The following is a 57,671-nucleotide window of genomic DNA, read 5'->3' on the forward strand; positions in this document are numbered from 1 at the left end:
GCATCTACCCCTCCGGCCCGGTGATTTACACGCGCGAAATATACTGAGCCGCAAATCGGAGTACGATGGCGGCTCTCTGAACCACCCAGCAAGGAACATCATGGAAACCAACTCCAAGTGGATCGATATCACCACCAATGACGGCACCTTCGGCGCCTACCTGTCGCTGCCGCGCGGCGGCAAGGGGCCGGGCATTGTGCTGCTACAGGAAATTTTCGGCGTCAACCAGCACATCCGCAACGTCGCCGACCAGTATGCGGCCGACGGCTACGTGGTGCTGGCGCCGGACATGTTCTGGCGCCAGGTACCGCGCATCGAACTGGGCTATGACGGCGAGGACTGGAAGCGCGCCTACGCGCTGATGCAGGCCACCGATTTCACCCTGGCCCAGCAGGACGTGGCCTCCACCATCAAGGTGCTGCGCGGCCTGGACGGCGTCGGCAAGGTGGCCTCGGTCGGCTACTGCTTCGGCGGCCGCCTGTCCTATCACACCGCCGCCAACGGCCTGGTCGACGCCGCCATCGCCTACTACGGCGGCGGCATCCAGAATGCGCTCGACCGCGCGCCGGAAATCAAGGTGCCGGTGCTGATGCACTTCGGCGCCAGCGACAGCCACATCCCGCTCGACGCGGTGAAGAGCATCGCCGAACGCTTCGACGACAATGAGCAGGTGGAGATCCACGTCTACGACGGCGCCGAGCACGGCTTCAACTGCAACCATCGCGGTTCCTACCACCAGCGCGCCGCCGCCGAAGCGCGCGGTAATTCGCTGGTGTTCCTGAGCGAGCAGCTCTAAGACTGGAGCAGCGCGCGCAGCTGCGCCACCGTCAGTGGCGGCGCATCGGCCGCGCGGTCGCGCAGCGCCGACAGGATGCGCACGATGGCGTCCGGCGTGCGCGCCGCGCTGAAGTACCAGCCCTGCACCCGGCCGGCGCCCTGCCCGGCCAGCCATTGCAGATCGGCCGCCTCTTCCAGCCCCTCGCACAACAGCTCGGCCTTGAACAGTTCCGAGATGCCTTTAATCAGCTGGAACAGGCCGGCCACTTTCTCGCTGTCGGCCACGCCGCTGACGAACTGGCGGTCGACCTTGAGACGGTCGAACGGGAAGCTGCTGATCGCATCCAGATTGGAGTAGCCGGTGCCGAAATCATCGACCGCGATGTGCGCGCCCAGTGCGCGGAATTCCGCCACGCGCGGCGCCACCAGCTCCACCGTTTCCAGCAGCTGGCTCTCGGTCACCTCGAATTCCAGCAGGTGGCCCGGTATCGCATAGCGTTCCAGCAGCGCCGTCAAATCCGTGATCACCTGCGGATGCAGCAGCGAGCGGCGCGAGAAGTTCAGCGACACCGGCACCACCGGCAAGCCAGCATCGAGCCAGCCGCGCATATCGCGGCACACTTGCGCCAGCACCAGCATGTCCAGTTGATAAATTTTGTCGGTGCTTTCCGCCAGCGGGATAAAGCTGTTGGGGAATACCATGCCGCGCAGCGGATGCTGCCAGCGCACCAGCGCTTCCAGTCCGATCAGCGTGCCGGAGGTGTAGTCGACTTGCGGCTGGTAGTGCGCCACCAGCACGCCGTGGTGCGCGTCGCCGTCCAGCGCCCCCTGCAGCTCGAACACCATGTGCGAGCGCGTCAGCAATTCGGCGCCGTATTCCCGCACCGTGGTGCGCTGCAAGGGGCCGGTGATGGAGGACGACGCCGTGTCGGCCGCATCCAGCAGCGCCACCGCCGAGCCGCGATACGGCGTGTCGTGATGCTCGATACCGACCCGCGCATGCAGCACGTGCGCCCCGCCCCGTCCCAGCACGAACGGTGCGTCCAGCACCGCCTTGAGCTGCTCGAGCTGCGCCACATGCTCGTCGCGCTCGCCGAACAGGGCAAAGGCGAACTGGTCGCCACCCAGGTGGCCGGCCAGGTTTTCCGGTCCGGCCCATCCCGCCAGCCGCTGCCCCATCTCGCGCAGCACGTGATCGCCCTGCACGCGGCCGAACACATCGTTGATGCGGCGGAAGCCGGCCAGGTTGATGAAGCCCACCACCACATGCGGCAGCGTGGCTTGTTCCAGCCCCAGCTGCAAATGGTGCAGGAACACCTGGCGGTTGGACATGCCGGTCACTTCATCGCAATAGCGCAGTTCGAGCGTGTCGACCACCAGCCGCGCCATGCCTTGCAGCATCATCACTTGCTCACGATCCAGTCGGCGCACGCGCGATGTCATCACCCACAAGGTACCAAGCAAATAGCCGCGCGCACCCAGCAAGGGCACGGCCGCGTAGTGATGAAAGTGTGGCGCATGGGTGACCAGCGGGTTGTCGCGGAAGCGCGGATCGCTGGCGGCATCTTCCACTTCAAAGAAATCGGCCTCGCTGGCGGCGCCCACCACCCAGGTGCAGAACGAGCCGGCGCGCGGCACGTGGCGCACTTCCACGCCGACCCGCGACGGCAGCCAGATCTGCGATTGGTAGACAATGCTGATGCCGCCGATCTCGGCGCCCACCGATTTGATGGCCAGCTCGGTGATCAGGTCCAGCTTGGGGTCGGATTCGTCCAGCGTGATGGCGTAGCGGGACAGTTCAGCCAAGCGCCGTTGCTCGGCTTCGGGTTCCTGTAAGGCGCTGCTTTCCATGCTCGCTCCCGTGAAGGCTAGCGTGCATGGTGACATATTACGCTTGCGTTTGCATCTGTTTTCCCGGTGTCTTCAGGCGTCGTAGCTGCAACGTCACGCCGATCAGGAACAGCAGCAACAGCACGCCGGTGATGGCTTTCAGCTCGGGCGCCTCGGCGTCCGCCAGCAGCGGCGCGCCCAGCGGCAGGCGGGTGGTGGTTTCGGTCACGGCCGGGATCATGTGGAACAAAAACGTCAGCGAATACAGCACCGTGGCCACCTTGACCGAATTGACCTTCCACGCCGCCGCCAGCACCAGCAGGGTGATCACGCCAAGCGCGTGCGGCTTGCCGAAACCGCCATGTTGAAAGATGCCAAAGCCGGTCACGCAAGTCAGCACCGTGGTCCAGATGTACAGCTTGCCCAGCGTGTTGCCGGGGTTGACGGCGCCCTCGCGCACGAAGGCGATCAGCGCTGCCGCCACCGCCACCAGGCTGATCAGGGTATGGATCACGCCCAAATAAGTAAGACCGTAGATCATCGCGCATCCTTTCGTAAAAGATGGCTTGATCGTACACATTATCAACGGCTGAGTCTTACCACTTAAGGGCTATTGCCGGCTGCGTTAAAATGGCGGCTTCTTTGTTGAGGATGACATCATGGCGCGGTTGAAACTGGATTTTCCGGACGAGTTGTTTATTTTTTCCACCCAGCTCACAGTGCGGGTGACCGACATCAACGGCGCCAACCACCTCGGCAACGATTCGATGATTTCCATGATCTCGGAAGCGCGGGCGCGCTTCCTGTACGACTACGGCGTGCAGGAGACCGGCGTCGACGGCACCGGCATCATCATCACCGACCTGGCCACCACCTACCGCGCCGAGGCGCACGCGCGCGACCAGCTGGTGTTTGAAGTGGGCGTGATGGATTTCAACCAGTACGGCGGCGACATCATCTTCCGCATCACCCGTCCGCGCGACGGCAAGCTGGTGGCGATGGCCAAGTACGGCTTCGTCTTCTTCAATTACAAGACCAGCCAGGTCACCCCGATGCCGCCGGAGTTCCTGGCCAAATTCCCGAAAGTGAACCGTCTCGATTAAACGGTTTGGCGCTCAACGCTGAGCGACTTTGGGGACGATGGATTTGTTGAACCAGTCGTCCAGCATCTGTTTTTCATAGCGCAGCGGATCGCTGTCGAAATAGGCGCCCAAGCGGCCCTGGTAGTTCATGTTCGACAGCTGCTCGTCGCCGCTGCGCAGCACCTGACCATCCTGCTCCAGCGTGTACTTGAGGTGCATATGCGGCCAGTCGGCGCCGCCGTTCATGATGCGGATTTCGCTGCCGGTACGGCGCGGATACAGGCGGCCGGCCAGGTCGATATCCAGCACTTCAACCTTCAGCGACTGCCCGGCGGGCAGCTTCTTCTCCAGCGACTTGAAATAGTCGGTGAAATTCTTCAGCGTGTTGTCGCGGTCGATCGGGCTGCGATCGACGTCGGTGAAGTCTTCCGGCTTGACGTAGCTAACCGAGACTTGCGCCCAGGCGGCGCTGGAGGCCAGCAGCGCCACCACGGCGGCCAGCACGGTTTGGTTCAACAGGCGCATGATGCGTCTCCTTTGCTAGGACTGATGCAAGCAATATAGCCCCTTTCCGTGGCGAATGCCCGTGCTGAATAAGTTTGTTACCAATCGTTTTTTGTGGGCCCATGTCACAAGCCTGTCATACCAAATGGCTAAGATTGCCGCCGCTTACACACCACAACAAACAGGGTAGCCACGACCATGACCGAACAACTTGATCCATCCCGCCGCAGCCTCCTGAAATTCCTGTCCAGCGCGCCGTTGCTGCCGCTGGCCGGCGGCAGCGCCACTGCCGCCCTGCTGTCCGCTTGCGGTGGCGGCGACACCGCCGCCCCGGCCGCGCAGCTGATGTCGGTGAGCTTCTCCGGCATGGCCGCGCCATCGCTGGCCAACGCGCCGCAAATGGCGACCACCACCGTGGCCTCGGCCATGCAGGCGCTGTACTCGGACGGCAAGACCGTGCCGTACAACCTGGCCTACCAGACCTTCTTCATCACCGGTGCGCAAGTATCGAACGGCAGCGGCGGCACCACGCTGGCCGGCGGCTACTGGGACATCAACAACAAACCCATCCTCGACAAGACCGACGCCAACTCGCGCCAGTTCTTCTCCGATGCGCCGGACGGCACCTCGCTGCTGAAACTGGCCGCGCCGACCGTGCCTGGCATCAAGGGCAACACCGTGTTCGCCGTGGTGCAATTCGAGTACACCACCCGCAACGTCAAGGGTGACTCGGTGTACGGCATGCTGCCGTCGCCGATCGCCATCCTGACGCTGGATCAGGACAAGACCACCGGCGCGCTGTCGCTGGTGAAGTACCACAACGTCGACACCAGCCCGGCCAACGGCCTGTGGATCACCTGCGGCGCCAGCCGTTCGCCGTGGAATACCCACCTGTCGAGCGAAGAGTACGAGCCGGACGCGACCACCATCGCCAGCAACACCCAGTTCGCCAACTTCTCGACCAACCTGTACGGCGACGCCACCAAAGCCAACCCATACCACTACGGCCACCTGCCGGAAATCACCGTCAACCCGGACGGCACCGGCTCGTGCAAGAAGCACTACTGCCTGGGCCGCATCTCGCACGAGCTGGTGCAGGTGATGCCGGACGAACGCACCACCCTGATGGGCGACGACGCCACCAACGGCGGCCTGTTCATGTTCATTGCCGACAAGGCGCAAGACCTGTCGAGCGGCACCCTGTACGTGGCCAAGTGGAACCAGGTCACCACCGACAACGGCGGCTCGGCCACCCTGACCTGGATCAAGCTGGGCAGCGCCACCTCGGCCGAGATCAAGGCCCTGGCCGACAAGCTGAAAGCGTCGGACATCATGGACGTGAAGACCGTCGATCCGGCCGATGCTTCGTACACCAAGATCCCGTTCAGCGGCAAGACCAACTGGGTCAAGGTGCTGCCGGGCATGGAGAAGGCTGCAGCGTTCCTGGAAACCCACCGCTACGCCGCGCTGAAAGGCGGCAGCATGGGCTTCACCAAGATGGAAGGCACCACCGTCAACGCCAAGGACAAGATCGCCTACTCGGCGATCGCGGCCATCGGTTCGGCCATGACCAACGGCTCGGGCGGCATCTCGATCAAAGGCCCGAGCGCTGGCGCGGTGTACGCGCTGAACATGAAAGGCGGCCAGACCGACACCAGCGGCACGGCCATCAACAGCGAATGGGTGCCGGTCGACATGGCGGCCGTGCCTGCCCTGCTGAGCGAAGACCTGAAAACCGCCGATGCGCTGGGCAACCTGGCCAATCCGGACAAGGTCGCCAACCCGGACAACATCAAGTTCTCGGAAAAACTGCGCACCCTGTTCGTGGGCGAGGACAGCGGCACCCACGTCAACAACTTCCTGTGGGCCTACAACGTCGACACCAAGGCGCTGACCCGCATCCTGTCGACGCCGTCGGGCGCCGAGTCGACCGGCCTGCACGCGGTGGACGACATCAACGGCTTCGCCTACATCATGAGCAACTTCCAGCACCCGGGCGACTGGGAAGCGGCGTTGCACGGCAAGGTGCAGGCGACGCTGGATCCGCTGATCCGCGCCAACTACCGCGACCGTTACGGCGCGGCGGTCGGCTACATCACCGGGTTCCCTGCACTGAGCTTCTAAACCGTCTTACTCCTGAAGTAACTTCAGCCCGCAAGCGCCCCGGCGCTTCGCGGGCTTTTTTGCATCGCGCCCCACAGCACCAGCAGCAGGGCCAGCACGGTCAGGCCGGCGCCGGCGTACATCACCGCCGCGTAGCCGAGATGAGCGTTCAGCACGGCCGCACCAAGAGCGGCGCCGATCGCATTGCCGAGGTTGAAGGCACCGATGTTGACCGACGAGGCCAGGCCGGGCGCCTCGGTGGCGGCGCGCATCACGCGCATCTGCACCGGCGGCACCAGCGCGAAGGCGGCGATACCCCACACCAGCAGGCCCACGGCGGCGCCGGCCGGGGTGCGCGCCAGCCACGGGAAGGCCAGCATGACCACCGTTTCCAGCAGCAGGAAGCCGATCAGCGTCTTGTTGATCGACCAGTCGGCCAGCTTGCCGCCCACCGAGTTGCCGATGGTGAAACCGATGCCGATCAGCGCCAGCATGGCGGTGATGAAGCCCGGCGTGGCGTGGGTGAATTCCTGCAGGGCCGGGTTGATGTAGGTGTACAGCGCGAAGGTCGCGCCCGACGCCAGCACCGTGGTCATCAAGCCTTGCAGCACCACTGGACGCAGCAGCACTTTCAATTCCTTGCCCACATTTGGCGCTTCACCGGCGCTGCCTTGCGGCAGGAACAACAGCAATGCCGCCATCGCCAGCACGCCCAGCGCGCCGATGGCGCCGAACGATTCACGCCAGCCCAAGGCGTCGCTCAGCCAGGTGGCGGCCGGTACGCCGCCGATGTTGGCGATGGTCAGGCCGAGGAACATGGCAGCGACGGCGCTCGCCTGTTTCTCGCGCGGCACCAGGCCGGCAGCGACCACCGAACCGATGCCGAAGAAGGCGCCGTGGGTCAGGCTGGTGATGACACGCGCCGCCATCAGGCCGGCATAGCCGGGCGCGAAGGCCGACAGCAAATTGCCGACGGTGAAAATCGCCATCAGGGCGATCAGCGCCTTGCGGCGCGGCCAGCGCGCCAGCAGCAAGGTCATGAAGGGCGCGCCGATGGTCACGCCGATGGCGTAGGCCGATACCAGCAAGCCGGCGGTGGGAATCGACACGTTGACGCCTTGGGCAATCGACAGCAGCATGCCCATCGGGCCAAACTCGGTGGTGCCGATGCCGAAAGCGCCGATGGCCAGCGCCAGCAGGGGCAAGGCGGCGTTGCCTTGTAATTGTGAAGTGGAGGTGCTCATTTCCGGTGCTCCAAGTGAGAGTTCTGATGGACGCATTATCGATGAGCGACTTTCCCAGATAAAGCGCATAATCCTCAAAATACTTTTGCTGGAAATGGAAAAATGAAGCTGGCGCTCGATGAACTCTCGGTGTTCCTGGCAGTGGTCGACACCGGCTCGCTGACGGCGGCGGCCGACCGCCTGGAGCAGCCGGTATCGACCATCAGCCGGCTGCTGGCGCGGCTGGAAGGCAAGCTGCAAACCTCGCTGCTGCGCCGGACCACGCGCCGGCTCGACCTGACCGACGAGGGCTGCGCTTTCATCGAGGACGCCCGCCGCATCCTCGACGCCGTGCGCAACGCCGAGGAAGGCATGATGGAGCGGCGCGGCCAGCTGTCCGGGCCGCTGCGAGTGGATGCGGTCACGCCCTTCATGCTGCACGTGCTGGTGCCGCTGATGCCAGGCTACCGCGCGCTGCACCCCAAGGTCGAGCTCAAGCTCAGCAGCAATGAGGGCTTTATCGACCTGCTGGAGCGGCGCGTCGACCTGGCCATCCGCATCGGCGAGCTGAAGGACTCGACCCTGTACAGCCGCCCGCTCGGCCGCTCGCGCATCCGGCTGGTGGCCAGCCCGGCCTACCTGGCGCGCCACGGCGTGCCGGCCAGCGTGGCCGACCTGGCGCGGCACGAACTGCTGGGTTTCAGCGAGCCGGAGATACTGAACCAGTGGCCGCTGCTGGATGCAAGCGGCAAGCCGCTGCAGATTACGCCGACCATGACCTCGCCCAGCGGCGAAACCCTGCGCCAGCTTGCGCTGCAAGGCATGGGCATCATCAGCATGTCCGATTTCATGACGGCGGTGGACGTGGCGCAGGGCCGGCTGGTGCACGTGCTGCCGCATCTCACAGAGGAAAAATTCAAGCCGGTGCATGCCGTGTACTACCAGCACTCGACCGTCTCGGCAAAGGTGGCGTCGATGGTGAACTACCTGGCCGAGGCCATGCGTGTGCCCGAGGTCGACTGGCCGACCCTGGCTGGCCGATCCTGACCACACGCTGAGGCCGCCGCCTACCGTGCGGCGCGCACCGCCGCTGCGGTCGATAATGCTTCCATCGTCCGGGAGAACCATCATGTGGAACAGGGCAAGCGTCATGCTGTTATTCAGCCTCGCCGGTTGTGGCGGCGGTTCGGGGTCGGTATCGGTCGGCGGCGGCACGACGACACCGCCGATTGATCCGGCGCCGTCGAATCCGCATGTACTGGCCAGCGGGCTGCAAGCGCCGTGGTCGATCGCCTTCCTCGACGCCACGCCGCTGGTCAGCGAGCGCGGCACGGCGCGGATTCTGGCCGTAGGCGTAGGTGGCACGCTGACGCCGATTGCCACCATCGCCGGCGTCAGCGGCAGTGGCGAAGGCGGGCTGCTCGGCATCGCGGTACGCGACGGCTACCTGTACGCTTACTTCACCGCCAGCGACGGCAACCGCATCGAACGCTACCCGCTCACCGGCGCCGGCGCCGCAGCGCGTCTGGGCGCGGCGCAGCTGCTACTCGGTGGCATCCCCTCGCGCAGCAACCACAACGGCGGCCGCCTCGCCTTCGGCCCGGACGGCATGCTGTATGCCAGCACCGGCGATGCCGGCACCGGCAGCCGCTCGCAAGACCTGGGCTCGCTGGCGGGCAAGATCCTGCGCATGACACCCGACGGCCGCGTGCCGGCCGACAATCCGTTCGTCGGCTCCTACGTCTACAGCTACGGCCATCGCAACGTGCAGGGCCTGGCGTGGGCGGCAGACGGCAGCATGTACGCCTCCGAGTTCGGCGAGAATACGTGGGACGAGCTCAACCTCATCAAGGCCGGCGGCAACTACGGCTGGCCGGAGGTCGAAGGCAAAGCCGGCAACGCCAAGTACATCGATCCGCTGCAGCAATGGCCCACCTCGGCGGCCAGCCCGAGCGGCATCGCCGTCAGCGGCGGTAACCTCTACATCGCCAACCTGCGCGGCGAGCGCCTGCGCAAAGTGCCGCTGTCGGCGACCGGCAGCGCCACCGAGTTCTACGTCAAACAATACGGCCGCCTGCGGGACGTGGTGGTGGCGCCGGACGGCCGGCTCTACATCCTCACCAACAACACCGACGGCCGCGGCACGCCACAAACCGGCGACGACCGCATCCTGAGCGTGCCCCTACTGTAGCGCCGGCGCGCACCAGCGCTGCAACTTAGCGGCCAATAATTTTTCGTCCGGCAGCAGTATCTGGTAATCAGCCGCAACGATTTGGTTGGGCAAATTGTGAAGCGCGTAATGCGCTTCGGCAGCTCCCTTGCCAGCACACAGTATGAGGCCCACCGGCGGGTTCTCCCCTGGCTTGGTCCAATGTTCGCGAGCATAGTTAAGATAAAGATGCATCTGCCCGGCATCACCGGCGTTGAACTTGCTGGTCTTGAGTTCAATGACAACCAGGCAGTTGAGGCGGCGGTGAAAGAACAGCAGATCAACGCGGAACCAAGTGTCGTCCAGTCTCAACCGACGCTGGCGGCCGACAAAAGCAAAGTCGTCGCCCAATTCGAGCAGGAAGTCTTCCATATGCCGGATCAGCGCTTCCTCCAGTTCGGACTCCGAGTACTCGTCCTTAAGATCAAGGAACTCCAGCACAAACGGATCCTTGATGGCTTGCTCCGGCGTCATCACGTCCTCCGGCTTGGAGACCGCCCCCTGCTGCAGTATTTTGGCCGTATTTACCGACAACGCGGTACGTTCATAGAGGAGACTATTCACCTGTCGGTCTAACTGCCGAACCGACCAGCCATTACGCAAAGCCTCCGCCTCGTAAAAGAATCTGGCTTCGACTCCTTTCACCGACATCAAGCGAACATAGGCTGACCAAGGCAGTACGAATTTGCCAGACGGTGTCTGGTTAATTTCCGGCCAGCATAAATAAAAAGTCCGCATTTGCTGCAAGTTCTGCCGGCTGAAACCACGCCCGAAGCGTTTGCTCAGATCGGTAGAGAGCCGTTTAAGAAGCGCCTCCCCATAAGCAGCACGCTGCGCCCCCGCCTACTCACTTTCCACGATACGACGGCCTATCTCCCAATAAGCAGTGGTCATCAAAGAGTTGATGCTGCGCGCTGCAGCCCGGCGCGAATTTTCCAGCAACTCAACGATCTGCGCGTGAATATCGTCATAGTTGGCGATGAGCATTTTCCAGCCCTCCTTGGCGTGAGATTACTCAAAGCTTAGCCCCGCTCAACTGAGCTCTTTTAGATCAAGCGCAAACGAATCGCTGAGTTTTCGCCACCTTCGCCCGCGAATTTTCGTAAAAATCTTTGTTTTTCGATAGCAATATTGCTAAAAACGAAGTATTGTTGTGTGTGCACATGGGCGCTATCAATGACCAACGCTGCGCCGTCGAAAATTGTTGAGACGTACAATTTTTTCAGTTTTGTGTTGTGTGGAGCAACAGGAATATTTATTGCCTGTTGTTACGGGCTGTGGGTCGGACTACAATCGGGAATTCACCTTAGTCGTGTCATTTTGCGGAACTCGTTCATATGTCTTTTTTGTCTTCTGCTTCCCCCAAGTTAGCACCGTGGAAAGTTCTGTTGGTCGACGACGAACCGGACATTCATGACATCACCAAACTGACCCTGAGCCGCTTCCGCCTCGACGGCCGCGCCCTGACTTTCCTGCACGCCTACAGCGGCGCGGAAGCCAAGGAGGTGATGGCGCGCGAGACCGATATCGCGCTGGTGTTCCTCGACGTGGTGATGGAAAAGGAAGACTCCGGCCTCGAAGTCGCGCGCTGGATGCGCGAAGACGCCGACAACCAGTTCACCCGCATCGTGCTGCGCACCGGCCAGCCCGGCCAGGCGCCGGAAGAACGCGTGATCGTTAATTACGACATCAACGATTACAAGGAAAAGACCGAGCTCGACCGCACCAAGCTGTTCACCACCACCTTCGCCGCCCTGCGCGCCTACCGCGACATCATGAAGGTAGAGGAAGCGCACCGCGCGCAGGTCAATTACCGCGAAGGCCTGGAGCGCGTGATCGCCGCCTCGGCCCACATCTTCCAGCAGCGTAACCTGAAAGACTTCGCCAACGGCCTGCTGCAGCAAGTGGTGGCGCTGCTGCGCCTTGAGCACAGCATGCTGCTGCGCCTGCGCGGCGCCACCGCCATCAGCGGCGAGAACGATTACGAAATCCTGGCCCAGATCGGCGACGAGGAAGGCTCGCTGCTGACGCCGCAGGTCATGGCCCAGCTGGACGCCGCCAAGAGCAACAAGATCTCGCGCGTGGAAGGCGACACCTACATCGGCTACTTCCCCAACAACAGCGGCAAGGCCTCGCTGCTGGTGCTGAAAGGCGTGGCGGAAATCTCGGAGATCGACACCAAGCTGCTGGAAGTTTTCTGCTCCGGCGTCGCGATCGCCTTCGACAACATCCTGCTGAACCAGGAAATCACCGACACCCAGGCCGAGCTGATCCTGCGCCTCGGCGACGTGGTCGAATCGCGCTCCAACGAAGCCGGCAACCACGTACGCCGCATGTCGGAAGTGTGCCACCTGCTGGCCTTGGCAGCCGGCCTGCCGGAAGACGAAGTGGCGGTGCTGCGCCACGCCGCGCCGATGCACGACATCGGCAAGATCGCCACGCCGGACGCGGTGCTGCTCAAGCCGGGCAAGCTTGACGCGGCCGAATGGGAAATCATGAAGCAGCACCCGGCCGTCGGCCTGTCCATTCTCGACGGCTCGCAGCGACCGATCCTGAAAGCGGCCGCCGTGATCGCCCACCAGCACCACGAAAAATTCGACGGCAGCGGCTACCCGCAAGGCCTGAAGGGCCATGACATCCACCCGTACGCGCGCATCGTCGCCGTGGCCGATGTGTTCGACGCGCTGATGCACAAGCGCTGCTACAAGGAAGCCTGGCCGATCGAGAAAGTGATCGACCACCTGCGCGAAGTCTCGGGCCACCACCTCGATCCGGTGTACGTCGACCTGCTGATCAAGAACATCGACAAAGCGCTGGCCATCAACGAGCGCCTGCCAGATTGAATAAGCATATTTGCAATTGATCGTAGGAAGTCGATTTCCTTGCTCGTAAGATCGTGCTCTGTCTCACCAGACCACGCAAGGAAATCGCGATGCACAAACACGTACTGCCCCCTCTCCTCCTGCTAGCCGAAGTACTGGCCACGCTGCCGGCCGCGCAGGCGCAGGACAGCGCCAATATCGACCAGGTCACAGTCGTCGGTTCGCGCGCGCGCAACCGCACCGTGTTCGACTCCGCCGTGCCGATCGACCGCTTCGGCGCGCGCGAGGTGGAGAACGCCCTGTCCAGCGGCGAGGTGGGCGCGGCGCTGCAAGCTCTGGCGCCATCGATCAACTTCCCGCGCATTGAATCGAGCGGCGCCTCGGACTCGGTGCGCGGCGTGCAGCTGCGCGGCCTGGCGCCCGATCAGGTGCTGGTGCTGATCAACGGCAAGCGCCGCCACGCCAGCGCCGTGCTCGACACCGAGAGCAGCTTTGCCGGCACCGTGCCGGTCGACGTCAACGCGATTCCGCCCGGCGCCATCGACCACATTGAAATCCTGCGCGACGGCGCTGGCGCGCAATACGGCAGCGATGCGGTGGCCGGCGTCATCAACATCGTCCTGAAGCAGCAGCGCAGCGGCGGCTCGGCCTCGGTCAGCTACGGCGCCAACCACACCGACTTCAAGCCGACCGACGAAAAGAAAACCGACGGCCAGACCAAGATCGTCAACGCCGACTACGGCGTGCCGCTGGGCGACGCCGGCTTCCTGCGCTTCGGCGCCGAGAGCCGCAGCCGCAACCCGACCCAGCGCGCCGGCTTCAGCGACGCCGGCTGGACCTCGTGGAATGCCACCCCGGCCGACCTCGCGCTGGACGGCAAGGTGGTGTTCAAATCGGGCGATTCGCAGTCGCACAACAACTACGCCTTCTACAACGCGCTGCTGCCATTGAGCGAGGGCGTGGACGCCTACTCGTTCGCCACGCTGAACAAGCGCCAGTCGGACGGCAGCGCCTACTTCCGCTATCCGGGCGATCCCTCCAACGTGCTGTCGCTGTACCCGAACGGCTACCGCCCGGTCACGCACGGCGATCAGACCGATGTCAGCGTGGTGGCCGGTGTGCGCCTCGCCAGCGGCGGCTGGAACTGGGACTTGAGCGCGCGCCACGGCGGCAATATCTTCCGCTACGACCTGAGCAACTCGGCCAACGCCTCGCTGGGCGCGCAAAGCCCGTCCAGCTTCCACCTCGCCTCTTTCGATTATCGCCAGGACGCGCTCAACGCCGACCTCACCCGCGAACTGAACCTCGGCGGCGTACCGGTCAATCTGGCCGTGGGCGCCGAGTACAGCCGCGAAACCTACACCAGCTCGCCGGGCGATGCTGCTTCGTACGCCGCCGGCAGCGTCACCGATGCGCCGCCGGGCGCGCAAGCCGGCCCTGGCCTGCGTCCGCAAGATGCCTTCGACGGCAGCCGCCACCTGAGCTCGGTGTATGCCGATATCGAGAGCGACCTCAGCAAAGAACTGCTGGTCGGCGCGGCCGTGCGCTACTCGGACTACAGCGATTTCGGCAGCGCCAGCACCGGCAAGCTGTCGGCGCGCTACAAGTTCACCGACAACTTCCTGCTGCGCGGTTCGCTGTCGAACAGCTTCCGTGCGCCGGCGCTGGTGCAGACCGGCTTCCGCTTCTCCACGCTCAACTTCAACAGCGACGGCAGCGGCTTGCAGACTGCCTCGCTGCTGCCGGCCAGCGATCCGCTGGCGCGCGCGTTCGGCGCACAAGCGCTGAAGCCGGAGAAGTCGACCAACCTGTCGCTGGGCCTGGCGTGGAAACCGGCGCGCAACACCAGCTTCACGCTGGACGGCTACCGCATCAAGATCAAGGACCGCATCACCCGCACCAGCGATTTGCAAAGCGAGGCCGCCACCGCCTACCTGGCCAGCATCGGCCGCACTGACATCCAGTCGGTGGCCTACCTGGCCAACCTGCTGGACACCACCACCAGCGGCCTCGACGCGGTACTGAACCACGACCTGCCGCTGGCCGGCGGCAAGCTGAACCTGAGCGCCGCGCTCAACCTCAACCACACCGGCATCGACGCCGTGCATCAGTCGTCCGCCGCGCTGGCCAAGATCGATCCGGACCTGACGGTGCTGACCGACACCAGCCTGTTCCGCATCCGCAATGCCTCGCCCAAGAACAAGCTGGTGCTCGGCGCCGACTGGCAGGCCGCGCAATGGAGCTTGCTGGCGCGCGCCACCCGCTTCGGTCCGCTGAAAGACTTCTCGTATGACGACGATGCCGAGGTGATCGACGGTGTGCACGCCCAGCGCTTCGGCGCGGTGTGGACGCTGGACGTGGAAGCGCAGTACAAGCTGACCAGGCAACTGACCGTGTCGGTCGGTGCCGACAACCTGCTGGACCGCTACCCACAGCGCGTACGCGAGACCAACAACGCCACCTACGGCGGCGCCCTGCCCTACAACTTCATCAACCCGATCGGCGTGAATGGCGCATACTTCTACGGCCGCATTCGCTACACTTTCTAAACTAGGATAACCATGAAAAAACTGCTGACCGCCCTCGCATTGAGCGCAGCCCTTGCTGCGCCAGCCTTCGCCGCCAAAAACGCACTGGTGCTGCAAACCGACTTCGGCACCTCCGACGGCGCCGTGTCCGCCATGCGCGGCGTGGCCTACGGCGTCGACGCCGGCCTGACGGTGGCCGACCTGACCCACAATATTCCCGACTACGATATCTGGGTCGGCGGCTACCGCCTGTTCCAGACCGCTAACTACTGGCCGGAAGGCACGGTGTTTGTGTCGGTGATCGATCCGGGCGTGGGCACCACGCGCAAGTCGGTGGTGTTGAAGACCAAGGCCGGCCGCTACTTCGTCGGCCCGGACAACGGCCAGTTCACCCTGATCGCCGAGCGCGACGGCGTGGCCGAACTGCGTGAGATCGATGAGAAGGTCAACCGCCTGGCCGGCTCCGGCGAGTCCTACACCTTCCACGGCCGTGACGTGTACGCCTACGTCGGCGCGCGCCTGGCCTCGGGCGCGATCAGCTACGAGCAGGTGGGCCCGAGCCTGCCGGCCGACTCCGTGGTGAAGATCCCGTACCAAAAGGCGGTGCGCAACGGCGACACCATCCGTGGCATCATCCCGGTGCTGGACGTTAAGTACGGCAATGTGTGGACCAATATTCCGAAGACGCTGTTTGCGGAATTGAATATCGGCGTGCACGACAAGGTGCAAGTGCGCATCCTGCACAAGGGCAAGCAGGTCAACAAGGTGGTGGCGCCGTTCGAGCACACCTTCGGCGGCGTGGCCAAGGGCCAGCCGCTGGTCTACCTGAACAGCCTGTTGGAAGTGGCGGTGGCCATCAGCCAGGGCAACTATGCCGCCAAGTACAAGGTGGATTCCGGTGTCGACTGGGAAGTCGAAATCAGCAAGGCCAAGTAATTTAGACCTTGTGCTCCTGCTGTTTCACCAGGCGGTCGGTCATGGAACGTAATGACTTGAGCGCCTGGGTGACGGCTTCAATCTGCTTCTCATCTTCCGCGCGCGCCGAATCGACCGGCGCGAGCGAGATTTGCACCTTCTCCGCATCGGCCGAGGCTTGCTGCTCGGCGTAGGCGTCGCGACCCGCCTGGTCGGCGTCGCCCGTGCTGGGCGCGTCCGGCACGCTGGTGTCCGGCGACGTTTTCAGCACGCCGGCCGCCTGTTTGAGCTCGTTCGCCAGCTGTTTCAACTGCTGCTGCACCGCCTTGGCATCCTTGCCGCCAAACAGCTGCAACATGCGGCGCAGTGCTTCGATTTGTTCCTTGATCTCGGCCACGCGCTGGCGGGCCTGGGATTTCTGGTCCTGATCGGCGCGCAGCGACAGCCCATCGACGGCGGCGGCGTTTTTCTTGGCAATATCAAGCTGCTTTTGCAGCAAGTCTTGATAGGCGCCGCTGTTGCCGGCGGCGCTGGTCGGGGATATGGAAAGCATGGCGGGTCTCATAGAAGGGCTGGTCAACTAATACAGGCGACGCCAGCGGCCTTCTTGTTAAACCGTTCTACTTGCGCTTGATTTTTGGGAAACGTAGCTTGTAATGCAACCCCATGCCCGGCGCGCTCACCACTTTGACGGTGCCGCCCAGCGCGCCCGTCACCAGGTTGTACAAAATATGCGCGCCGAGGCCGCTGCCGCCCGAGCCGCGCTTGGTGGTGAAGAAGGGGTCGAACAGCTGCGACAGGGTGCCGCTGTCCATGCCAACGCCGTCGTCGCTGTATTCGAAGTCGATGAAATCGCCATCCACCTTGCCGGTGATCTTGATCTTGCCCGACTGCCCTTCCTCGAAGCCGTGCACCAGCGAGTTGACCACCATATTGGTGACGATCTGCGAAATCGCGCCCGGGAAGCTGGCCATGTTGATGTGCTCTTCGCAGTTGATCTCGACCTGGATCGGCTTGCCCTTGAGCTTGGGCTGCAGCGACAGCAGCACTTCGTCCAGGTACTTGCGCAGGTTGAAGCTGCGGATATCGTCCGAGGACTGGTCCACCGCCACCTGCTTGAAGCTGCGCACCAGCGCGGCCGCGCGCTGGGTGTTGGTGGTCATGATTTTCAGCGACTGGTCGATGATCTCGAAGAACTGGTTGAGGCCGTCCTCATCGAGCGTGCCGTTGGCCAGGTCTTCGCGGGTCAGCTTGAGCTCTTCCACCAGGTGGCTGGTGGCGGTGACGCAGATGCCGAGCGGAGTATTGATTTCGTGCGCCACGCCGGCCACCAGCCGGCCCAGCGAGGCCAGCTTTTCCTGCCGCACCAGTTCGCCCTGCGCATCCTTGAGCGAGGTCAGCGCGCTTTCCAGCGCGGCGTTCTGCTCTTCCAGCTGTTCCTTCGACAGGCGGATCTGGCGGTCGGCCTGCATGCGCGCGATGGCCACCGCCACGTGGCTGGCCATGAAGGCCAGGATGTCGAGGTCGGCCTGGGTGTACTGCACGCTGTCGTCGTAGCTCTGGACGATGATCACGCCGTAGGCCTGGTCGCCCAGCAGCATCGGCGCGCCCATCCAGCTGGCGATCCCGACATTGCCCAGCGGGTGCTCCATCTCGCCGGTCTCGATCAGTGCGCGGAAACTGTCGCCGTCGAGCAGCATGGCCTGCTTGCGCTGCAGGACGTAGGACGACATGCCGATGCCGTAGTCGAAGCGCTTGACCGGCGCCTGCTCGTCCTTCTCGTCGACAAAATACGGGATGCTGATTTCCTGCGTGTCCGGATGGTACAGCGCCATCAGGAAGTTCTTGGCCGGCACCAGTTCGCTGATGATCTGGTGCAGACGCATGTTGAGGCGGCTGCCGCCGGTGGCCGTGGCCGACAGGTTGGCCAATTCGTACAGGCCGCGCTGGATGTTCTCGGCGCGGCGGCGCTCGGCCACCTCGTGCTGCAGCTGGGCGGTGCGTTCGAGCACGGCGCGTTCCAGCCGGTCCATGCTCTGCAAGCCCTGCAGCGCGCTGGAGACGTGGTTGGCAATCGACTTGAACAAGGCCTGGTCTTCATCGCTGAAGGTGTGTTCCTTGTCGTAGCTCTGGATCACCACCGCGCCCAGCACCTGGTGGTTGTGGTCGAACAGCGGGCAGCCCATCCAGTGCTCGGCCACCGTGCCGATGCCGAAGCCGGCGTTGTCCTCGCGCTTGGAATGGTGCTCGGCGGCGGTCATGACGATCGGGGCGCGGCTCAGGATCACGGCCGCCGTCGGCGATTCGCCGGCCACCAGCTCGAACAGTTCGTCGCGGTTGGGCGGGTCGTCGAGCTCGTCGACGAAGTAGACGAAGCGCACCATATTGGCCGGACCGTCCTGGTCGCTGAGCGCCACGAAGAAGTTGGCGGCATACATGATGCGGCCCAGCGCCGCATGCACGGCCTGCAGGAATTCACTGATATCGGTGCAGCTGGCGGATTTTTGCCCGATTTCGAGCAGCACGGTCTGGACGGCTTCCAGCCGGGAGAGGCGACTTTCCATCAATTTTCCTATGTTTGTGGCGTTTGCGGCGATCTCGCCCATGCGCATAGGAAATACTAGCAGTCGGGAGCCGGGCAGGCAACGCCGCCCGGCGTGCGCTTGCGCGCTTTACAGCTTATTTATGCCTGGTCTTGCGACTTGCGACGGCGCGCGGCCACCGCGCCGACCAGACCCAGGCCGCCCAGCAGCATGCCGTAGGTGGCTGGTTCCGGCACTGCCGACACGGTGGCGCTACCAGTGTAGGCGCCCGACGCTTTCGACAGCACGGTGCCGCTCACCAGCAGGAAGTAGTTGCCGGCAGCCAGCGGGCCAGTGCTCAGTTCCCACTGGTCGGTCTTGCCGGTCGACAGCTGCGTGCCTTTCAGCACCAGGCCGTCGGCGTTGAACAGGCTCAGGCCCAGGATGTCGAGGCCGTTCTTCTCGTTGCCGGACGAGGAGAAGGTGTCGGCGAAGATGCTGCCGGCAGTGCTCAGGGTAAAGGTGTAGCGCTCGGCAAAGGTGTTGCCGGCGTTGTTGCCGGTGATGTGGTGACCGAAGATGTCACCGCCGCTGGTCAGGTCCAGAACTGCGTCTGGATTGCTGATATCGGCTGCCATTGCCCCCTGCGCCATCAGTGCTGCGCTCGCCACGATGACGGCGCCTGCTATGCGTTTTGCTGTTTTCATTAAACCTCCTTGAGTTAAAAATAACGGTATCAAAAAGACACCGCGAAAGGAGGGCCAAATTTAACAGCCGAGCCTGCCGAAACAGGCCCCGCACGATTGAAAGTTACATCCGCTTACACCTTTCCTAAGGTCTACGGAAGCCGTTTTCTATCCAAGTGGAAGCGCTTGTTGCACTGAGTTTAAAGTTGGGAGCCACCCGCACCTTGGCCACTTCCTCGCCATACTGGTCGAAGGCGCTGAGGGTGGCATAGGGATCGTCCTCGTCCGGCGTGATGTCGAGGCAGACCTTGAGCGGGCCGTCGTCGGTGCCGACCGTCACGTTCTTGTGCAGCTGGGCATGCAGTTGCTGCTCGTGGCGGCGGATCACCTCGCTGGCGGTCTTGACCAGGGTGTTGAACGCGTTGACGTCCAGCGGCTTGGGATTTTTCTTGTCGCGGCCCATCGTCCACGGACCGACCAGCGCCGGTTCCGGCTCGCCATCCTTGATCATGGCCACCGCCCAGCCGTCGTCGTCCTCGTTCTTGATCACACGCGCGGTCCAGCCGTTGCCTTGCCACAGGCGGTCTTCCTGCACCAGGGTGTCCTCATCTGCATCGGGGTAATCATTGCTCATACTTATGGCCGTTTTGAAAAAAAAGTCGGGATGGAATAATAAGCGGCTCACACCGTAACAACAATAGGAACCCGGCACCATGCGCAAGATTTTTCCCACCCTGCTCACCCTCCTGTGCGGCAGCGCCTGTGCCGAGGACGCCGTCCAGCTCTACGGCCGCCTGAATTTGGGCCTGGAGAGCCTGCAGAACGATAGCGCCCACGACAGCACCCACATTGCGCGCCTGAGCAACAACCGCTCGGTGCTGGGCTTTCGCGGCCAGGAGGACCTGGGCGGCGGCGTGACGGTGCTGTTCCAGATCGAAGGCACGCTGTCGCCCGACACCGGCGCCGGCAGCCCGGCCGCGCGCGACACCCGCATCGGCATCAGCGGCGCCGCCGGCACGCTGTTCGCGGGCAACTGGGTCACGCCCTACAACGGCGCCACCGCCGGGCTCGATCCCTTCTACCCGACCACGGCCGGCTACATGAGCATCATGGGCAACGGCGCCGCCGCCAGCGTCAGCAACACCAGCGATACCGCCTCGTTCGACCGCCGCCAGCAAAACAGCGTGCACTACTGGACGCCGGTCTGGAACGGCCTGCAACTGCGGGTGGCGCAAGGCGTCAGCGAAGAATGCCCGGCCAATGGCGCCAAGCCGTCGCTGAGTTCCGGGGCGCTGGTGTACGAGCAAGGCGACTGGTACGCCATCGCCGCCTACGAGCGCCATCACGAATACCAAGGAGCCGGCCTGAACGACAGCGCCGCCAAACTGGCGGCGGCCTATCGCATCGGCGATACCCGCGTGGCGCTGGCGGCGGAACGGCTGCGCTACCAGAGCGCCGCCGGCACGCTGGAACGCAATGACGTCTACCTGTCGCTCACCCACCAGATCGGCCGCCACGGCTTCAAGCTGGGTCTCGGCCATGCCGGCGATGGCAGCGGCAGCGCACCGGATGGGACCACCATCGGCTTCGTCCGCAAGGGCGCCGAGACCGGCGCCACCCACGCCACCATCGGCTATGACTACAGCTTCAGCAAGCGCAGCGCCGCCTACGCCTACTACAGCCACCTGTCCAACCGGCGCAACGGCATCACCGACTTCGCCATCAATAGCCTCGGCGCGTCGGCCGGCGCCACCTTGAAGGGCGTGGTGCTGGGTTGGCGCCACAACTTCTGAAACATTCTCGCGTTAAAAGACACATTTACCGACGAAACATTCTAAATCCCAATTTGTATTGCAATTAGGTCATGTCTATTATTAATTTGGAATTAATCCATTCCATAATGAAAAATAGAGGAGCGTTCATGACCATCGCAAAACTCTTGCTGGGCCTCGGCCTGGCCGGCGCCGCCTTCGGTGCAAATGCTGCCATAAGCTACAACGCCACGGGCGGCCAGTTCTCGCTGAACCCTGGGCCGGGGCTGGTGACCAATACCTTCGACGGCATGGTGCTGCCCAGCGGCTTCGCCTCCTACGACAGCGCGGCCGTGCTGATCGCCTTCCCCGGCAACTCCGGCTACGCCGCCGAGCCACCGGGCGACATCACCGACTTCTTCTCGGTCGGCGTCAGCGATGGCCAGATTCCGTCCTCCACCATCACCTTTGGCGGTGCCGGCATCAGCTACTTTGGCTTCTACATGGGTTCACCAGACACCTACAACAGCGTGACCTTCCACACCGCTGCGGGCGACGAAACCATCACCGGCAGCCAGATGGCGGCAGCGGCGATGGTCGCGGTCGATGGCAACCAGGGCGTGGGCTTCTACATGAACTTCTACTCCGCCGCGCCGATCACCACGGTGACCTTCAGCTCGAACCAAAACGCCTTCGAGTCGGACAACCACTCCTACATCGCAGCGGTGCCGGAACCGGAAACCTATGCCATGCTGCTGGCCGGCCTCGGGCTGGTGGGCGCAATCGCACGCCGTCGCCGCCAATAAGCTCAACAAAATCAAAAAGCCCGCAGATTTTTGCGGGCTTTTTTTGTCAGGCGGCGGTATTCATCGGCTTATACCGGCACGGCCTTCAAGAGAACTCATCATCATTACATTCGCCACCACACCAAGAACACGCGCTTCGTTCTTAGCAGAATCTTTGTTCTCCCTATCATCCATAATGACAAAAATTCTCAGTGATTTGTGTTCATCAACAGCACGAATGTCCAACAGTTTTTTCGCCGCCGAGCTAACCGATGCATGTCGCGGATTCACAGCAAGTACTGGATCTCCATCCATGCTGAAATGTAGCTTGTAAATGTGTCCTGAAATACCAGTGTACTCGGGTCCCTCAATAATTCTTGCCTGGGGCTTCCATGCTCGCAAACATAGTGCCACCTCATCCAAGAATAGCGAAATGTCAGTCGCAACGCCGATCTGCTCGGTCTCCCATTTGGATAGCGTCAACATAGTCGAAATGTAACGGGCAAAAGCCGCCGGGGCGCCTTCCTCCGTGGACCAAATTTCCAGTTCGCCCTGAGCATTTAATTGAACGTTATTGGGTTCCGCGAGATTTTTGATGAACTTGGTCTTTCGATGATCATCCAGAAAAAGACCTCGCCCAAGCAAGTGCAAGAGCACTTCGCCATCATCAAAAAAGCGAATTTGAGGCCCCAGCTTTTCGACAAAAATGGGAATCTCATCTCCGTCCGGGTAGGTGAACGGTGATGCTATCGTAGCAATCAACCCATCATCTGAAATCGGATGACAAGCAAGGCCAAGTACTTCCGATATGCGATTGCAAATCATATTTAGCTCCTGAGCTCGAAATGCTCTGGATGAACAGGGCCAACCGAAAATGTCAGATTAGTGGCGCTAGAGAAATACGCCAATACATCCTTGAATTCCCAATGCGCCCAATCGTCGGCACCTTGTAGTTTGAGATTACCAATATGCTCGTGCGAACGATCATGCAGGTTCTTGATCTTCTTTTTACACTGACGGACATCTAGCTGATACACCCGCTCCAGACTGTACGGAGTGCGTTTAAAGATGCTGAACACATAACGCACAATACCGGTTTTCTGACTACGGCGGAAGTACAATTTGACCTGCATCATAGTACTGACGCCATCCTCGTCTGTGATCCCTGCTGAGATCGCAAATGTTCCTGGCTGTGTCTTTTCCGGCGACCAATCGCCGTCAAGTTCACAAGAAGTCCGCCGCTGCAGCAATCTGCGTGCCTCGGCTTCAGGGATATCATTCATAAGAGTAAACATGCGATGCCGTCGCAGACTCATCTATAGTCTGCGACGGACGAATATCAGCGAAGATGGAGAGACCTCAGCAGGTCATGCAGGGAGGCCGCTCGGTGATGGGTGGCTTCAGCGGCGTGATGCGCGGGTCGATGGCCGGCTCCGGCATCTGGTAGCTGAATGGCGTGATGATGATCGGCGGTATCGTTGGTGGCGCCGAAGGCGGGCCTTTCGGGCCTCCGCCGGACAGGCGCAGGGCGCTACGCTGGCGCCTCGTAGTGGGACGGGACGACGGGATCGATTGCCCCTCGCTCATTGCTAGCCAAGCCATGTTAATGCCCTCCATTTGCAAGTGAGATTATCAGTTTAGACCACCATATCTTTAAATCAAGGTCTTACGGCAAGCTTTCCGCTCGTCTTTGCTGCCGCGCATTCCATCCCGCCAATTCGCCGCTTCGTCGCAATCCGATGGCTGACGCCGGGCCGCCCCGCTACAGTTCAATCATGCCAAACGGCATTAACAACAACGAATCGGGGTAAGCCATGAACAGCAACGCAAAAAAAGTAGTCTTCGCGGCCGTGATCTTCCTGCTGGCAATTGCCGCCTGGCAGTCGGTGTTCGGCGACGGCATGTCGGTCAATATCGATGGCGATGAATTCGACGGCCCGCTGGGCGCGGTGCTGGGCGTGATGTTCGGCGGCATGGGCATGCTGATTGCCGGCGTGGTGATGGTGGGCGTGGCGATCTTCCTGTGTGTGCTGTTCGCCAGCCTCGGCATCCTGGCCGTGTTTGGCGCGGCACTGGTGGCGGTGGTGGTCGCGGCGGCGGTATCGCCCCTGCTGCTGCCGCTGCTGATCCCGATCGGCCTGTACTGGTTGCTGTTCGTGCGCCCTCGCAAGCAACGCCAGCAAGCCGCCCTCGAACAGCCGGTTTAAGCTTTCAACCGGAAGCGGCCGGGACCTGAAGCCCCGGCCGATCCGCCTCGACATCCATCAGCTCCACCCGGTTGCGCCCGCCGCGCTTGGCGCAATACAAAGCCTGGTCGGCGCGAATCAAGGCCGGATTACCGCCCGGCGCCATCCCTCCCATTGCTGCGATCCCGATGCTGACCGTGATATCCAGCGTGTGGCCGTCGTCAAGCCGCATCGGCGTCTGCGCCACCCGCTGCCGCAGGCGCTCGCCAAACACCGCCGCCGCATCGAGATCGGTGCCCGGCAGCAGGATGGCAAATTCCTCGCCGCCGATGCGGCCCAGCATGTCGATCTTGCGCTGGCTCTCGCGCATCAGGTCGGCCAGCTGGCGCAGCACGGCGTCGCCGGCTGCGTGGCCATGCTCGTCGTTGATGCGCTTGAAGTGATCGATATCGAGCAGCAGCACCGCCGCGCAGGCGCCGATATCGCGTTGCAAGCGCCCCTCCTCTTCCTGCAGCCGCCCCATGAACTCGCGCCGGTTCGGCAGGCCGGTGAGGAAATCGGTGGTGGCCAGCACGCGCAGCTCGTCGTCCATGCGGCGCCGTTCGGTGATGTCGAGCGTCGAGACGATCACGAAGTCCAGGCTATGGGTATGCCCCGGCATCACCAACAGCGTCAGTTCATTCAGGCGCGCCACGCCGTCCAGCCGCTCGAAGCTGCCCTCGCAGGCGAAGAAGTGCCGGCCCTGCGCCAGCGCGGTGACGGCGCGGGCAAAATTGGGCATGGCGGCGGCGTCGAAATTTTGCGCCAGCGTCAGGCGCGCCAGGTCCTTGCGGCCGGGCGGCGCGGCCACCTGCTCCAGCGCGGCCGCGTTCACGTCGGTGATGCGTACCAGCGACGCCAGCCGCCGCAGCTGGCTCGGATTGGCTTGCAGGTAAGCCTCCAGGTCGTCCACGCCGGACGATGCCAGCTCGGCCAGCGCGCCGCGCAGCGCCGACCAGTCCTGCTCCCACAAGGCTACCGGCGCATGGTCGTACAGGCTGCGGAAGCGAGCCTCGCCGGCGCGCAGCGCCACCGCCGCCTGCGCCTGTTCGATGGCGATCCCGGCCAGCCGCGCGCCCTGCTCGATCAGCGCGATATTCGCCAGACTCGGCAAGCGCGCGTCGCGATGGTAGATCGCGAACGTGCCCAGCACCGCGCCGCTGGTGCTGACGATAGGATCGGACCAGCACGACCCCAGGCCGGCCTGCAAGGCCAGGTCGCGGTATTCGACCCAGGCCGGCGCGCTGCGGATGTCATCCACGATCACGCGGCTGCGCGTGAGGATGGCCTGGCCGCAGGCGCCGGCGCCGCTGTGGATGGACTGGCCATGCACCGCCGCGTTGAAGAAGGCCGGCAGGCTGGGCGCCGCGCCCACCAGCAAACGCTCGCCGCTCTCGTCGACCAGCAGGATCGAGCACAGCATGTCCTCGTTATCGGCCTCCACGCCCAGCACCACGCTTTCGAGGATGGTTTGCAGCGGCGCGCCGGTGGCCAGCAATTCCAGCACGTGGCGGCGGGTCTGCTCGCGCTGCTCGATGCGGGTGCGCTCGGTGATGTCGCGGAACGACCAGATGCGCGCCGGCTCGCTGCCCAGGTGCAGGCCGCGCGTGGTCTTCTCGATCACGCGGCCATCCTTCAGGTGCAGCACCTCGTGCTGCTCTTCCAGCGGCGAGCCGCGCTGTACGCCGGGCAGCGTCAGTTGCGCCGGCTCATCCAGCCGCAGGCCGCATTCGGGATGACACAGCTGGGCGCACATATGCGTCATCAGCACCGCGCCGTCGGTCTGCCAGTCCAGCTGTTCCGGCACATTCCACAACTCGCGGAAGCGGCGGTTGGAATTGAGCACCGTGCCGCGCAGATTGTCGACCAGGATACCGTCGATGGTGGAGTCCAGGATGCTGCGCAACATGGCCTGGCTGCGCTGCGCGCTGTCGGCCAGCACCATCAGCGTGGCCTGGCCTTCCTTGAGTTCCTCCGCCAGCGCGCTGCTGTGCGCCTGCCCTTCACGCGCACGCACGCGGCCACGCGCCAGCAGCCAAGTGAGCCACGCCAGCAACACGCTGATGACGGCGCCGAAGCCGGCGATCTGCTGCGCCTTGTCGCTGCGCGCCGATGAGGGCGCAGGCAGCATCGAAATACGCAGCGTCCAGCGATGGTTGGCGATGCTGATTTGCTGGCGCGTGCTGCGCGCCAGCTTGCTGGCGTTGGGCGCGCTGTCGTACATCAGCGCGTCCGGCGCGATCTCATCGCCGTCGTAGATTTCCACATCCAGCACGGCGGCGCGCGGGCCGCCCAATCCCGCCATCAGGTCGCCGATGCGGAACGGCGCGTACACCCAGCCGTTGATGGCGGCGCGCCGCTGCGCCAGCGTAGCGACCGGCTGCGGATGGTTATACACGGGCAGCATCACCAGGAAGCCGGATTGTTCCCGCACCCCGGTTTCCTGCACCAGCCGGATCTTGGCGCTCATGGTCGGCAGGCCGGAATCGCGCGCCTGCTCCAGCGCGGTGCGGCGGTGCAGCTCGGCCGCCGTGTCGAAGCCGAACGCGCGGCGATTGTTTTCGGTGAAGGGTTCGAGGTAGACAATCGGCGCGTGCCACGGCAGTTCAGCCGCCGGGAACACACGGTACGCGGGAAAGCCGCCGCGCCGCACGATGGCCTCATGTTCTTCCAGCTGGTGCTGGCCGACAAACTGGATGTAGCCGACGCCGTGGATGCCAGGGAAATGGTGATTCAGGTCCTGGCCGTTGATATAGATCGCGAATTCACTGCGGTCGACATGGTCGGAGCTGGCGAACAAGCCCTGCACGCCGTACAGCGCCTGCACGTAGGTCTGCATGCGCTGGTCCAGGTTGTTGACCAGTTCGCGCACGCGGCCGTCGAAGTCGGCCTGGGCCTCCTGCTCCGCGTCGGCGGCGGCGCTTTGCCACAGCAGCGCCGTCACACCCAGGCAGCCGGTCAGCACCAGAGCCGGCAGGATCCCCGGTGTGAGCAGATCCTGCAGCAAGCGGCGCAGCCGTGCCTGGGTGTCGGTGGGCATTTACACCTCGGTGCCCACGAACTGGTGATAGCCGCGCGCCCGCAACGCACACGCCGGGCAGGTGCCGCAGCCATAACCCCAGTCGTGCAGCGCGCCGCGCTCGCCGAGATAGCAGGTGTGGGTGCCGTCGCGGATCAGGTCCACCAGGCGCTGGCCGCCCAGTTCCTGCGCCAGTTCCCAGGTCTGCTTTTTATCGCGCCACATCAGCGGCGTTTCCAGCTTGATGCGGGTGTCCATGCCGAGGTTCAGCGCAACCTGCAGCGCTTTCATGGTGTCGTCGCGGCAGTCCGGATAGCCGGAGAAATCGGTCTCGCACATGCCGCCCACCAGCACCGTCAGGCCACGACGGTAAGCGACGGTGGCGGCCACGGTCATGAACAGCAGGTTGCGGCCGGGGACGAAGGTATTCGGCAGGCCGTTGGCCTGGGTTTCGATGGCGATATCGTGGGTCATCGCGGTTTGCGAAATGGCCGAGATCAGCGACAGGTCGATCATGTGGTCTTCGCCCAGCTTGGCGGCCCAGTCACTCGATTGCTCGCGCAGGCTTTGCAGCAGTTTCGGGCGCACGGTCAGTTCGACCGCGTGGCGCTGGCCGTAATCGAAGCCGATGGTTTCGACACGCGCGTAATGTTTCAACGCCCAGGCGAGGCAAGTGGTGGAGTCTTGACCTCCGCTAAACAGGACCAGGGCGGAATCGGTAGGCAGCATAGTTCTTTCCAGATGAAGCAATATTATTAGTACGCCATCTTTCTGGGCGATCCGGTAACATACTCCCTAGCGTACACCTTATGGAGTCTCATGTTACCGGCATCGCCAGCAAAAAAACGGGCAGGATCACGAATTTTGGCACAAGTTGTGGCAAAAGTATCCGGCGGCCTTGCTGCGGCCTTGCTGGCCGCGTCGGCGCAAGCGGCGGAAGGGCTTAAGTACGAGGTCCGCATCGACGCGCCGGGCGAGGTGCGCGAACTGCTCGAACATAACCTGGACCTGGTGCGCTTTCGCGGCAACGACCGCATCGACCGCGAACAGCTGCAACGGCTGGTGCGGGTGGCGCCGGAGCAAATCCGCACGCTGGTGGCGACCGACGGCTACTACTCGCCGGTGGTGAGCGCGCGGCTGGACCGCGAGACCGGCGATCCGCTGGTGCTGGTGAAGGTGGAGCCGGGCGAGCCGGTGCGCGTGGGCGAGATCGATCTCGAACTGCAGGGCTTTGCCGCCAACCCGGAAGTGAACGCGATGAAGGACACGTGGACGCTGAAGAAAGGCCGCGTGTTCCGGCAGGAGGAATGGGAATCGGCCAAGCGCGCGCTTTTGCGTTCGGTGGTGCAGACGCGCTATCCGCGCGCGCAACTGGTGGACAGCCAGGCCACGGTGGATCCGGAGGCGCATCTGGCCAACCTGCACGTGGTGATCGAGAGCGGGCCGGAGATGCGTTTCGGCGAATTGCGCATAGAGGGATTGAAGCGCTACCCTGAGTCGGTGGTGCGCAATCTGAACCAGATCCATCCCGGCGACTACTACAGCGAGGCGGCACTGCAATCGTATCAATCGCGCTTGCAGGACACCGGCTATTTCGCCAGCGTGGAAGTAAGCGGCGACATGAGCGCCATCCTCAGCGAGCAGCTCGACGCCGCCGCGATGACGCCGGAGCAGAACGCGGCGGCGGCGATGGCGCCTTTGCCGCTGCTGGTGCGGGTGGTGGAGAACAAGCGCAAGAACGTCAGCGCCGGTGTCGGTTATTCGACCAACACCGGGAACCGAGCTTCGCTCACGTATGACGATTTGTCGGTGTTCGGCCTGCGCATGAAGAGCGCGCTGACGCTGGAAACCAAGAAGCAGACCGCCACCAGCAATTTCTACTTCCCGGTCACGCCGGAAGGCTACAACGACAGCATCGGCGCCTCGTTTGAGCGCAGCGATATTTCGGGCGAGGTGACCAGCGTAGCCAGCGTGGCGGGCAAGCGCACCTGGGGCACGCCGCTGTTGGAGCGCAACCTGACGCTGGAACTGCTGACCGAGACCAAGACGGTGGGCGGCGTGCCGTCCAGCCAGAGCAAGAGTTTGCCGCTGACGTATGGCGTCACGTGGCGCAAGCTGGATAACCTGCTGTTCCCGACCAAGGGCTATGCTTTGAACGCGCAGCTGGGCGGCGCGCTGCTGCCGATATTGACCGACGAAGCGTTTGTGCGCGGCTATCTGCGCGGTGTGGCGTATCTGCCGCTGGGTTCCAGTTCGAATGCGATCTTCCGCGCCGAAGCCGGGGCGCTGGCGTCGCGCGACAAGAGCGGCGTGCCGGCGGTGTATCTGTTCCGCGCGGGCGGCGACCAGTCGGTGCGCGGGTATGCGTATCAGGAGCTGGGTGTGCCGGTGAATGGCGCGACTACCGGCGGGCGCTATCTGGCCACGGCCAGCGCGGAGTATCAGTACTGGTTCAAGCCGTCGTATGGCGCGGCGATTTTCTATGATGCGGGTAACGCCGGCGATACGGTGAGTGCGTTGCATCCGAAATCCGGCTACGGCATCGGCGCGCGCTGGAAGAGTCCTGTGGGGCCGATCAATGTCGACGTGGCGTATGGCCATGCGGTTCAAAAATATCGTTTGCACTTCTCGCTGGGATTCACGTTCTGATGACCGACCAAGATAAATCTCAGGAAACCGTTGTGCCGCGCCGCCGCTGGCCACGCCGCGTGGCGATAGGCTTTGCGGTGGTGGTGGCGTTGTTGTTTGGCGCATTCTGGCTGCTGGGGCGCGAGTCGACCTTGCAGCAGCTGGTGCAGCGGATTGCCAATGCCAGTGGCGGCACGATTGCGATCAGCGGCGTGAGCGGGTCGCTGTATCACCGCATGCATGTCGATAAGCTGGTTTACCGCGACAAAACGACGGTGCTGACGGCGGAGCAGATTGATATCAACTGGTCGCCGCTGCAGTATTTCTCGGAAGGGCTGACGATCAGCGAGCTGCATGCGCAAAGCCTGGTGGTGCAGAGCATTGGACCATCCGAGCCTTCGACCATGCCGTCGTCTCTGGCCTCGCCGATCAAGCTGAGGATTTCAGACGGGCGGCTCGACAAGCTGACCTTGAGCAGCGCCGGCGGCAGCGACGTGATCGAGCGCCTGCGCTTCAAGCTGGATGGCGACCGCACCGGATGGAGCGTGCAGGAAGCCTCGGCGCACACCGCGTTCGGCGACATCGCCGCCACGGCCGCCATCGGCGGCGCCAAGCCGTTCGCGCTGCAAGGCAAAGCGACACTGACCTACGGTGCCCCTGCCCCGGCGGCGGACGGCAAGCTCGCGGCGGGCAGCGGCGCAGCGGTGGGAGCGCGGCTCGCGGTGCAAGCCAGCGGCGACCTGGCGCTGCTGCGCTTGAAGGCGCAAGGCTCGGCCAATGGCGCCAGCGGCGAGGCCCTGGTGGCGCTGGCGCCGTTCGAGACCATCATCCTGCGCTCGATCGATCTGACCGGCCGCGATCTCGATCCCGCCGGTTTCGACGCCGCCTGGCCGCAAGCGAAGTTCAGCCTCAAACTCTCCGCCGCCATCACCAAGGATCAAAAACTCTCCGGCCAGTTCGCCCTGCTCAACCAGGGCAAGGCCGCGCCACTGGACAGCGAAGGCCTGCCGCTGCAAACCTTCAGCGGCCGTCTCGATGGCACCCTCACCGCCTCCCTGCTGGACAACGTTTTACTGGACCTCGGCCCGGCCGGCAAATTCTCCGGCGGCGGCAATATCCAGCGCAGCGGCCCGGAAGCCGGCATCGACCAAGCCACCTTCAAGCTGCACACCGACCGCATCGACCTGAAGAATCTCCACACCAGCATCAACAAAACCGCCATCGCCGGCGACATCACGCTGGCCAGCACGCCGAAGCAGCAAACATTGAGTGCAGCATTGGCCGACAAGGGCCTGCGCCTCGACCTGCAAGCCACGCTGGCCGACGCGCTGCTGCAACTGCATCAAGCACGCCTGCAAGTAAAGAAAGGCAGCATCAGCGCCACCGGCCAGGCCAGTCTGAAAGACAAGCAGGCATTCACCGCCAAGCTGGCCGCCGATCATTTCGATCCATCGTCACTGGGCAGCGCTTATCCGATCGCGGACCTGAATGCGGACGTCAACGCCAACGGCATGCTCGCACCGGCGTGGCAAGTGGCTGCGAGCTTCCAGATCAAGGCCAGCAAGTTGATGGGCCAGGCGCTGGCCGGCAACGGCAAGCTGAATGCGGACGCGAAGCACATCAGCGGCGTGGAGGCGCATCTGTCGCTGGCGCAGAATACGGCGGATGTCAGCGGCAGCTTCGGCGCGCCGGGCGAGCAGTTGCGCTGGAAGGTGGATGCACGCCAGCTGTCGGCAGTGAGCAGCGATTTGCTGGGCGCGATTGCCGCCAGCGGCGTGGTGACCGGCACGCTGGATGCGCCGCGCAGCAGTTTTGAAGCAGACGCGCGCGGCTTGGGCTTTGCATCGGCCAAGCGGCCGTCGGATAGTTTGATTCATGTCGGCGGCGATGTGGTGGTGGTCAAGGGCACGCCGGAGCTGAAGATGAACGGCAGCCTGCAGCGCCTGAATCCCGCCAGCTTCGGCGCAGCGCAGGCAGGCGCCATCAACGCGACCTTCAGCGGCGATGCGCGACTGGCTGGGGACTGGCGCGCGGGCCTGAATCTGACATTGCAGCCATCGACGTTCGCCAACGCGCCGTTGTCGGGCTATGCGAAGCTGACGGCTGCCAAGGGCAGCATCAGCGACGCGGATGTGGACCTGCGGTTGGCGTCCAACAGCTTGCAGGCCAAGGGCGGCTTTGGCAGCGCGCTCGATAAGCTGGAATGGAAACTGGACGCGCCGCAGCTAGGTGCGCTCGGGCCGCAATTCGGCGGCGCGTTGCGTGCGAACGGCACCCTCTCTGGCACCAGCGCCCGCCCTGCCCTCGCGCTGACGCTCAACGGCAGCAACCTGCGCGCGCCCGGCCAGCAAGAGATAGGCACGATCAAAGGCAGCGCCACGCTCGGCAACACCATCGCGATGGCCGGCAGCAGCGCGGCGAGTGGCGCGGCGGCGGGCACGGTTCGCGGTGCGGGCGGCAGCACAGCGGCGGGCGCGGCGCAGCGCGGTTCGGCGGCGGACGTGATGGCCGACGTGCCGCTGGTCAGCGACATCGAGATCACACGCTACGTATCGCCGGCCATTGCGCTTGACCGCGTGCGCCTGCAGACCAGCGGCACGCGCTCCGCGCACATCATCCAGCTCAGCGCCGCCAATCCTGACTTCGACGCCGCGCTGCGCGTGAAGGGAAACTGGGCTGACGACACCTGGACCGGCGCCATCGACACCCTGCAAAACAAAGGCCGCTTCGCCCTCACCCTCGCCGCGCCAGCGCCGCTGAAACTCGCCGCCCCTGAAGACACCGGCGTAGCCGGCCTGCTCAAGCCCGACCAGATCGCGCTGGGTAGCACCGCCATCAACCTGCCCGCCGGCACCGTGCGCATCGACTACCTCGAAAAGAACGGCGCCACCTGGCGCAGCAAAGGCCAGGCCGCCGGCGTCCCGGTGAACTACCTGGCCCAACTCTCCGAAGCCTGGCGCGACAACGTCCGCAGCACCATGACCATCGGCGCCGACTGGGGCGTGAACCTGCAAGCTGCCACCCGCACGCTGGCCGGCAGCGTCCACGTCTACCGCGAACAGGGCGACCTCACCATCACCGGCGCCGACCTGCCGCAAGCGCTCGGCCTGAAAACGCTGGACGCCCGCGCCGACGTCAACGACGGCACCCTGCGCGTCCAGCTCAACGTCGACGGCACGCGCGCGGGACAAGCAAAACTCGAAGGCAGCGCCCAGCTGCTGGACGGCCGCCTGGCCGACGACAGCAGCTTCACCGTCAACGGCAGCGCCAACATGGGCTCCCTCGCCTGGCTAGCGCCGCTGGCCGGCCAGCCCGGCCTCGAAATCGACGGCACATTAAAAGCGGCCCTCAGCGGTAGCGGCACCATCGCCGCGCCGCAGCTGGCCGGCGACATCAGCGGCGACAAGTTGAGCATCAACTGGCTGGACCAAGGCATCAAGCTGCGCAACGGCCAGCTGCAAGCCCACCTCACCGGCGACCAGCTGCAACTGCAAAAGCTGGCCTTCGACGGCAACAAGGGCAGCGCCCGCGCCGATGGCTGGATACGCTACGCCGCCAACGAAGCGACCATGCAGCTCAAACTGAGCGCCGACAAACTCGAAGTGCTGTCGCGCCCTGACCGCATCCTCACCATCAGTGGCACCACCAGCCTGACGCGCGACGCCAAGCATTTCCAGCTGGACGGCAAGCTGCGCGCCGACCGCGCCAATATCGAACTGGCCGGCGCCGACACGCCGACCCTGAGCGACGACGTGGTTATCGTCGGCAAAGGCAAGGCACCGGTGAAAGCCGCGCAAGGCATGCCGCTCAATATCGACCTCGAAGCGGACCTCGGCGACGATTTCAACCTCAAAGGCAAAGGGCTGGATGCGCAACTGGCCGGCACCGTGCGCATCCGCGTGGCCGACCGCCGTCCGCCACGCGTCAACGGCAGCATCCGCGTGGCAAGCGGCACTTATGCGGCCTACGGGCAGAAACTGGCCATCGAGCGCGGCGTGATCAACTTCACCGGCGCCTACGACAACCCTGGCCTCAACATCCTCGCCGTGCGCCGCCGGCCAGAAGGCGAAGCGCTGAGCGAAACCAACGTGGAAGCAGGCGTCGAAGTGCGCGGCACCGCGCTCGCGCCGCAGGCCAAGCTGGTGTCCACGCCGACCGTGTCGGACAGCGACAAGCTGGCATGGCTGGTGCTCGGCCACGGCATCGACAATACGGCGGGGAACGACATGGCCCTGCTCAGCACCGCCGCCGGTGCGCTGTTCGGCGGCGCGGGACAAGGCAAACTGGCCAACGCGCTGGGCGTGGATGAACTGGGCGTGGGACAAGCGGCCGGCACCTCGACCGCCGGCGCGGCGACGGGATTGCAGAACACCGTGGTCACGGTCGGCAAGCGCATCTCGTCGCGCGCCTACCTGAGTTTCGAACAGGGTGCGGGCACGGCGACCAGCCTGGTCAAGCTCAAATACAAACTCAATCCGCGCATCACGCTGCAATTCCAGACCGGCACCAACAACGCGCTGGACGTGCTCTACACCTGGGCCTTCGACTAGGAAGGATTGTGATCCGGGACCGGATCATCCTGCGGCACCGGATGCGGAACATGCGGCGGCGCAGGATCATCCACGGGAACGGGATCGGGGGCGCGGTGGAATAATTTCATGATCGTCACTCCTGGCGAAGAATGGTGCGCCCATTCTACGCCGTTGCGTGCTTCACGTATTTCTCCAGCCAGGCGTTGGTTTCGTACAGCATCTGCATGATCGATTCGCGCGCGCGGTAGGCGTGCGATTCGTTCGGCAGCATCACCAGCCGCGCCGTGCCGCCCAGCCCTTTGATCGCCTGGAACATGCGCTCACTCTGCAGCGGGAAGGTGCCGGAGTTGCTGTCCTCTGCGCCGTGAATCAACAGCAGCGCATCCTTGATCTTGTCGGCGTAATTAAACGGCGACATGGCTTGGTACACCTCCGGCGCCTGCCAGTAAGGCCGTTCCTCGGACTGGAAGCCGAACGGCGTCAGCGTGCGGTTGTAGGCCCCGCTGCGCGCGATCCCGGCGCGGAACAAGCGCGTATGCGCCAGCAGATTCCCCGTCATGAACGCGCCATACGAATGCCCGCCTATGGCGATGCGATGGCGGTCCGCCACGCCGCGCCGCACCACCTCCTCCACCGCCGCCTCGGCCGACGCCACCAGCTGCGGCAGATAGGTATCGTTGGGTTCATCATCGCCGCTGCCGACAATTGGAAACGACGGGTTGTCCAGCACCGCATAGCCCATCGCCAGGAACACCGCCGGCCCCCAATAGCTGACCGCATTGAAGCGGTACGGCGAACCGGTGGTCTGGCTGGCCGCGCCGGCCGACTTGAACTCCTGCGGATATGCCCACATCAGCATTGGCAGCGGGCCGTCGCGCGCCGCATCGTAATGCGGCGGCAGCATCAGCGTGGCGGTCATCTCCACGCCATCCTTGCGCGGATAGCGGATCTGCTCCTTCACCACATCCTTCAACTGCGGCGTCGGATGCGGATAACTGGTCAGCGCAGTGAGCTGCGAGCCCTCCGGCTTGGTCAGATCACGCAGGTAGTAATTGGGCCGTTCGGTCGGCGACTCGCGCGTGGTGAGCAGCAGCGTGCCGTCGTCGTTCAACACCGCCGCCACGTTTTCGAAATACGGCGCGGCGCTCTGGAACAGGCGCTCCTTCTGCTTGGTGGTCAGGCTCAGACGATCAATGAAAGGCCGGTCGCCTTCCGGCGTTGCACCGGCGCCGTCCAGCAGCACCGTGGTGCCGGGACCGATCAGCAAGCGCGGGAAACCGTTGACGTCGGCCCGCATCACCGGCGCACCGGGGCTGCTGTAGCGGTCTTCATACGAACCGGCGTAAATCAACTCCGGCGGCGTTGAGAGATGGCCGGGCGCGATCATCCACTGCTTGTAATCGCGCGTCTTGTGCCAACGCTCGTTGATCAGGGCGACATCATCGCGCCCCCAAGCGATGCCGGCGTAGCGCATGGTCAGGCGCGCCAGCACGCGCGGCGGCTCGCGGAACGGCGCCGCATGCAGCAGCACCAGATCGCGGATGCCGTCGATCACTTCGCGCACAGGATCGCCGCCGTCCTGCGCCTCGGCCCACACCAGCGACGCCGGCGCATCGGCACGCCACGACACATGGCGCACGCCTTCCGACACCGCGTCATTCCCCGGCGGCAGACCTTCTTCCAGCGGCAAATCGGCCACCGTGTGCACCACGTCGCCGTGCATGTCGCGAACTTCCAGCTTCTCGCCGAAACTCGACGCCGGCACGATGTAGGAATAAGGCCGCGTGATGCTCTGCGTGAGCAGGTACTCGCCGCCCGGCGCAATCGAGGTGCGCGAGAACTGTCCCGGCGCGCCGATCAGCTTCGCCTTGCCGTGCAAGTCGACGATCGCCATCTGCACCGTGATGTAGTACTCGAACAGGCGCGCGTCGTCCTCGTTCTTCAACAAATCCTGATAGGTGCGCAGCTGGCGCACATGGCCGTCCGAGGTGCTGTCCTGCTCTATTGGCCCGGATGGAATGCCGTTCGATACCGGCGGCTTGCCGATGCCGGAAGGACGCCAATGCACCAGCAACCCGCTGCTGTCCGGCAGCCAGTTGAAGCCACGCGTGAGCACCGCCGACAAGGGCTGTGGCGACAGCTTGCGCGCCTTGCGTTCTGCGATATCGAGCACCCACAGTTCCACAGCGCCCCGATCGCCCTTCAGCGCCACGTGGGTGAAGGCGAGGTAGCGCTGGTCCGGCGACCAGCTCAGATCCGGCAATCGCAGGCCGCGCGGCAAGCCGCGCAGGCGGCTCTCCTTGCGCGTGCCCACATCGAGCAGCGACAGGTCGGTGCCGAACGAAAAACGCGACGAAGAACAGGTGCGCGGATTGATGCGCAAGCCGGCCAGCTTCAATTCCGGCTGCGCCACTTCGGCGATGCCGGGCAGCGGCGGCGTTTGCACCACGGCGACGATGTTGCGTTGAGGGCTCAGGCTCAGGGCCGGCGCGCGCGGGGCGTCGACGATGGCTTGCAGGGCAGCGGGCGGCAGGCGATAGCCGCCCTGCTGGGCGCCGGCCTGCGGCGAGGCCGCCATCAAGCCTAGATTCAGGGGCAGCACAGGTAAAGGTTTGTTCATGGAGATCCTTTCGGTCCGAACGGGCTGCTAAAGCCCAGTTTGCTGTCGCCGGTCGTGAATGTCAATCAGTGCCGTACAATCACGGTTTTAAGCTTTCTGATTCGGACAGATTATGGAAATGACCACACTCGTGTTGTTGCTACTGGTGCCGCTGGCGGTCTGGCGCATCTATTCGCGCCTGAAGGTGGTACTGGGCCGCACCAAGTCCGAAGTGTGGCGCCACTACGCCACGCTGGCAGTGATGGTGGTGATGGTGCTGGCGGTGGCAGTACAAGTGTTCGGTAACTGGGTGGCGCTGGCGGCGCTGGCGGCCGGCGCGGTGGTGGGCGCCCTACTCGGCCAACTCAGTATGAAACGCAGCCGTCTTGAAAACCGTCCGGACGGCTTTTTCTACACCCAGGACCGCAAGCTCGGCCTGCTGGTGGTGATGTTGTTCGTCAGCCGCCTGATCTACCGCCTGTTCGAGGCCTACCTGCACATGCACAATGGCTTGCCGCTGGATCCTGACTTTTTAGGCAACCCGATTTCGTCCTGGCTATTCGGTTTGCTGGGCGGTTTCTACGGCCTGTACTCGTGGCAGCTGATCCAGTGGCGCCGCGCGCAAAAACCGGTGCCGCGTCCGATAGACATTTTCGACATCAAATAAATTCGCAGTGCTATCATCGCCACACATGGCTACAGATAACGCTGCTATGAACACCTCAATTTACGACAAGACCGACAAGGGACGAGAGGAGATTGCAACGCGCAAGTTTCAGCTTGCCTCGCGCTTGCGTGCCTTGCTGGTGTTGGTGGATGGCCACAGGTCGAAGGAAGAACTGCTGCGCAATGTGGCGGGGATAGGCCTGACGGAGAGCGCCTTGCAGGAATTGCTTGAGCAAGGTTACATTTTGCTGGCGACCAGCTATGCCTCGCTGCCCGAGCCGGAGGTGGCCGCACCGGCAGAACCGGCCGCCGATGTTGACCCGGTACAGCAATTCCGCTCGATCTACAATTTCTACAACAAGACCATCAAGAGCACGATGGGCCTGCGCGGCTTTCCCTTGCAGCTCAAGGTGGAAAAAGCCGGTTCGGTGGCCGAGCTGCGCGAACTGCGCGCACCTTACCTGGAAGGCGTCACCAAAGCAAAGGGCCGCGATACCGCGGCCCTCCTGGTCCAACAACTGGATCAGCTGCTGGCTAATTAAGCCGCAGCTTTCTCCTCTGGCTTGCGACGCTGCAGCACGAAGATAGGCGCTGCCCATTCCGTGTCCTTCTTCTTTTTGCTCGTGATGAGCGTCAGTTCCGAAGGATCGTAGACGTCGGTGTTGTGGGTCAGCGGCGTCGTCATCAGGTACTGGGCGTCGGTGTTCTTCAGGAACTCGCCGACCAGCTGGATGTTACGGATATCCAGGTGGGCAAACGGTTCGTCGATGAACACGAAGCCGCCGGAACCATCTTCCGACTTCAGCAAACCAATCAGCAGCACCAGCGATTTCATCACCTGCTGGCCGCCCGATGCTTCGCCATCGTTCATGCCGATCACGCCCTTGCCATCGAACTTGAAGCGCACGTGCAGGCCGGCTTGCGACAGCAGCACGTCGTCGTTCTCCAGGCGCACCGGATCGGCCGTCACCTCGATGCCGGCCAGCTGGCCCAGCTCCTTGATGTTGGCGGCGTAGGTCTTGATGGTGTAGCGCAGGCGCTCCATGTAGGCGCCGCGTGCATTGCCGGTCGCCTCGATGGCGCGATTGTTCTGGTAGCGGCGCTCTTCGGTTTCCGACTGGCGCGAATGCAGCTGGTCGTTCAGACGCTGGTACTGGTCGATCACCGTGGCGTCCAGTTCCCAGTCGCTGCGCGCCAGGCTGGCTTCCAGGCTGTGCACACGCAGCGTGACCTGGTGCGCGTTCTGGTGTTCCTTCACCAGCGCGGCGCGGCGCGCAGGGCGGCGCCAGGCTTGCGGCAGGTGACGCCAGCTCTTGCGCAGCGCCAGCAGCGCCTTGGCGTGCTCGCTGCGCTGTTCCAGTTGACGCTTGTGGTTCAGGCGCATGCCCGCTTCCGCTTCCGACAAAGCGAAGCGTGCGTTCTGCCAGGTGGTGTCGGCACGGGTGCGCGTCACCACGGCGGTCTTGATCAGGTTTTGCAGCTCGCCCAAACGCGCGCCGACTTCGGTGCGCTCGGCGCGCAGCGGCACCGCGTTGCGCACCGCTTCGTCGAATTCCTCCGCGCGCGCGGCCAGTTCCTTGGCGGCGTCAACACCGGCAAGGCGGGTTTTCAGCGAGCTGATTTCGGTGGCCAGCTTGGACACTTGCAGCGTCAGTTGGTCTTCCTGCGCTTCCAGCGCCGGCAGCGATTTCTGGATCGCTTCCATACGCTGCGTGCGGCCGGCGGAACCGAAGCGGTAGCGCGAGACTTCCACGAACAGCGAACGGCCGCCGCGACGTTCGCGGAGGTAGGCTTCCGGCGTGATCCACTCTTCGTGGCTACCCAGCTTGGCGCCCGCGTCCACATTGTCCACGCGGGTGATACGCGACAGCTGTTCCACCAGCCATGACGGCACCTTGGCCGAGAACTTCACCACCGACATCAGCGTGTCGTCTTTGACGTTCGGCGCGTTCACCAGGTCCGGCACGATGAAGTGGCGATAGCGCTCCTTCTCCGCCAGGCGGTAAGCCGCTGCGGCGTCGGACGATTTATCCAGCAGCACCACCGAGGCATAGCCCGACAGCACGCCTTCAATCGCGCCCTGCCATTTCGGATCGGTGACTTCCACGATATCGGACAGCATGACGTGGCCGATGCCGGCGTCGTTCAGCACTTTGCGCATGGAGCGTTGTGCTTCCGGCTCCGGCATCGCGGTCTTGCCTTGCAGCGCCGAGATGGTCGACAGCTCGCCGGCGATCTTCGACGCCACGGCGTCGCGCGCGGTGCGCACGCGCGCCAGCTCGATTTCTTTTTCCTGCAGCATCTTGGCCACTTCGGCCAGGTCCGAACCGGAGTCCGAGGCCAGCTTTTCCAGACGCGCCTTTTGCTCCATCAGGCTTTCCAGCGGCTTCAGTTTGCCGTTGATGTGCGTCAGGCGAGTTTGCAGCGAGGTCGATTCCTGCTCCAGCACCGTCTCGTGGCTTTGCGCGTCCGACAGCGCCTTGGCTTGCGCCGCCAGCATGGCGCGCTTGTCGGCCAGTTGGGCGTCGGCCTGCATCAGCGGCTTGCGTGCTTCGCGCAGCTGGCGGCTGATGTTGGCATGCTTCTCGCGCGCCTCGTGGTATTCCAGCGACGGCAGCACTTCTTCCTGCAGGTTGCGGCGCTCCTTGTTCAGGTCTTCCCACTGGTGGTAGTTGGCCACGCGCAGGCGCAGGCCTTCCAGATTGGTCTTGGAGGCTTCCAGTTCCGCTTCGAAGCGTTTCAGCTCCGTCTCGGTGTCGCGCTGGTGGCGCTTCGCTTCGTCGTAGGCGTCCAGCACTTCCTTGTCGCCGAACACCTGGAACACCAGGTCCAGCAACTGGCGCGGCGCGTATTCGCACAGCTTGTCGGTTTCGCCCTGCTCCAGCGCCAGCACTTTGGCCATCGCCGGCGACAGGCCGGCCATCGCCAGACGCTTGCGGTAGTTTTCCACGCCGAGCCAGTCGCCGACTGGCTCGCCGATGTCTTCGATCTGCACGTTACCGGGGCGCATAAGGTACTGGCGCTTCCAGTCGCCGCCGTTTTTCTGGATCTGGCAGAACAGCGTGACTTCATCATCGCTGAAGAAGCCGGAGCTGCGGAACGGACGGTTGGACAGCTGGCGGCCCATCGGCTTGTTGTCCACCACGGCGCGCAGCCAGGCGGTTTGCTGGCCGCTGTGGCGCGCGTAGTGTTTATACGTGCGGCCCATCGAGCAATCGAGGCCGAACAGGGTGCGCAGCGCGTCCAGCAAGGTGGTCTTGCCGGAACCGTTCTGGCCCGCGATGGTGATGATCTTGGCGTCCAGCGGGATATTCTTGATGCGTTGCCAGTAATCCCAGTGGACCAGTTCTAGCGATTTAATGTGAAACATGGCTTAGTCCTCGGCTGGAGTGTCATCGATAGGAGCTGGCGGCGGTGCGTCGAAAGCCGGCAGGATTTCCTCTTCGTCGTTGGCTGCTTCGGCAGGTGCATCGACAGCGATAGGCGGCTCGCTGCGCGGCACGGCGACGATGGTGGCCGGAGCGCGCTTGAACACGTCGGCCAGCGCGCCGTTGACGATGCGTTCCTTCAGCAGGTCGGTATCCATCAGCAGGTCCAGCAGCGGGCCTTCGACGATCACATCGCCACGGCGCTCGATGAAGCCCAGCTTGGACAAAATACCGAGGTTCATGTCGAGACGGGTCTTCTTGCCCAGCTTATCGCCGAAGTCCGCCAGCAGCGCCTTGTAGGCGATGCCGATGGACGTATCTTCCGCGCGCGGCAGCGGCTTCTCGGTGCCGAACATATCGTTCTGGTCATCCTCCGCGTGCTGGTGGGTCTCCTGGCGTTCGCGCTTGGGCAGGATGATCTGCGCCCACAGCACCACCAGCAGCGCCACGCCGTCGCGCGACAGGCCGAAGTTATTGTTTTGCCAGACATCCTTGGCGCCGAAAATCTTCGGCTCGATGGCGCGGTGCAGGGCCAGCGTCACGTGGTCGGCATACACGTTGTCGAGCAGCTTGAGGCCGACGGCCAGCAGGCGCGCGTCGACTTCGGTGCGGAACTGTTCGTCCGACAGCACGCGCTTCACGAGTTTATCGTCGCGGCGCAGGGTCTGGTGCGACAGCAGGCGCGCGATCAGGATTTGGGAATCGTCATTCATCAGACTTGTCGCCTTCCGGATTCAAAGACAGTGAGAGGGAGGCTAAGGAGATAGCGGCTACTTCCAGGTCGGGCAGCTGGACCATTTCATCTTGCGGCGCGAACTTCACCGGCAAGCGCGCCAATGCGGCGGTAGCGCCTTGCAGGCGCGCCTCGTCGGCGTCGCCCAGCAGCGGCAGCAGCGAGGCGCGGTACGACGCCACGGCAAACGTTGCCGGCAGCAGCGACTCGTGCGCCTGGATCGATTTCGGTGCTTCTTCGGCGATGCTCGGGAAATTACCCAGCGCCGCAAAGTCGGACAGGCGCGCCAGCCAGTCGTCCAGCTCCTGCTGCATGGCAGGGCCTTCGCTGACGGTGGTCGGTGCATCGGTGCCGGTCGGCAGGCCGTTGGATACTGTGGTGTTTACGCGGTCGGCCATTAATTCTGTTTCTGCTACGTCTATCATTTCTGCGGGCGTGATGAACAGCGGGACTACCGGCTGATCGATGGCGTCCGTGGCCAGCGAGGCCAGGTCTTCGTGTTCCAGCAGCCAGCGCTTGATGTCGGTGGTGGACAGGCCGGACTGGCCCAGGTGCACCCGCTGGCGCTCGATCTGGTTCAGGGCGCGCGAGAACATACCCTGCATGTTCAGCAGCGCAGACTGGGCGCGGCCGATGGCCTGCGCCGCCTTGTGCGTGGCGCTGTCGGCGTTTTCGTCGGTGGTGATGGCGCGCAGGATTTCCGAGCCCTTCTCCACCCAGTCGCACGCCATGTGCCACTTGGCCTGCGAGGCGCGCAGGCGGAATTCGGAACCCGACGCAATCGCGTCCGAGAATTCCTCGGTCAGTTCCACCAGTCGGCCCAGCAGGTGGTTCAGCTGGTCGACCGTGACGCCGCCCATCACCTGGGCGCCGGCCACCTGCGACAGCAGGAAGCCCATTTCGGCGTTGTCGTCTTCTTCCTTGCCCAGTGCCAGCAGCGCGTCGATGGCCGAAAGCACGTTGCGCGCCATCGGCGTGACGCGGTACACGGCCTGCTGCGCATCCCATGCCAGCAGCTGGTTGGAGCGCAGGCGCATCAGCACCGTCTCCAGCGATTCCGGCAGCAGGTAGGCCAGGCGGGTGTTGATGTCCGGGCGCGTGAAACTGGTCGATGTGGTGTCGGAGGCCAGCTCGCGCAGCACCAGCAGGCGTACCAGTACGCCATCAAAGCCGCCGTGGAACAGGGCCGTAAACACCTGCAGCAGCGGCTGCGCGCGCTTCAGGTGGTAGACCTGCTCGATCTCGTCGGCGGAAATGTGCGGCTGGAAGTGGGCCTGCAGGCCATCCTGCGCTTGTTGCTGGTCCTGCGGCTCCGGCGCTGCTTCGCTGCTAGTTATAGGTTCAATCATTCTTTGCCATTCTGTGCTCCCCGCCATTGTATTTATTACAAATATTTCTCGTTATCGCGGGGGCGTCAGTATAGCAGGAGCCTACTTTTTCACGACCTTTTCCAGCACCTGGTCGACAAAGTCGCCATCCGGGTCGTTAAAGCGCACCCGCACCGGGTACCAGTCCAGCGATGGCGCCAGCCACAGGTCGACCTGCTGGCCCTTGGCGTCCGGCGGCGGCGCCTTGACCAGATGGACCGCGCTGACCTCACCGGTGCCGGTGTCCACGCTCTCGGACTTCAGCACCTTGAAGCTCCACGGCTCGGCGTCTCGACGGCCGGCCACGAACAAATGCCACTCGCTGCCCGGCTTGAACTTGTCCGGCGCGGCGCGCGCGATGGCGGCCAGCTGCCACTGGGCGCTGCTGCGATCCTGCTCGCCCCCCAAGATAGGGTAAGTGACGTCGCTTTCAGTAAATGCAATAGTCTTCTCGGCGCGCTTGAAGGTGGTGGTGTACGGATCCTTGCGAATGCGCTTTTCGTGGAAGCTGGCGGGGGCCAGGCCGAAATCGTCGATCGCGCCTTCGCTGCGGTTCTCCACCACCTTGCCAAAGATGGAGGCGCGGCTTTCGGTGGCGATGCTGTATTTGCCATCGCCGGCGCGCCACTGCACGGTGGCTACGCCGTTCAGCGACAGGCCGCCCTGCTTGATCTTCAGGTTGTAGCTAAGGTCCGCCGACGGCGGCGGGTTGGTCGCGCGCTTGGCGCTCGGGTGTTCTTCGGTGGCGTGGGCCACGGCGGCCAGCATCAAGGCAGCGCACAGGGTAGTCAGTTTCTTCATTTGTCTGTCATCTTTATGTTGGAGACGGTCTGCGTGGTCAGCGCACCGCTGGCCTCCGTGTTACGTATCTGGACTGGATACCAGTTCAACCCCGGCGCCAGCCAGATATCCAGCTTCGAGGAATAGCTGCCCGGCTTGGGCGGACGGCTCAAATGCCACGTCACGATCTTGCCGGTCCTGGTGTCGATTTCCTCCTCGCCGATCAGCTGGAAGCGGAAGACGGTGGCTTCCTTTTCCTCGCCGACCTGGATGTCGATGTCGCTGCCGAACTGATTCAGGTCGGCGCGGCCGATGCCGCCCAGCTGGAACGGCACCGTGGCCTTGTCCTGCGCCCCCACCATCAGCGGATAGCTGCGCTCCGACGCCGAGAAGGTGATGGTGCCGTCGGCGCGGTTGAAGTGGGTCGCGGTTTCGGCGCGGCGCGCGCGCTTTTCCGTGATCTTCACCGGGGCGATGCCGTAGTCGTCGATCTCGCCTTCGCTGCGCAGCACCAGCAGGTTGATGCGCGTGATCAGCACACTAACGCCGGCTTCCACCGAGGCGGTGTAGCGGCTGCCGTCAGTATGCCACGTCATGGCTGCGGAGCCCGTCCATTTGGTGCCGTCGGCGTCGACCCGGTCCACCGTCATGTCGAACGTGGCCGATGGCGGCAGGTTGACCTTGTAGCGGCGCAGGCCCTGGCGCGGCGCGGCGTCCGGCGCCACGACGGCCGGCGTCTCGCCTTGCGCCGCTGCCGGCGGCGGCGTGCCGGTCTGCGCTTGCGTGGCGCCAGCCTGCTCCACGTTGGCCAGCGCGGCATTGACCTGAGCCGCCACCTCCGACGCAGCAGCAGTCGTCGCCGCTGTCATCGCTTCAGGCGCCGCAACCGGTTCCACCACCGGCGCCGCCCTGCTGGCCGCCTTGCGCGGCACGGCCGCCGGCGCCAGCGGCGCCACGTCCTCCAGCGGCTTGTTCTCCACCCGCTTGGGCAACGCCAGCCGCAGTTGCGCCGTCATCAGCGATGCGGGCAGCTCCGACGGCCGGTGCGTCTGCGCGCTGAGGCGCCCTCCCACCCAGTCGATGGCGGCATAGTGCAGCGCCAGCGTGGCGCCGCACAAAACCAGTGCGCGCCGATGTCGGGCAAGGAAGGAGGCAATCGTCATGGCCGCTAGTTTAAACGGGATCCGCCATCTCAGCTGAAGCGCAGCTGAAATGTTGTCAAAACCTTTTGAATGCAAAACGAATATCTGCTACGCTAACCGCACATCCCACAGGAGATTCTTATGTCGAACAACCCAATGAATGACACGCTGGATTTCGTAAAAAGCCTGTGGGGCAGCATGAGCGTGCCGGGGCTGACCGCCCCCACCCTGTCGGTGGAAGAGCTGGACAAAAAAATCAACGACCTGAAAGCCGTTGAGACCTGGCTCAATCTGAATATGAGCATGCTGCGCGGGAGCATCCAGGCGCTGGAAGTCCAGCGCGGCACCATCGCCACGCTGAAATCGGTGGGCGCCAGCCTGGCCTCTGCGGTCAACACCGGCGTGAACGACAAATCGATCTTCGATTCCAATCCATACGCCTCGGCCTTCTTCCACCACGCGCGCGAAGCCGACAAGACGCAAGCCGCGCCGGAAGCGCCCGCCCCTGCGCCGGAAGCCAAGGCCGCACCTGAGCCGGAAGCACCGAAGCCAAGCGCCAGCGCAGCAGGTGGACAACCCAACGCCTGGTGGAACCTGCTGCAAGACCAATTCAAGCAGGCCGTATCGACCGCGATGGCGTCCGAATCGATGATGACCGATGCGGCCGTCAAATTCGCCGCTGCCGCTGCGGGCGCCGGCGCGCCTCAGGCAAACAAGCCGGCGGCCAGCACACCGGACGCCGCCAAGCCGGCCAAGGCGCCGGCGGCAGCGCGCAAACCGGCCGCGAAAAAACACCCGGCGCGCAAAGCCGCCGCCAAGCCGGCGGTGAAACCGGCTGCGGACAAACCGTAACGTGAATTACGCCAGCCGCTGGATGCGGATGGCGTCGATCAGGCCGTCGGCCTGTCGCTGCACTTTCTCGATATCGATCAGGCCTTCCTCTTCGAGCAGCCTGGCGCTGTCGTGGGCAGACTGAAAACTGTCCAGGGTATCTCCCTTGGCGCTGACCGGACGAATCCACGCCACGCTGCCGACCTTCATTTTTTTGTACACTTCTTTTGCGATATCACGCATATTTTTATGTCCTTAATTTGCCCTCAATATTGACAGCGAATCAAGCGCAGGCTGGGCTGTGCTGAAAATCAGTGTAATCATTTGGGTGCGTTGAAACAAGCTCGGTGTTGCGTGGCGCGGACGCTCAATCTCCGCTCCAGCGGGTCGATTCCGGCACCGGCCCGTTGGCCGCCTCGTACTCGCTGGCGGCGGCTGCAGCCACCACGCCCGACATCGGCGCCAGCATCGCCAGCTGCTCCATCAACTGGGCAAAGCGCTGCTGCCCCGGCGCGATGGCGTCGACATGCATCAGCACCGAGATGGCTTCGTCGGCCAGCGCGCGGTCGTAGCCGTTTTCCTGCAAATGCGAGATCAGGATCTGCGCCGAATTGAACAGGATGCGCATATTGTGCGGCAGCTGCTTGCGCGCGTTGCGCATCCACTCGACGGCTTCGGTAAGCTTGCCGGTCTTCCACAGCAGCACACCCTTGTTCATCAGGTCCGCCGCTTCCTTGCGCGCGGCCTCGATCAGCTCCTGCCCTTCCTCGGCCATGCGCGCCTTCTCGAAGATCTTCTGTACGTCTTCCAGCAGCGGCGCGTTATCGTGGTTGTTGCGGGTGACGTAGCACAGCAGGTCGACCGGCGCTTCCTTGACGCCGACGGCGAACAGCAGGGTCGCCATATCGAGGCAGGATTCGGTGTCCGGGCGCTGGCGGTTTTCGTCGGCCAGCATGGCTTCCAGTTCGTCGCCGGATTTGCGCGCGCGGCGGAAATCGCCGCTCTCGTGATACACCAGCCCTTCGGTGATCTTGGCGCGCAGCGTGACCTGGTCGCCGCCGAATTGATGGACGGCGGCGTTCAACAGGCGGATGGCTTCCTTGGTGTCGTTCTTCTGGCCGCACACGCGCGCCAGGCCAAGGTAGGCGTCCACGGTTTTACGCACCGAGAACTCGCCGATCTCGATGCATTTGCGGAAGGCCTTTTCCGCCACCGGGATATTCCCCAGCTTGAGCGCCGTGGTGCCCAGCGCGCGCTGGCGCGGCACCGAGTTGGGCGACAGCTTGGCGGCCTTTTGCAGCACGTCGAACGCTTCCTCGGTCTTGCCTTGCAGGTGGAACGATTCGGCCAGCTGGTCGAAAGCGTCAATGTAGAAGCGGTTGTCGGCGATCACGGCCTGGAACATCATGCGCGCCGCATCGGGGTCGCCGTTGGCCATGCGGATCTTGCCCAGGCCGCAGCGCGCCCAGTTGTATTCGCGTTCCTGCAGCACGTCTTCGTAGACCAGTCCCGCGCGGTCGATATCGCCGCTCTTGAGCAGCAGCGTGGCGCGCATGCGGTGCAGGTCGATGGCGTGCAGCGGATGGTGCGCGATCTGCTCTTCGCACAGCTTGGCCGCGCGCAGGTAATCCTTGTCGGCAAAGGCCTGGTCGATTTCGCGGAAGACCTGCTTCCTCACCCACACGCGGTTCAGGCGCGTGAGCAGCACGCCTTCGGTGATCGGCTTGATGATGTAAGCGTCCGGCTGGTGCTCGGCCGCGCCCATCACTGACTCTACGCTCTTTTCGGCGGACACCATCAGCCACACGCTGGACGGCAGCATCAGGTTGCGGATGCGCGCCTCTTCCAGCACCTGCTGGCCGTTCTTGCCGTCGCCGAGGTTGTAATCGCACAGCACCACGTCGTAGCGGGTCTTCGCCAGCAGCACCATCGCCTCGCCGCCGCTGGAGGCCTGGTCGATATGCTTGGCGCCGAGGTTGCGCAGTGATTCACGCAGCAGCTGGCGGATGCCGACGAAATCGTCGATGATCAGGTAGCGCTTTTCCGCCCAGTCGATGCCGCTTTCCGCAGGATTCGAGGCGCTCATGATTTCGCTCGTCATCATGGCAGGCGCAGGATGAAGCAGCCGCCGCCCAGCGTGCCGCCGTTATCGAGCGCGATGCTGCCGCTGCGCTGGCGGTGCTTGTGCATCTTCGCCACTTCGCTGGAGAAGTACAGTCCGAGGCCGCTGCTGTTGCTGAGGAAGTCGATGCGGGCGCGCTGCGGGTCCATCGCGCTGAGGCCCGCCTCCAGCATGGAGGCCGGGAAGCCGCCGCCGTTGTCTTCGACGCGCAGTTCGAGGAAGTCACCGTCGATGCTGATGGCGAGGCGCACGCGGTCGCGCGTGTAGCGGATGGCGTTGTTGATGGCGTGGACCAGCACCCCGATCACCAGGTCTTCATCGAGCGTCCAGATGGCGTGCGGCGGATAGTCGATATCGAGCGCGATGCCGCGCGATTGCAGCAGCATGCGGGCCTGGCCGGCGACCTGCTCCACCAGTTCGCGCACGCTGCGCGGGGCGGGATCGAAAGGGTAGCCGGGTTTGCCGACGTCCTTGTAGAGCGCCAGCAGCTGGATCAGGTTATCGTTGAGGCGCTTGGTCTGGTACAGCATGTGCGCCATCTGGCCGTATTCGGGGGCGCTGTTGGATGGATGGCCGGCAAGCAGGTTCTCCAGCGTGCCACTGAGGACGCTGATCGAATTTTTCATGTCATGCACGGTGGACGCCAGGAACATGAATAACTCCGGTGAGCCGTCGTGCTGCGGCGCTTCTTGTTCATCCATTGCTGTGATTCTCGCGGGATGGTTGTGCTGTCGGCAATTATAGCGTTTATTGGCTACGGCGGCGTTGTTTGAGCAGGAAGCGGGCGGGATCCAATGCATCCACCAGCGAGGCCTCCAGCGGCGGCGGCGCGCCCTCCAGTTGCGCAACCAGCAGTTCGGCCATCAGGGGCGCCCAGATCAGGCCACGCGAGGCGTAGCCCAGCAGGCAATGCAGCCCTTGGTGGCGCGGCACGTCGGACAGGAATTCGAGGCGGCCGGCGTTCGGGTAGTCCGGCAACGCGCCGGCCAGCGGCAGGCGGTCCGGCGCGGCGCAGCGGAATCCGACGCGGCCGGACAACGGTGCGCGGTGTGCCAACGCCGCAACATCATCGCCGGGGATGATGTCGGCCAGGCGGGTCAGGTTTTCCAGCTGGCTGCTGGCGCGCAGCTGCGGGTCGTCGTCGTTGTCGTAGGTGGCGCCGGCGCAGACGATGCCGTTGGACGGCGGCGTGACGTAGGCCTCGCGGCAAACCACCAGCGGCAGCATCGGCGGCCCGGCGTCTTCAGCGAGGTGCGTGACCTGGCCGCGCAGCTTGGACAGCGGCAGCTCGGCGGCTTGTGCGATGTTGTTGGCGGCTGCGCCGCTGGCGAGGATGGCGGTTGGCGCTTGCGCGATCAATGTGCCGTCTGCGCTGCGCACTTGCCATTCGCCGTCGACGCGCTGCAGGTTGACGGCTTCGGTGCAGAACACGCGCTGCAGGCGGTCGCCGCACGCGGCCAGCATGGCTTCGCACAGCGACGATGGCCGCGCCCAACCGCCCTGCTCGAACAGCCAGCCGCCATGCGGTGTGGCTGCGCCGATCAATGCGCTGGCTTCGTGCGCATCGGCCCAGCGGGCGTATTCGTGCGGGTAGTTCCATGTCGCCAGCGCTTCCTGCTGCACGCCGGCGTGACGCTCGTCGCGCGCCAGTTGCAGCACGCCGCAGTCCTGGCCTTCAAAGGCGCGGCCAACGCCGCCAAGGCGCCGCCATTCGCGCAGCGCGAACAGGTAGGCGGCGCGGCTCAGGCGCGTGGGGATGTTGTCGTCCTTGGACAGCAGCGGCATGAAGATGCCGGCCAGGTTGCCGGAAGCTTCTTGCGCCGGCTGCGCGTGGCGCTCGATCAGCGTGACCTGCCAGCCGCGCGCGCACAAACGATGTGCGGCCGACGAACCGGCCAGCCCCGCGCCGATCACCACCGCCCGCCGCACCGTCTCCGCCGCCACCGCAGGCTGCGGCCGGCGGCTGCGATAAACCGCCGCGATATCACTGCCACTGCCGGCCAGCCGGCACGCGAAGCCAGCTGCGGTGAGCGCCCATACGAGTGCTTCGTCGGCCGCCTGCGCGTGCAGCGTGGCGCCTTGTACTGCCAGCTTCGCAAAGGTACGCGCCCACACTGGCGAGACGCCGCTGGCCAGATGGAATTGGTTCACGCGCGCCGTCACCTGCGGCAGCACGGCATCCACCGCGCCCACCAGCAAATCCAGCGTCACGTCATCATTGAGAATCACACGATGGAAGCCGGGCACATTGAGCGGCCACGCGGCGCGCAATCCGGCATCGGCAATCTGCGCCGCCGCAGGCAGCGCAGCCGCAATCGCGATGTAATGCAAACGCCCGCCTTGCGCGCACGCCGCCGCGAAACGCTCGCCACTCCAATCAGTGTCGAGCACCACCCGCATCATCACTTGCGCGCCTTCCTGCAAAAGCAATCCGGCGCATGGTCGTCCACCATGCCGATGCCCTGCATGTAGGCATAAATAATCGTCGAGCCGACAAACTTGAATCCCAGCTTGGCCAGATCCTTGGAAATCCGGTCCGACAACTCCGTCTTGGCCGGACGCGCCTCCTTGCCGCGCACCATCGGCTTGCCACCGACGTAGGACCACAGCAGCTTATCCAGACTGCTGCCGCTTTCCAACAACCGCAAATACGCCTGCGCATTGGTGATCGCCGCCGCCACCTTCAGGCGATTGCGCACGATGCCGGGATTGGCCAGCAGCTCCGAGACTTTTTCAGGACCATAGGCCGCGATCTTCTTCGCATCCCACTGGTCGAACGCCGCGCGATAATTCTCGCGCTTGTTCAAAATAGTCTCCCAGCTCAGGCCCGCCTGCGCGCCCTCCAGATTCAGCATCTCGAACAAACGCCGCTCGTCGTGGCAAGGCACGCCCCACTCGGTGTCGTGATACTCGAGGTACAAAGGATTGGCCGGATTGGCCCAGCTGCAGCGCGTCTTTTCCATAGGATTAACCGAGTTCCAGGTCGCTCGACAAACCGGTGCGGCGACGCTCGCCGCCCAGCACCAGCGGGCCGGTCAGGTTGGTAACCAGCCGCACCTCGCCCTCGGCGACGGCCGCGCCCAACTGCTGCATCAGGCGCGGGAACACGCCTTCGGCACGGGTGGACTCGGTGCTGTACAAAGCTGCCCACGCATTGCGGCCGGAGCGCTTGGCCACGTACAAGCCCTGGTCGGCCAGCTCCACCACCTGCGACCATGACAGCAAACGCGGTTGCTCGGGCAGGAACGGGAAGCACGCAAAGCCGATCGAGCAGGTACGCGACAAACGCCCGCCGTCCGGCAGTTCGAAATCGCGCTCGGCCACCGCGCGGCGCATGCGCTCCGCCACGCCGGCCGCTTCGTCGCGATGGGTGGCGCGCGCCAGCACCAGGAATTCCTCGCCGCCCCAGCGAATCACATAATCCGATTCGCGGAACACCTCGCGCAAGCGCTCCTGCATCTGCACCAGGATCGAGTCGCCGGCCGCGTGGCCATAGCGGTCGTTCACTTCCTTGAAGTGGTCCAGGTCGACCATGAAGAACACCAGGTCCTTCGGCACCGTCAGGTCGCACTCGGTCAGTTCGCGGTGGATGCCGGCCTCGTAGCCGCGCAAGCTCATGGCCACATCGGCGTCGACGTTCTGCAGGAAGAAGCGTCGGTTGCGCAAGCCGGTCAGCTGGTCGGTCAGGCTGACTTCTTCCAGCGCCTTGTAGGCCTGTTCCAGCTCGAGGTTTTTTTCCAGCAGCTGCGCCTGCGTCGCCGCCACCTGCTGGTAGGCGCGCGCGTTATCCAGCGCGATGGCGCCGTAGGCGCACAGCGTACGGAAGATCAGGCGTTCGCGCTCGCCGTATGAATGCGCCTGCAACGACTGCACCGTCATCGCACCGAGCACGCGATCGCCCACGCGCAGCGGCGCAAACAGCAAGCTCAGTGTCGGCAAGGTGCCGGGGATCAGGTGCGGTGTCACGCCTTGTTCATCAAGCTCGATCAGGATCTCGCGCCGCTCGCGCACGCAGCGCGCCGAGTTGGCGCTCGGCGACGACAGCGGCACGCGAATCGCCGGCAGCGGCTTGCCCGCTTCGATGCCGAAAGTGCATACCAGCGTTTCGCCGTCCGGCTCCAGCAGGAAGATCGAGAAGTGGGTGGCGTCGAGCAGGCCGTGCACGTGCCGGTCCAGCGCGCGGAACACCGCCGCCGCGTCGAGGTGCGCGGTGATCTCCTGGCCGATGGCGCTCAAGTGCTCCAGCGTGGCGCTGGTCTGTTGCAGCACCTCGGCGCGCTGCGCCTCGGCGGCGGCCAGCTGGCGATGGTGCTCGCCCTCGGTCTGTGCGCGCTCGGTCTGGTACTGCACCTGCATCGCGATGGCGCGGCTGGTGGCTTCCTTGCTGTGGGTCTGGTCGCGCGCGGCGTTGGCCTGCAGCGAGATGTTGTAGGCGCGTTCATAGTCGCCGATGGCGGCATACTCGCGCGCCGCCGCGTCGAGCAGCGTGCCGGGCACGGTGTAGCCCTCGATGGTGGCGGCGATTTCCAGCGCCAGCTGCAGGTAGTGCAGCACCGCGTTGGGCGCCATCATCAGTTCGGGGCCGGGCAGCTTGTGGCGCGTGTGAATGTCGGCCAGCACGTTCAGTGCGGCGATCTGCGACGAGGCGTCGCCGTGGTCGCGCGCCAGCGCCAGCGCGGCTTGCGCGGCGGCCAGCGCATCCTCGGGCCGCGCCAGGTGCGACAGCGCGTGCGCCTGGCCGCGCCGCGCGCTGCTCTGGAAATCGTTCTGGCACAGGGCGTCGCCGCGCGCGGCCAGGCGGGTGAAGCTGTCCAGCGCCGCCGCGTGGTTGCCGAGGTCCAGCGCCAGGTCGCCCTGGTATTCCAGCGCCACCGCGTAGGCGCGCGAGCCGGACAGCGGCGACAAGGTCGCCAGCGCTTCGCGCAACAGGCTTTGCGCGGCGTCGCGCTGGCCCAGCTGGCGCAGGGTTTCGGCGGTCTGCATCAGACACATGCCGATGCTGAGCGGCCAACCGGTCGGTCGTGCCAGATCCAGCCCGCGCTGCATCCAGTCCAGCGCCGCCTCGTGCGCATTGAGGCTGGTGAAGCCGTTGCCGATGTTGGTGGCGACGATGATGGCGCGGCGGATCTGGCCGGTGGCCAGCGCCGTCTCAAAACTCAGCATCAGGTGGCCGATGGCGCGGCCGTACTCGCTGCGCTGGAAGGCGCAGGTGCCGAAGAAGTCGCTGATCCAGCCGGCCGCGATGGCCGGCACGCCGCTCAGGTCGGTGCCGAAGCGGCCGTTCCAGCGCTGCTGCGCGGCTTGCCAGTCGCCGAAGGCGTCGCAGATGCCGGAAGCGGCGTCGATCACGTCGATGCGCAACGGATCCTGCGCCAGGCGGGCGGCGGCGGCCGCTTCGCGCAGCCAGTTGTCGCCTTCGGCGCTGACGCCGCGATCGCTGGCCACCCAGGCCATCGTCCAGCAGGCGTCGGCGCGGCAGGCGGCGGCCTGGTCCGGCAGCGCCGGCGCGGCCTGCGCGCACAGCTGCAGCGCTTGTTCGAGGTGGTAGTGGGCGGTGTCGAGTTCGCCGCGCAGCCATTGCTGTTCGGCGGCGACCAGCAGCAGGCGGGCGCGTTGCACGGTGGCTTCGGCGGGCGGCAGCAGGTCCAGCAGCGAGTTGGCCTCGGCGGAGCATTGCAAGGCGCGCGCGGGATCGCGCTGGCGCAAATGCCAGGCGAGCGCGGACAGCAGCCGCAGCCGCTCCACGCCTTGCTTTTCTTGCAAAATTGTATCCCAGTGCGCCAACTCTTCGTCGAGCGCAAACATGTCCACCAAGTGACTTTCCTCTACTGTGTCGCCGCAGCGCGCCGCTGCGCTGATACCGCATTATTCCACAGTTTGCAGGCGGTCCCGCAGCGCCCCGATAAGTCCCTGATAGTAAAGCGTTTTTAGTTCCAGGTGGAAACTACCTTGATGGAAGCGACACCGTTTCCGAACAAAAAACGGCGCCGGCGTTGCGCGCCGGCGCCGTGCCGCCCTGCTGGGCGCCGCTTAAACGCTGGCTGGCTGCTTGATCTGGATCAGGCGCGAACGCATGCCTTCGGTGGCGGCCGGGCCCGGCGCGAACATATAGTCCTCGTCGTTGATGGCCAGGCCGCTGTTGGCGTCGACCAGCACCTGGTCGGCCGGCTTGCCGGTTTCGCGGCTCACCACCAGCAGGCTGGCCCCTTCCGGCGCCAGGTGGTCATTGCCCCAGGCCACGAAGGCCAGCAGCACCGGCTTGAAGTCGCGACCGGCCTTGGTCAGCACATATTCATAGCGCGGCGGCCGCGCGCTGTACTGGCGGCGCTCCATCAGCCCGCCCTCCACCAGCCCGGCCAGGCGGCGGGTCAGCATATTCGGGGCGATCTTCAGGCTCTTCTCGAATTCGTCAAAGCGCGTCAGGCCATAGAAGGCGTCACGCAGGATCAGGATACTCCACCACTCGCCCACCTTGCCCAGGCTGCGGGCGATCGGGCACGGCATGCTGCCAAAGTCGGTATGTTTCATTTGCGGCTCCTTCCTCAAGAGTGACTTGCATGTTTAATGCAAGAAAGTGTGACTTTTTTAGGTGATGCGACAACGGTGACAATGTGTGTATTTTCCAGCGCCAATTTCATCTCCTTTTTTGTCCTGTGCTTCGACCAATTTCTCCTATGAAAACCTCTGCCTGCGGCCGTTTTTCCATCCCCTAAAATAGGCCAAAAAACCACATCAAAAACTCTCCAAAAACCACGCTATTTCCACACGTCAATTTCTATGTAAAATGTGAACATTCGCGAGAATGTTCTCTCAGGATAAAATTCTTCCTGTAGATTAACTTTCGCGGCCTTGAGGGCCACCCGTTGTACGTGGCCACCAAACAGAAGCTGCGCACCTCAAAAACGTGTGTGACATATGAAAATCTTTACTAAAATCGTTGCGCTCACTCTGTTCAGCCTGCCGCTGCTGGCCAACGCCGCCGGCAAGACTGCCAGCGCGACCATGCAAGTGACGTTTGAAGTCAAGGAATCCTGCTCCGTCCAGACCACCCCGGCCGCCGACAAGAACGCCAAGGCCGCCCCGGCCGTCGCCTGCCAGCTGAACACCCCTTACCAAGCCCAACAAACCGCAGCCAGCAGCACCGCTGCCACCACCGCCACCCCCACCCGCAGCGAGACCAAAGCCGCCGACGGCGTCTGGACCATCACCTTTTAATCCCTAGAACTGCACGGTTGCCGTAATCGTGTCCTTGTAATCCCCCGGCGACGGCGTGGTTTGCGCCGGCACCCTGCCAAACACCGTCAGCGACGCGCTGTTGCCATCCCCCGTCCCCGTTACCACCACCGTGCCGCTGGTGCCGTCGCCCCAGGTGCTGCCGTCCAGCGTGTTCGACAGCTGGTAAGACACCAGCTCCGTGCCGCTCAGCTTTTTCATCTTGCGCGTGGTGCCGCTGGCGTTGCCGCCGTAGGACAGCAGAATGCGATAGGCCGTGTTGACGCTGCATTTGATGCTCATATTGGAAGTCGATCGCACCGTGCTGCTCAGCAGCTTGGTGTCCGGGAAGGCGATGTTGCCGACGCTGATATTGCAATCGTTGATGACCTTGCCACGCACCTGGAACGGAATCGCCGCCGTCGGCCCCAGCGTGCAGACCGCCGAGGGCAGTATGGTGAACAGGTACTGGACCAGCGCGCTGCCGCTGCCGAAATCCGAGGTCACGGTGAGGTCGGTGGCGCCGACGTTATTGGCCGCCAGCGTGGCGTCGGCGCTCAGCTTGCCGTAAATCGTGATCGCCTGCGTCAGGCTGCCGGTGCCGCCGCTCTTGACCATGTTGATGAGGATGGGCGTGGTCGAGGTGGTGGTGCCGGCCCAGCCGCCCCAGATTTTGGATGCCGCATAGCTGCTGTCGCTGTACAGGTTGTAGTTGACCTTGACCGCGCCGTTGGCCAGCTGGCGCGGATTGGTCACGGTGGCAGAAGAATTGCTGCCCGCCCCCAGGTACAGGCACACCGCTACGTTGGGCGCCAGCAGGGCGGTGGTGAACGCGGTCCAGGTGCAGGTCACGCTCCAGCTGGTGGAGGAGGTGAAGGCATCGCTGGCGGTGATGGTGCTGACGTTGGGGAACACGATATCGCTGGCGGTCAGGGTGCAGCTGTCGGCGCGCGCCTGCCCGCCCAGCAGCGCCAGCAACACGCCCAGCAGGATCAGCCAGCGGCGCGCCATCATTGGACTCCCTGGCAGCGGTAGGGGCCGATGGTCGGCATGGCGTTGCCCTTGACCGGCGTGTAGCTGAAGGCGATCGCGCAGGGCTTGCCGTCCACCGTCAGGCGCAGGTGGTTGAGCGCTTCGAGGTGGTCGATGAAAGCCATGCCGTCGTAGCCGACCACGGTGCGGTGGCCGCTCTCGAGGTGCAGCACTTCGATGCCGGCGCCGAGCGGCTTGCCGTCGGCGTCGTGCAGGATCACGCTGGCCGCCTCGTAGGTCTCGACCGGGAAGCGCACCAGCACGCCGGACAGGCGGGCCGGCACCACGCCCTGCCCGGTGCTGGCAATGCGCGCGTCCAGCGGCAGGTTGCTGGGGTCGATGCCGATCTGGTTGATGAAATAGGGATTCAGGTTGGGCACCAGCATGTAGCCGGCGCCGGAAGTCTTGCCGATCACCTGGTTTTCCTGCAGCACCGGCACCCCGCCCACGCCTTCGGTGGACACCAGCGCGAAGCCGGCGCCGACCTGGCGCGCCGCGTGCACGCCGCCATCCATCAGCACCAGCGCACCGGCCACATCGACCGAGCTGCTGCGCTGGCCATTGTTTTCCTGCATGCGCGCACTGACCTGGCCGTAGTTGCCGAGGTACAGGCCCTGCGCCTGGTACTGGGTGGCGCCGTTGCTGTTGACCGCTTGCAGGCCCCAGCCAAAACCGCCGCCGTAGTCGGCCGAACGCGTCAGCGTGGTGGTGGTGCTGCGCGCCTCGTTCTGGCGGCTGCGGCTGACCGTGGCCGAGATGCGCTCGCCCAGCGTGCCGCTAATGCTGAAGAACACGCCGCGCGCCTTGGGGTCGAGCATGTCGCGGAAAGCGCTGACGCTGACGAACAGGCTGCGGCCCAGCGTGGCCGAGTACGACAGCGCCTGCACCTTGGCCGGCGGCACCAGCGGCGAACGCAGGCTGATGGCGCTGAAGCCCAGGCCCTGGCCGGCGCCCAGCGACAGGTTGAAATTAATGCGGTCGCTGGCGCGCACGCCGGCGCCGCCTTCCAGCGTGCCAAGGTCGCTGTAGCCGGCGCTGGCGCGCTGCGATTGCAGATCCACGCTGAAGCGCGGGCTCAGGTACTGGTAGCCCAACGTGGCTTGCGCGCCGCGCCGCGCGCCATCCTCGCCGCCGCCGCTGGCCGCCGCCGACGCGCTGACCACGCCGCCCTGCCCCAGCCGCCACAACATGCCGGCGCCGCCGTTGAGCACGCCGCTACCGCCTTCGGCGTGCGCTTCCAGCGTCAGGCTGTCGCTGAGGCCGCGCCGCAGCGAGGCGCTGGCGGCCGGCGTGCGCGCATAGCCGAACGAGTCGGTGGTGTAGCGGCGGCGCAGCACGCCCAGCTCCAGCGAATAATCGGTCAGGCCTTCGGCCAGCATGCGGGTGTCGACGTACAGCGGCAAGGTGGTGCTGACCGCGCGGCCGGCGGCGTCGCGCGTGACCAGCGTGGCCTGGCCGGCGCCGTTGATGCCGGCTACCTGGTTGATGATGAAGGGACCGGACGGCACCGCCGTCTCCACTTGCCGCACGCCGTTGAGGTACAGCGTGACCGCGCTCGGCACCACCGCCGAACCACCCAGCGCGGCGGCCGGGAAGGTCAGCAGGTCGGGCCGCAGGT

46 protein-coding genes and 1 pseudogene (2 of these 47 running past the window's edge) are annotated in these 57,671 nt (G+C 64.3%); 18 read left to right on the top strand and 29 right to left on the bottom strand.

Going from position 1 to position 57,671, the window contains the following annotated elements; genetic code table 11:
• On the top strand, positions 1–47 hold the 3' end of the coding sequence (locus BMZ70_RS22875) for a DUF6701 domain-containing protein (RefSeq protein WP_130301056.1). It extends 3,103 nt beyond the left edge of the window; 47 of the gene's 3,150 nt are visible here — the last part of the coding sequence; its start codon lies off the left edge, out of view; its stop codon occupies positions 45–47.
• A gap of 53 nt (positions 48–100) precedes the next feature.
• Complete coding sequence (locus tag BMZ70_RS22880; RefSeq protein ID WP_092279841.1) at positions 101–796, top strand: dienelactone hydrolase family protein; 696 nt, start codon at positions 101–103, stop codon at positions 794–796.
• Here BMZ70_RS22880 and BMZ70_RS22885 read toward each other — a convergent pair.
• Both BMZ70_RS22885 and BMZ70_RS22890 read right to left on the bottom strand, forming a co-directional pair.
• Positions 793–2,583, bottom strand: coding sequence for a putative bifunctional diguanylate cyclase/phosphodiesterase (locus BMZ70_RS22885; protein WP_165403587.1), 1,791 nt, complete (start codon positions 2,581–2,583; stop codon positions 793–795). The two genes, BMZ70_RS22880 and BMZ70_RS22885, sit on opposite strands and share 4 nt — an antisense overlap.
• Before the next feature lie 82 nt (positions 2,584–2,665).
• Entirely contained in the window at positions 2,666–3,148 is a 483-nt protein-coding gene (locus BMZ70_RS22890; protein ID WP_092279845.1) for a hypothetical protein, read from the bottom strand.
• A gap of 118 nt (positions 3,149–3,266) precedes the next feature.
• Between BMZ70_RS22890 and BMZ70_RS22895 the strand changes: the two genes are divergently transcribed.
• Entirely contained in the window at positions 3,267–3,710 is a 444-nt protein-coding gene (locus BMZ70_RS22895; protein ID WP_092279847.1) for a thioesterase family protein, read from the top strand.
• A gap of 12 nt (positions 3,711–3,722) precedes the next feature.
• Here the strand turns inward: BMZ70_RS22895 and BMZ70_RS22900 are convergent, their stop codons facing one another.
• Positions 3,723–4,214, bottom strand: a complete 492-nt coding sequence (locus tag BMZ70_RS22900) for a DUF3016 domain-containing protein (protein ID WP_092279849.1) — start codon at positions 4,212–4,214, stop codon at positions 3,723–3,725.
• A gap of 177 nt (positions 4,215–4,391) precedes the next feature.
• Between BMZ70_RS22900 and BMZ70_RS22905 the strand changes: the two genes are divergently transcribed.
• Positions 4,392–6,317: a PhoX family protein gene (locus tag BMZ70_RS22905; RefSeq protein ID WP_092279851.1), complete on the top strand. Its 1,926-nt coding sequence runs from the start codon at positions 4,392–4,394 to the stop codon at positions 6,315–6,317.
• A 23-nt stretch (positions 6,318–6,340) separates the two neighbouring features.
• Here BMZ70_RS22905 and BMZ70_RS22910 read toward each other — a convergent pair whose 3' ends face one another.
• Positions 6,341–7,540, bottom strand: coding sequence for an MFS transporter (locus tag BMZ70_RS22910; RefSeq protein WP_092279853.1), 1,200 nt, complete (start codon positions 7,538–7,540; stop codon positions 6,341–6,343).
• A gap of 102 nt (positions 7,541–7,642) precedes the next feature.
• Here BMZ70_RS22910 and BMZ70_RS22915 point away from each other — a divergent pair, with 102 nt between their 5' ends.
• Positions 7,643–8,566, top strand: a complete 924-nt coding sequence (locus BMZ70_RS22915) for a LysR family transcriptional regulator (RefSeq protein ID WP_092279855.1) — start codon at positions 7,643–7,645, stop codon at positions 8,564–8,566.
• 103 nt (positions 8,567–8,669) lie between these two features.
• Entirely contained in the window at positions 8,670–9,710 is a 1,041-nt protein-coding gene (locus BMZ70_RS22920; protein ID WP_229205560.1) for a PQQ-dependent sugar dehydrogenase, read from the top strand.
• On the opposite strand, the pseudogene BMZ70_RS22925 reads toward BMZ70_RS22920, so the two are convergent.
• A pseudogene (locus BMZ70_RS22925) lies at positions 9,702–10,715 on the bottom strand (YhcG family protein). The gene BMZ70_RS22920 and the pseudogene BMZ70_RS22925 overlap by 9 nt on opposite strands.
• A gap of 350 nt (positions 10,716–11,065) precedes the next feature.
• Here BMZ70_RS22925 and BMZ70_RS22930 point away from each other — a divergent pair.
• The 3 genes from BMZ70_RS22930 to BMZ70_RS22940 all read left to right on the top strand — a co-directional run bounded on the left by BMZ70_RS22930 (position 11,066) and on the right by BMZ70_RS22940 (position 16,014).
• A complete protein-coding gene (locus BMZ70_RS22930) occupies positions 11,066–12,571 on the top strand; it encodes a DUF3369 domain-containing protein (RefSeq protein WP_092279859.1) in 1,506 nt (501 codons plus the stop codon).
• 89 nt (positions 12,572–12,660) lie between these two features.
• The gene (locus BMZ70_RS22935) at positions 12,661–15,099 is read left to right on the top strand and encodes a TonB-dependent receptor plug domain-containing protein (protein ID WP_092279861.1); all 2,439 of its coding nucleotides are present in this window, start codon (positions 12,661–12,663) and stop codon (positions 15,097–15,099) included.
• A gap of 12 nt (positions 15,100–15,111) precedes the next feature.
• Positions 15,112–16,014 (top strand): SAM hydrolase/SAM-dependent halogenase family protein, encoded by a 903-nt coding sequence (locus tag BMZ70_RS22940; RefSeq protein ID WP_092279863.1) that lies wholly within the window; start codon positions 15,112–15,114, stop codon positions 16,012–16,014.
• 1 nt (position 16,015) lies between these two features.
• On the opposite strand, the gene BMZ70_RS22945 is transcribed toward BMZ70_RS22940, so the two are convergent.
• The 4 genes from BMZ70_RS22945 to BMZ70_RS22960 form a co-directional block, all read right to left on the bottom strand.
• Positions 16,016–16,546 carry a hypothetical protein gene (locus BMZ70_RS22945; RefSeq protein WP_092279865.1) on the bottom strand — a complete coding sequence of 177 codons (531 nt, stop codon included), beginning with the start codon at positions 16,544–16,546 and terminating at the stop codon, positions 16,016–16,018.
• A gap of 67 nt (positions 16,547–16,613) precedes the next feature.
• Positions 16,614–18,557: a GAF domain-containing sensor histidine kinase gene (locus tag BMZ70_RS22950; RefSeq protein WP_092279867.1), complete on the bottom strand. Its 1,944-nt coding sequence runs from the start codon at positions 18,555–18,557 to the stop codon at positions 16,614–16,616.
• 119 nt (positions 18,558–18,676) lie between these two features.
• Positions 18,677–19,222 (bottom strand): FxDxF family PEP-CTERM protein, encoded by a 546-nt coding sequence (locus BMZ70_RS22955; protein WP_092279869.1) that lies wholly within the window; start codon positions 19,220–19,222, stop codon positions 18,677–18,679.
• A gap of 124 nt (positions 19,223–19,346) precedes the next feature.
• Entirely contained in the window at positions 19,347–19,835 is a 489-nt protein-coding gene (locus tag BMZ70_RS22960; protein ID WP_092279871.1) for a hypothetical protein, read from the bottom strand.
• 79 nt (positions 19,836–19,914) lie between these two features.
• Between BMZ70_RS22960 and BMZ70_RS22965 the strand changes: the two genes are divergently transcribed.
• Positions 19,915–20,994, top strand: coding sequence for a porin (locus BMZ70_RS22965; RefSeq protein WP_092279873.1), 1,080 nt, complete (start codon positions 19,915–19,917; stop codon positions 20,992–20,994).
• A 128-nt stretch (positions 20,995–21,122) separates the two neighbouring features.
• Complete coding sequence (locus tag BMZ70_RS22970; RefSeq protein ID WP_092279875.1) at positions 21,123–21,758, top strand: Npun_F0296 family exosortase-dependent surface protein; 636 nt, start codon at positions 21,123–21,125, stop codon at positions 21,756–21,758.
• A gap of 60 nt (positions 21,759–21,818) precedes the next feature.
• Here the strand turns inward: BMZ70_RS22970 and BMZ70_RS22975 are convergent, their stop codons facing one another.
• From BMZ70_RS22975 to BMZ70_RS28140, 3 genes are all read right to left on the bottom strand, one after another.
• Positions 21,819–22,562 (bottom strand): DUF1828 domain-containing protein, encoded by a 744-nt coding sequence (locus tag BMZ70_RS22975; protein WP_092279877.1) that lies wholly within the window; start codon positions 22,560–22,562, stop codon positions 21,819–21,821.
• 2 nt (positions 22,563–22,564) lie between these two features.
• Complete coding sequence (locus BMZ70_RS22980; protein ID WP_092279879.1) at positions 22,565–23,032, bottom strand: hypothetical protein; 468 nt, start codon at positions 23,030–23,032, stop codon at positions 22,565–22,567.
• A gap of 64 nt (positions 23,033–23,096) precedes the next feature.
• The gene (locus tag BMZ70_RS28140; RefSeq protein ID WP_130301054.1) at positions 23,097–23,339 is read right to left on the bottom strand and encodes a hypothetical protein; all 243 of its coding nucleotides are present in this window, start codon (positions 23,337–23,339) and stop codon (positions 23,097–23,099) included.
• Positions 23,340–23,551: 212 nt separating this feature from the next.
• Here BMZ70_RS28140 and BMZ70_RS22985 point away from each other — a divergent pair, with 212 nt between their 5' ends.
• Positions 23,552–23,944 carry a hypothetical protein gene (locus BMZ70_RS22985; protein ID WP_092279881.1) on the top strand — a complete coding sequence of 131 codons (393 nt, stop codon included), beginning with the start codon at positions 23,552–23,554 and terminating at the stop codon, positions 23,942–23,944.
• 4 nt (positions 23,945–23,948) lie between these two features.
• Here BMZ70_RS22985 and BMZ70_RS22990 read toward each other — a convergent pair whose 3' ends face one another.
• On the bottom strand, positions 23,949–27,002 hold the full coding sequence (locus tag BMZ70_RS22990) for a CHASE domain-containing protein (RefSeq protein ID WP_092279883.1): 3,054 nt from the start codon (positions 27,000–27,002) through the stop codon (positions 23,949–23,951).
• Positions 27,003–27,710 carry a 7-cyano-7-deazaguanine synthase QueC gene (queC, locus tag BMZ70_RS22995; RefSeq protein WP_092279885.1) on the bottom strand — a complete coding sequence of 236 codons (708 nt, stop codon included), beginning with the start codon at positions 27,708–27,710 and terminating at the stop codon, positions 27,003–27,005. It lies immediately after the preceding gene.
• A gap of 90 nt (positions 27,711–27,800) precedes the next feature.
• Here queC and BMZ70_RS23000 point away from each other — a divergent pair, with 90 nt between their 5' ends.
• Positions 27,801–29,630: an autotransporter assembly complex protein TamA gene (locus BMZ70_RS23000; RefSeq protein WP_092279887.1), complete on the top strand. Its 1,830-nt coding sequence runs from the start codon at positions 27,801–27,803 to the stop codon at positions 29,628–29,630.
• Positions 29,630–34,159: a translocation/assembly module TamB domain-containing protein gene (locus BMZ70_RS23005; RefSeq protein ID WP_092279889.1), complete on the top strand. Its 4,530-nt coding sequence runs from the start codon at positions 29,630–29,632 to the stop codon at positions 34,157–34,159. Before BMZ70_RS23000 ends, BMZ70_RS23005 begins: the two co-directional genes overlap by 1 nt.
• 145 nt (positions 34,160–34,304) lie before the next feature.
• On the opposite strand, the gene BMZ70_RS23010 is transcribed toward BMZ70_RS23005, so the two are convergent.
• Entirely contained in the window at positions 34,305–36,761 is a 2,457-nt protein-coding gene (locus tag BMZ70_RS23010; RefSeq protein ID WP_092279891.1) for an alpha/beta hydrolase family protein, read from the bottom strand.
• Positions 36,762–36,879: 118 nt separating this feature from the next.
• Between BMZ70_RS23010 and BMZ70_RS23015 the strand changes: the two genes are divergently transcribed.
• A complete protein-coding gene (locus BMZ70_RS23015; RefSeq protein WP_229205561.1) occupies positions 36,880–37,407 on the top strand; it encodes a CcdC protein domain-containing protein in 528 nt (175 codons plus the stop codon).
• A gap of 46 nt (positions 37,408–37,453) precedes the next feature.
• Positions 37,454–37,948, top strand: a complete 495-nt coding sequence (locus tag BMZ70_RS23020) for a hypothetical protein (RefSeq protein WP_092279895.1) — start codon at positions 37,454–37,456, stop codon at positions 37,946–37,948.
• Here the strand turns inward: BMZ70_RS23020 and BMZ70_RS23025 are convergent.
• The 5 genes from BMZ70_RS23025 to BMZ70_RS23045 form a co-directional block, all read right to left on the bottom strand.
• Entirely contained in the window at positions 37,945–40,776 is a 2,832-nt protein-coding gene (locus BMZ70_RS23025; protein WP_092279897.1) for an ATP-binding protein, read from the bottom strand. The two genes, BMZ70_RS23020 and BMZ70_RS23025, sit on opposite strands and share 4 nt — an antisense overlap.
• Positions 40,777–40,779: 3 nt before the next feature.
• Positions 40,780–41,547: a hypothetical protein gene (locus BMZ70_RS23030; protein ID WP_229205562.1), complete on the bottom strand. Its 768-nt coding sequence runs from the start codon at positions 41,545–41,547 to the stop codon at positions 40,780–40,782.
• Entirely contained in the window at positions 41,540–42,916 is a 1,377-nt protein-coding gene (locus BMZ70_RS23035; RefSeq protein ID WP_092279899.1) for a hypothetical protein, read from the bottom strand. The genes BMZ70_RS23030 and BMZ70_RS23035 overlap by 8 nt, the downstream gene beginning before the upstream one ends.
• 81 nt (positions 42,917–42,997) lie before the next feature.
• On the bottom strand, positions 42,998–43,735 hold the full coding sequence (locus BMZ70_RS23040) for a DUF3108 domain-containing protein (protein WP_092279901.1): 738 nt from the start codon (positions 43,733–43,735) through the stop codon (positions 42,998–43,000).
• Positions 43,732–44,877 carry a DUF3108 domain-containing protein gene (locus tag BMZ70_RS23045; RefSeq protein WP_092279903.1) on the bottom strand — a complete coding sequence of 382 codons (1,146 nt, stop codon included), beginning with the start codon at positions 44,875–44,877 and terminating at the stop codon, positions 43,732–43,734. The genes BMZ70_RS23040 and BMZ70_RS23045 overlap by 4 nt, the downstream gene beginning before the upstream one ends.
• A gap of 120 nt (positions 44,878–44,997) precedes the next feature.
• On the opposite strand from BMZ70_RS23045, the gene BMZ70_RS23050 reads away from it, so the two are divergent.
• Positions 44,998–45,708, top strand: a complete 711-nt coding sequence (locus BMZ70_RS23050) for a PhaM family polyhydroxyalkanoate granule multifunctional regulatory protein (protein WP_229205563.1) — start codon at positions 44,998–45,000, stop codon at positions 45,706–45,708.
• A 6-nt stretch (positions 45,709–45,714) separates the two neighbouring features.
• On the opposite strand, the gene BMZ70_RS23055 is transcribed toward BMZ70_RS23050, so the two are convergent.
• From BMZ70_RS23055 to BMZ70_RS23085, 7 genes are all read right to left on the bottom strand, one after another.
• Positions 45,715–45,930, bottom strand: a complete 216-nt coding sequence (locus tag BMZ70_RS23055) for a hypothetical protein (RefSeq protein ID WP_092279905.1) — start codon at positions 45,928–45,930, stop codon at positions 45,715–45,717.
• A gap of 124 nt (positions 45,931–46,054) precedes the next feature.
• Positions 46,055–47,791, bottom strand: coding sequence for a tetratricopeptide repeat-containing response regulator (locus BMZ70_RS23060; RefSeq protein WP_373922548.1), 1,737 nt, complete (start codon positions 47,789–47,791; stop codon positions 46,055–46,057).
• Positions 47,788–48,510, bottom strand: coding sequence for a sensor histidine kinase (locus BMZ70_RS23065; RefSeq protein ID WP_092279907.1), 723 nt, complete (start codon positions 48,508–48,510; stop codon positions 47,788–47,790). Before BMZ70_RS23065 ends, BMZ70_RS23060 begins: the two co-directional genes overlap by 4 nt.
• Before the next feature lie 46 nt (positions 48,511–48,556).
• Entirely contained in the window at positions 48,557–50,212 is a 1,656-nt protein-coding gene (mnmC, locus tag BMZ70_RS23070; protein ID WP_165403600.1) for an FAD-dependent 5-carboxymethylaminomethyl-2-thiouridine(34) oxidoreductase MnmC1, read from the bottom strand.
• Positions 50,212–50,772 (bottom strand): DNA-3-methyladenine glycosylase I, encoded by a 561-nt coding sequence (locus BMZ70_RS23075; RefSeq protein WP_092279909.1) that lies wholly within the window; start codon positions 50,770–50,772, stop codon positions 50,212–50,214. The genes mnmC and BMZ70_RS23075 overlap by 1 nt, the downstream gene beginning before the upstream one ends.
• 4 nt (positions 50,773–50,776) lie before the next feature.
• A complete protein-coding gene (locus BMZ70_RS23080; RefSeq protein ID WP_092280371.1) occupies positions 50,777–53,614 on the bottom strand; it encodes a sensor domain-containing diguanylate cyclase in 2,838 nt (945 codons plus the stop codon).
• Positions 53,615–53,839: 225 nt separating this feature from the next.
• On the bottom strand, positions 53,840–54,337 hold the full coding sequence (locus BMZ70_RS23085; protein WP_092279911.1) for a winged helix-turn-helix transcriptional regulator: 498 nt from the start codon (positions 54,335–54,337) through the stop codon (positions 53,840–53,842).
• Positions 54,338–54,724: 387 nt separating this feature from the next.
• Here BMZ70_RS23085 and BMZ70_RS23090 point away from each other — a divergent pair, with 387 nt between their 5' ends.
• Positions 54,725–55,024: a hypothetical protein gene (locus BMZ70_RS23090; RefSeq protein WP_092279913.1), complete on the top strand. Its 300-nt coding sequence runs from the start codon at positions 54,725–54,727 to the stop codon at positions 55,022–55,024.
• Between the two features lie 3 nt (positions 55,025–55,027).
• Here the strand turns inward: BMZ70_RS23090 and BMZ70_RS23095 are convergent, their stop codons facing one another.
• The gene (locus BMZ70_RS23095; protein ID WP_092279915.1) at positions 55,028–56,035 is read right to left on the bottom strand and encodes a Csu type fimbrial protein; all 1,008 of its coding nucleotides are present in this window, start codon (positions 56,033–56,035) and stop codon (positions 55,028–55,030) included.
• Positions 56,032–57,671 carry the 3' portion of a fimbria/pilus outer membrane usher protein gene (locus BMZ70_RS23100; RefSeq protein WP_092279917.1) on the bottom strand. 676 nt of this gene lie beyond the right edge of the window, so the window shows 1,640 of its 2,316 coding nt (coding positions 677–2,316); its start codon lies off the right edge, out of view; the stop codon is at positions 56,032–56,034. Before BMZ70_RS23100 ends, BMZ70_RS23095 begins: the two co-directional genes overlap by 4 nt.

Source organism: Duganella sp. CF402, from assembly GCF_900109645.1.
Taxonomy (GTDB): domain Bacteria; phylum Pseudomonadota; class Gammaproteobacteria; order Burkholderiales; family Burkholderiaceae_D; genus Rugamonas.

Excerpts from the sequence above, each read along its gene's own strand:
- BMZ70_RS22945 (WP_092279865.1), bottom strand. The coding sequence starts at position 16,546 with ATGCTTTCCATATCCCCGACCAGCGCCGCCGGCAACAGCGGCGCCTAT.
- BMZ70_RS23010 (WP_092279891.1), bottom strand. The coding sequence starts at position 36,761 with ATGAACAAACCTTTACCTGTGCTGCCCCTGAATCTAGGCTTGATGGCG.
- BMZ70_RS23090 (WP_092279913.1), top strand. The coding sequence starts at position 54,725 with ATGAAAATCTTTACTAAAATCGTTGCGCTCACTCTGTTCAGCCTGCCG.
- BMZ70_RS22935 (WP_092279861.1), top strand. The coding sequence starts at position 12,661 with ATGCACAAACACGTACTGCCCCCTCTCCTCCTGCTAGCCGAAGTACTG.
- BMZ70_RS23015 (WP_229205561.1), top strand. The coding sequence starts at position 36,880 with ATGACCACACTCGTGTTGTTGCTACTGGTGCCGCTGGCGGTCTGGCGC.
- BMZ70_RS23080 (WP_092280371.1), bottom strand. The coding sequence starts at position 53,614 with ATGTTTGCGCTCGACGAAGAGTTGGCGCACTGGGATACAATTTTGCAA.
- BMZ70_RS23030 (WP_229205562.1), bottom strand. The coding sequence starts at position 41,547 with ATGAATGACGATTCCCAAATCCTGATCGCGCGCCTGCTGTCGCACCAG.
- BMZ70_RS22970 (WP_092279875.1), top strand. The coding sequence starts at position 21,123 with ATGACCATCGCAAAACTCTTGCTGGGCCTCGGCCTGGCCGGCGCCGCC.
- BMZ70_RS23050 (WP_229205563.1), top strand. The coding sequence starts at position 44,998 with ATGTCGAACAACCCAATGAATGACACGCTGGATTTCGTAAAAAGCCTG.
- BMZ70_RS23000 (WP_092279887.1), top strand. The coding sequence starts at position 27,801 with ATGTTACCGGCATCGCCAGCAAAAAAACGGGCAGGATCACGAATTTTG.
- BMZ70_RS23020 (WP_092279895.1), top strand. The coding sequence starts at position 37,454 with ATGAACACCTCAATTTACGACAAGACCGACAAGGGACGAGAGGAGATT.
- BMZ70_RS22880 (WP_092279841.1), top strand. The coding sequence starts at position 101 with ATGGAAACCAACTCCAAGTGGATCGATATCACCACCAATGACGGCACC.
- BMZ70_RS23085 (WP_092279911.1), bottom strand. The coding sequence starts at position 54,337 with ATGAAACATACCGACTTTGGCAGCATGCCGTGCCCGATCGCCCGCAGC.
- BMZ70_RS23060 (WP_373922548.1), bottom strand. The coding sequence starts at position 47,791 with ATGATGACGAGCGAAATCATGAGCGCCTCGAATCCTGCGGAAAGCGGC.
- BMZ70_RS22950 (WP_092279867.1), bottom strand. The coding sequence starts at position 18,557 with ATGGAAAGTCGCCTCTCCCGGCTGGAAGCCGTCCAGACCGTGCTGCTC.
- BMZ70_RS22990 (WP_092279883.1), bottom strand. The coding sequence starts at position 27,002 with ATGCCCACCGACACCCAGGCACGGCTGCGCCGCTTGCTGCAGGATCTG.
- BMZ70_RS23005 (WP_092279889.1), top strand. The coding sequence starts at position 29,630 with ATGACCGACCAAGATAAATCTCAGGAAACCGTTGTGCCGCGCCGCCGC.
- BMZ70_RS22940 (WP_092279863.1), top strand. The coding sequence starts at position 15,112 with ATGAAAAAACTGCTGACCGCCCTCGCATTGAGCGCAGCCCTTGCTGCG.
- BMZ70_RS22895 (WP_092279847.1), top strand. The coding sequence starts at position 3,267 with ATGGCGCGGTTGAAACTGGATTTTCCGGACGAGTTGTTTATTTTTTCC.
- BMZ70_RS22910 (WP_092279853.1), bottom strand. The coding sequence starts at position 7,540 with ATGAGCACCTCCACTTCACAATTACAAGGCAACGCCGCCTTGCCCCTG.
- BMZ70_RS22890 (WP_092279845.1), bottom strand. The coding sequence starts at position 3,148 with ATGATCTACGGTCTTACTTATTTGGGCGTGATCCATACCCTGATCAGC.
- queC (WP_092279885.1), bottom strand. The coding sequence starts at position 27,710 with ATGCTGCCTACCGATTCCGCCCTGGTCCTGTTTAGCGGAGGTCAAGAC.
- BMZ70_RS23095 (WP_092279915.1), bottom strand. The coding sequence starts at position 56,035 with ATGATGGCGCGCCGCTGGCTGATCCTGCTGGGCGTGTTGCTGGCGCTG.
- BMZ70_RS22975 (WP_092279877.1), bottom strand. The coding sequence starts at position 22,562 with ATGATTTGCAATCGCATATCGGAAGTACTTGGCCTTGCTTGTCATCCG.
- BMZ70_RS22920 (WP_229205560.1), top strand. The coding sequence starts at position 8,670 with ATGCTGTTATTCAGCCTCGCCGGTTGTGGCGGCGGTTCGGGGTCGGTA.
- BMZ70_RS22965 (WP_092279873.1), top strand. The coding sequence starts at position 19,915 with ATGCGCAAGATTTTTCCCACCCTGCTCACCCTCCTGTGCGGCAGCGCC.
- mnmC (WP_165403600.1), bottom strand. The coding sequence starts at position 50,212 with ATGATGCGGGTGGTGCTCGACACTGATTGGAGTGGCGAGCGTTTCGCG.
- BMZ70_RS22960 (WP_092279871.1), bottom strand. The coding sequence starts at position 19,835 with ATGAGCAATGATTACCCCGATGCAGATGAGGACACCCTGGTGCAGGAA.
- BMZ70_RS23075 (WP_092279909.1), bottom strand. The coding sequence starts at position 50,772 with ATGGAAAAGACGCGCTGCAGCTGGGCCAATCCGGCCAATCCTTTGTAC.
- BMZ70_RS22905 (WP_092279851.1), top strand. The coding sequence starts at position 4,392 with ATGACCGAACAACTTGATCCATCCCGCCGCAGCCTCCTGAAATTCCTG.
- BMZ70_RS23065 (WP_092279907.1), bottom strand. The coding sequence starts at position 48,510 with ATGGATGAACAAGAAGCGCCGCAGCACGACGGCTCACCGGAGTTATTC.
- BMZ70_RS22900 (WP_092279849.1), bottom strand. The coding sequence starts at position 4,214 with ATGCGCCTGTTGAACCAAACCGTGCTGGCCGCCGTGGTGGCGCTGCTG.
- BMZ70_RS23045 (WP_092279903.1), bottom strand. The coding sequence starts at position 44,877 with ATGACGATTGCCTCCTTCCTTGCCCGACATCGGCGCGCACTGGTTTTG.
- BMZ70_RS28140 (WP_130301054.1), bottom strand. The coding sequence starts at position 23,339 with ATGGCTTGGCTAGCAATGAGCGAGGGGCAATCGATCCCGTCGTCCCGT.
- BMZ70_RS22955 (WP_092279869.1), bottom strand. The coding sequence starts at position 19,222 with ATGAAAACAGCAAAACGCATAGCAGGCGCCGTCATCGTGGCGAGCGCA.
- BMZ70_RS22980 (WP_092279879.1), bottom strand. The coding sequence starts at position 23,032 with ATGTTTACTCTTATGAATGATATCCCTGAAGCCGAGGCACGCAGATTG.
- BMZ70_RS23035 (WP_092279899.1), bottom strand. The coding sequence starts at position 42,916 with ATGATTGAACCTATAACTAGCAGCGAAGCAGCGCCGGAGCCGCAGGAC.
- BMZ70_RS22915 (WP_092279855.1), top strand. The coding sequence starts at position 7,643 with ATGAAGCTGGCGCTCGATGAACTCTCGGTGTTCCTGGCAGTGGTCGAC.
- BMZ70_RS22930 (WP_092279859.1), top strand. The coding sequence starts at position 11,066 with ATGTCTTTTTTGTCTTCTGCTTCCCCCAAGTTAGCACCGTGGAAAGTT.
- BMZ70_RS23025 (WP_092279897.1), bottom strand. The coding sequence starts at position 40,776 with ATGTTTCACATTAAATCGCTAGAACTGGTCCACTGGGATTACTGGCAA.
- BMZ70_RS22985 (WP_092279881.1), top strand. The coding sequence starts at position 23,552 with ATGAACAGCAACGCAAAAAAAGTAGTCTTCGCGGCCGTGATCTTCCTG.
- BMZ70_RS23040 (WP_092279901.1), bottom strand. The coding sequence starts at position 43,735 with ATGAAGAAACTGACTACCCTGTGCGCTGCCTTGATGCTGGCCGCCGTG.
- BMZ70_RS23055 (WP_092279905.1), bottom strand. The coding sequence starts at position 45,930 with ATGCGTGATATCGCAAAAGAAGTGTACAAAAAAATGAAGGTCGGCAGC.